Source organism: Janthinobacterium sp. MP5059B, assembly GCF_001758645.1.
Lineage (GTDB): Bacteria > Pseudomonadota > Gammaproteobacteria > Burkholderiales > Burkholderiaceae_D > Janthinobacterium > Janthinobacterium lividum.
The window spans coordinates 112,894-169,940 of the sequence record NZ_LRHX01000005.1 but is presented as its reverse complement, the minus strand read 5'-3'; the positions used below and the strand labels follow the sequence as shown (position 1 = coordinate 169,940).

General features: G+C 62.9%; 53 protein-coding genes and 1 tRNA gene (2 of these 54 only partly in view). 14 read left to right on the top strand and 40 right to left on the bottom strand.

Going from position 1 to position 57,047, the window contains the following annotated elements; genetic code table 11:
* A protein-coding gene (locus tag JAB1_RS04435; RefSeq protein ID WP_070278971.1) for a DUF3683 domain-containing protein crosses the window boundary here: on the bottom strand, window positions 1–192 show its beginning. 3,849 nt of this gene lie to the left of the window's left edge; the window shows 192 of its 4,041 coding nt (coding positions 1–192); its start codon is at window positions 190–192; its stop codon lies beyond the left edge, outside the window.
* A gap of 268 nt (window positions 193–460) precedes the next feature.
* Window positions 461–952 carry a YqaA family protein gene (locus tag JAB1_RS04430; RefSeq protein WP_034778395.1) on the bottom strand — a complete coding sequence of 164 codons (492 nt, stop codon included), beginning with the start codon at window positions 950–952 and terminating at the stop codon, window positions 461–463.
* Window positions 953–1,153: 201 nt separating this feature from the next.
* Between JAB1_RS04430 and ilvA the strand changes: the two genes are divergently transcribed.
* From ilvA to rapZ, 5 genes are all read left to right on the top strand, one after another.
* Window positions 1,154–2,689 (top strand): threonine ammonia-lyase, biosynthetic, encoded by a 1,536-nt coding sequence (gene ilvA / locus JAB1_RS04425; RefSeq protein WP_034753344.1) that lies wholly within the window; start codon window positions 1,154–1,156, stop codon window positions 2,687–2,689.
* Window positions 2,690–2,771: 82 nt separating this feature from the next.
* A complete protein-coding gene (gene queF, locus JAB1_RS04420; protein WP_070278970.1) occupies window positions 2,772–3,614 on the top strand; it encodes an NADPH-dependent 7-cyano-7-deazaguanine reductase QueF in 843 nt (280 codons plus the stop codon).
* A gap of 343 nt (window positions 3,615–3,957) precedes the next feature.
* On the top strand, window positions 3,958–4,440 hold the full coding sequence (locus JAB1_RS04415) for a PTS sugar transporter subunit IIA (protein WP_034753339.1): 483 nt from the start codon (window positions 3,958–3,960) through the stop codon (window positions 4,438–4,440).
* A 39-nt stretch (window positions 4,441–4,479) separates the two neighbouring features.
* Window positions 4,480–5,415: an HPr(Ser) kinase/phosphatase gene (hprK, locus tag JAB1_RS04410; protein ID WP_034753337.1), complete on the top strand. Its 936-nt coding sequence runs from the start codon at window positions 4,480–4,482 to the stop codon at window positions 5,413–5,415.
* A 215-nt stretch (window positions 5,416–5,630) separates the two neighbouring features.
* Complete coding sequence (gene rapZ / locus JAB1_RS04405; protein WP_035824128.1) at window positions 5,631–6,494, top strand: RNase adapter RapZ; 864 nt, start codon at window positions 5,631–5,633, stop codon at window positions 6,492–6,494.
* Here the strand turns inward: rapZ and JAB1_RS04400 are convergent, their stop codons facing one another.
* The 8 genes from JAB1_RS04400 to JAB1_RS04365 form a co-directional block, all read right to left on the bottom strand.
* On the bottom strand, window positions 6,495–7,580 hold the full coding sequence (locus JAB1_RS04400; RefSeq protein WP_070278969.1) for an enoyl-CoA hydratase/isomerase family protein: 1,086 nt from the start codon (window positions 7,578–7,580) through the stop codon (window positions 6,495–6,497). It lies immediately after the preceding gene.
* Between the two features lie 135 nt (window positions 7,581–7,715).
* The gene (gene raiA, locus JAB1_RS04395) at window positions 7,716–8,078 is read right to left on the bottom strand and encodes a ribosome-associated translation inhibitor RaiA (RefSeq protein ID WP_034778388.1); all 363 of its coding nucleotides are present in this window, start codon (window positions 8,076–8,078) and stop codon (window positions 7,716–7,718) included.
* A 69-nt stretch (window positions 8,079–8,147) separates the two neighbouring features.
* Window positions 8,148–9,626, bottom strand: coding sequence for an RNA polymerase factor sigma-54 (locus JAB1_RS04390; protein WP_070278968.1), 1,479 nt, complete (start codon window positions 9,624–9,626; stop codon window positions 8,148–8,150).
* 4 nt (window positions 9,627–9,630) lie between these two features.
* Entirely contained in the window at window positions 9,631–10,386 is a 756-nt protein-coding gene (lptB, locus tag JAB1_RS04385) for an LPS export ABC transporter ATP-binding protein (RefSeq protein ID WP_034778383.1), read from the bottom strand.
* Window positions 10,386–10,967: a lipopolysaccharide transport periplasmic protein LptA gene (lptA, locus tag JAB1_RS04380; protein WP_034778381.1), complete on the bottom strand. Its 582-nt coding sequence runs from the start codon at window positions 10,965–10,967 to the stop codon at window positions 10,386–10,388. Before lptA ends, lptB begins: the two co-directional genes overlap by 1 nt.
* Before the next feature lie 25 nt (window positions 10,968–10,992).
* Entirely contained in the window at window positions 10,993–11,604 is a 612-nt protein-coding gene (gene lptC, locus JAB1_RS04375; protein ID WP_070259590.1) for an LPS export ABC transporter periplasmic protein LptC, read from the bottom strand.
* 42 nt (window positions 11,605–11,646) lie between these two features.
* Window positions 11,647–12,180 (bottom strand): HAD hydrolase family protein, encoded by a 534-nt coding sequence (locus JAB1_RS04370; RefSeq protein WP_034778379.1) that lies wholly within the window; start codon window positions 12,178–12,180, stop codon window positions 11,647–11,649.
* Entirely contained in the window at window positions 12,180–13,190 is a 1,011-nt protein-coding gene (locus JAB1_RS04365) for a KpsF/GutQ family sugar-phosphate isomerase (RefSeq protein WP_092609071.1), read from the bottom strand. The genes JAB1_RS04370 and JAB1_RS04365 overlap by 1 nt, the downstream gene beginning before the upstream one ends.
* A 108-nt stretch (window positions 13,191–13,298) precedes the next feature.
* Here JAB1_RS04365 and JAB1_RS04360 point away from each other — a divergent pair, with 108 nt between their 5' ends.
* Window positions 13,299–15,278, top strand: a complete 1,980-nt coding sequence (locus JAB1_RS04360; protein WP_034778378.1) for a monovalent cation:proton antiporter family protein — start codon at window positions 13,299–13,301, stop codon at window positions 15,276–15,278.
* Here the strand turns inward: JAB1_RS04360 and JAB1_RS04355 are convergent, their stop codons facing one another.
* From JAB1_RS04355 to JAB1_RS04345, 3 genes are all read right to left on the bottom strand, one after another.
* Window positions 15,279–16,436 carry a DUF484 family protein gene (locus tag JAB1_RS04355; RefSeq protein WP_070278967.1) on the bottom strand — a complete coding sequence of 386 codons (1,158 nt, stop codon included), beginning with the start codon at window positions 16,434–16,436 and terminating at the stop codon, window positions 15,279–15,281.
* 34 nt (window positions 16,437–16,470) lie between these two features.
* Entirely contained in the window at window positions 16,471–17,322 is an 852-nt protein-coding gene (locus JAB1_RS04350; RefSeq protein ID WP_070278966.1) for an MOSC N-terminal beta barrel domain-containing protein, read from the bottom strand.
* 128 nt (window positions 17,323–17,450) lie between these two features.
* Complete coding sequence (locus tag JAB1_RS04345) at window positions 17,451–18,491, bottom strand: type II asparaginase (RefSeq protein ID WP_225317257.1); 1,041 nt, start codon at window positions 18,489–18,491, stop codon at window positions 17,451–17,453.
* Between the two features lie 187 nt (window positions 18,492–18,678).
* Here JAB1_RS04345 and JAB1_RS04340 point away from each other — a divergent pair, with 187 nt between their 5' ends.
* Window positions 18,679–19,173, top strand: a complete 495-nt coding sequence (locus JAB1_RS04340; RefSeq protein WP_070278965.1) for a hypothetical protein — start codon at window positions 18,679–18,681, stop codon at window positions 19,171–19,173.
* Window positions 19,170–20,006 (top strand): MipA/OmpV family protein, encoded by an 837-nt coding sequence (locus JAB1_RS04335; RefSeq protein ID WP_070278964.1) that lies wholly within the window; start codon window positions 19,170–19,172, stop codon window positions 20,004–20,006. Before JAB1_RS04340 ends, JAB1_RS04335 begins: the two co-directional genes overlap by 4 nt.
* A gap of 2 nt (window positions 20,007–20,008) precedes the next feature.
* On the opposite strand, the gene JAB1_RS04330 is transcribed toward JAB1_RS04335, so the two are convergent.
* The 15 genes from JAB1_RS04330 to JAB1_RS04260 all read right to left on the bottom strand — a co-directional run bounded on the left by JAB1_RS04330 (window position 20,009) and on the right by JAB1_RS04260 (window position 36,623).
* Complete coding sequence (locus tag JAB1_RS04330; RefSeq protein ID WP_070278963.1) at window positions 20,009–22,462, bottom strand: TonB-dependent receptor; 2,454 nt, start codon at window positions 22,460–22,462, stop codon at window positions 20,009–20,011.
* 104 nt (window positions 22,463–22,566) lie between these two features.
* A complete protein-coding gene (locus JAB1_RS04325; RefSeq protein WP_070278962.1) occupies window positions 22,567–23,550 on the bottom strand; it encodes a siderophore ABC transporter substrate-binding protein in 984 nt (327 codons plus the stop codon).
* 1 nt (window position 23,551) lies between these two features.
* Complete coding sequence (locus JAB1_RS04320) at window positions 23,552–24,322, bottom strand: ATP-binding cassette domain-containing protein (RefSeq protein ID WP_070278961.1); 771 nt, start codon at window positions 24,320–24,322, stop codon at window positions 23,552–23,554.
* The gene (locus tag JAB1_RS04315) at window positions 24,319–25,269 is read right to left on the bottom strand and encodes an iron chelate uptake ABC transporter family permease subunit (RefSeq protein ID WP_070278960.1); all 951 of its coding nucleotides are present in this window, start codon (window positions 25,267–25,269) and stop codon (window positions 24,319–24,321) included. Before JAB1_RS04315 ends, JAB1_RS04320 begins: the two co-directional genes overlap by 4 nt.
* On the bottom strand, window positions 25,266–26,222 hold the full coding sequence (locus JAB1_RS04310; RefSeq protein WP_070278959.1) for an iron chelate uptake ABC transporter family permease subunit: 957 nt from the start codon (window positions 26,220–26,222) through the stop codon (window positions 25,266–25,268). Before JAB1_RS04310 ends, JAB1_RS04315 begins: the two co-directional genes overlap by 4 nt.
* 13 nt (window positions 26,223–26,235) lie before the next feature.
* Window positions 26,236–28,011, bottom strand: a complete 1,776-nt coding sequence (locus JAB1_RS04305; RefSeq protein WP_070278958.1) for an ABC transporter ATP-binding protein — start codon at window positions 28,009–28,011, stop codon at window positions 26,236–26,238.
* Window positions 28,005–29,771 (bottom strand): ABC transporter ATP-binding protein, encoded by a 1,767-nt coding sequence (locus JAB1_RS04300; RefSeq protein WP_070278956.1) that lies wholly within the window; start codon window positions 29,769–29,771, stop codon window positions 28,005–28,007. Before JAB1_RS04300 ends, JAB1_RS04305 begins: the two co-directional genes overlap by 7 nt.
* A gap of 115 nt (window positions 29,772–29,886) precedes the next feature.
* Window positions 29,887–30,855, bottom strand: coding sequence for a FecR domain-containing protein (locus JAB1_RS04295; RefSeq protein WP_070278953.1), 969 nt, complete (start codon window positions 30,853–30,855; stop codon window positions 29,887–29,889).
* A 3-nt stretch (window positions 30,856–30,858) separates the two neighbouring features.
* The gene (locus tag JAB1_RS04290) at window positions 30,859–31,377 is read right to left on the bottom strand and encodes a sigma-70 family RNA polymerase sigma factor (protein ID WP_070279014.1); all 519 of its coding nucleotides are present in this window, start codon (window positions 31,375–31,377) and stop codon (window positions 30,859–30,861) included.
* 121 nt (window positions 31,378–31,498) lie between these two features.
* Complete coding sequence (locus tag JAB1_RS04285; RefSeq protein WP_070278952.1) at window positions 31,499–32,914, bottom strand: oligosaccharide flippase family protein; 1,416 nt, start codon at window positions 32,912–32,914, stop codon at window positions 31,499–31,501.
* Window positions 32,915–32,932: 18 nt separating this feature from the next.
* Window positions 32,933–33,481, bottom strand: a complete 549-nt coding sequence (locus JAB1_RS04280; RefSeq protein ID WP_083299562.1) for a dTDP-4-dehydrorhamnose 3,5-epimerase family protein — start codon at window positions 33,479–33,481, stop codon at window positions 32,933–32,935.
* A 55-nt stretch (window positions 33,482–33,536) separates the two neighbouring features.
* Entirely contained in the window at window positions 33,537–34,460 is a 924-nt protein-coding gene (locus JAB1_RS04275) for a glycosyltransferase family 2 protein (protein WP_070278950.1), read from the bottom strand.
* Window positions 34,461–34,569: 109 nt separating this feature from the next.
* Window positions 34,570–35,661 (bottom strand): redox-regulated ATPase YchF, encoded by a 1,092-nt coding sequence (ychF, locus tag JAB1_RS04270; protein WP_034778348.1) that lies wholly within the window; start codon window positions 35,659–35,661, stop codon window positions 34,570–34,572.
* Window positions 35,662–35,814: 153 nt separating this feature from the next.
* Entirely contained in the window at window positions 35,815–36,048 is a 234-nt protein-coding gene (locus JAB1_RS04265; protein WP_034778346.1) for a helix-turn-helix transcriptional regulator, read from the bottom strand.
* On the bottom strand, window positions 36,048–36,623 hold the full coding sequence (locus tag JAB1_RS04260) for a DUF2975 domain-containing protein (protein WP_070278949.1): 576 nt from the start codon (window positions 36,621–36,623) through the stop codon (window positions 36,048–36,050). Before JAB1_RS04260 ends, JAB1_RS04265 begins: the two co-directional genes overlap by 1 nt.
* A gap of 118 nt (window positions 36,624–36,741) precedes the next feature.
* Here JAB1_RS04260 and JAB1_RS04255 point away from each other — a divergent pair, with 118 nt between their 5' ends.
* Window positions 36,742–37,839 (top strand): serine hydrolase domain-containing protein, encoded by a 1,098-nt coding sequence (locus JAB1_RS04255; RefSeq protein ID WP_070278947.1) that lies wholly within the window; start codon window positions 36,742–36,744, stop codon window positions 37,837–37,839.
* On the opposite strand, the gene pth is transcribed toward JAB1_RS04255, so the two are convergent.
* The 7 genes from pth to JAB1_RS04220 form a co-directional block, all read right to left on the bottom strand.
* Window positions 37,840–38,424, bottom strand: a complete 585-nt coding sequence (gene pth, locus JAB1_RS04250) for an aminoacyl-tRNA hydrolase (RefSeq protein WP_070278946.1) — start codon at window positions 38,422–38,424, stop codon at window positions 37,840–37,842. It abuts the gene before it with no gap.
* Window positions 38,425–38,541: 117 nt separating this feature from the next.
* Window positions 38,542–39,150 (bottom strand): 50S ribosomal protein L25/general stress protein Ctc, encoded by a 609-nt coding sequence (locus JAB1_RS04245; protein ID WP_070259557.1) that lies wholly within the window; start codon window positions 39,148–39,150, stop codon window positions 38,542–38,544.
* 168 nt (window positions 39,151–39,318) lie between these two features.
* Window positions 39,319–40,269 (bottom strand): ribose-phosphate pyrophosphokinase, encoded by a 951-nt coding sequence (locus JAB1_RS04240; protein ID WP_034753270.1) that lies wholly within the window; start codon window positions 40,267–40,269, stop codon window positions 39,319–39,321.
* A 150-nt stretch (window positions 40,270–40,419) separates the two neighbouring features.
* Window positions 40,420–40,496 (bottom strand) — tRNA-Gln (locus JAB1_RS04235).
* A gap of 78 nt (window positions 40,497–40,574) precedes the next feature.
* Window positions 40,575–41,459, bottom strand: a complete 885-nt coding sequence (gene ispE / locus JAB1_RS04230; RefSeq protein ID WP_070278944.1) for a 4-(cytidine 5'-diphospho)-2-C-methyl-D-erythritol kinase — start codon at window positions 41,457–41,459, stop codon at window positions 40,575–40,577.
* On the bottom strand, window positions 41,456–42,106 hold the full coding sequence (locus JAB1_RS04225) for an outer membrane lipoprotein LolB (RefSeq protein WP_070278942.1): 651 nt from the start codon (window positions 42,104–42,106) through the stop codon (window positions 41,456–41,458). The genes ispE and JAB1_RS04225 overlap by 4 nt, the downstream gene beginning before the upstream one ends.
* A gap of 61 nt (window positions 42,107–42,167) precedes the next feature.
* On the bottom strand, window positions 42,168–43,952 hold the full coding sequence (locus JAB1_RS04220) for a tetratricopeptide repeat protein (protein WP_034778524.1): 1,785 nt from the start codon (window positions 43,950–43,952) through the stop codon (window positions 42,168–42,170).
* Between the two features lie 168 nt (window positions 43,953–44,120).
* On the opposite strand from JAB1_RS04220, the gene mutM reads away from it, so the two are divergent.
* Genes mutM through JAB1_RS04195 form a run of 5 tightly spaced genes read left to right on the top strand, consistent with a single transcriptional unit; the run spans window position 44,121 to window position 50,537 of the window.
* Window positions 44,121–44,957, top strand: a complete 837-nt coding sequence (gene mutM, locus JAB1_RS04215; RefSeq protein ID WP_070278940.1) for a bifunctional DNA-formamidopyrimidine glycosylase/DNA-(apurinic or apyrimidinic site) lyase — start codon at window positions 44,121–44,123, stop codon at window positions 44,955–44,957.
* Between the two features lie 33 nt (window positions 44,958–44,990).
* Window positions 44,991–46,892: a dynamin family protein gene (locus JAB1_RS04210; RefSeq protein WP_070278938.1), complete on the top strand. Its 1,902-nt coding sequence runs from the start codon at window positions 44,991–44,993 to the stop codon at window positions 46,890–46,892.
* A 44-nt stretch (window positions 46,893–46,936) separates the two neighbouring features.
* On the top strand, window positions 46,937–48,112 hold the full coding sequence (mutY, locus tag JAB1_RS04205; protein ID WP_070278936.1) for an A/G-specific adenine glycosylase: 1,176 nt from the start codon (window positions 46,937–46,939) through the stop codon (window positions 48,110–48,112).
* Window positions 48,112–49,917: a sensor histidine kinase gene (locus tag JAB1_RS04200; RefSeq protein ID WP_175445014.1), complete on the top strand. Its 1,806-nt coding sequence runs from the start codon at window positions 48,112–48,114 to the stop codon at window positions 49,915–49,917. Before mutY ends, JAB1_RS04200 begins: the two co-directional genes overlap by 1 nt.
* Window positions 49,914–50,537, top strand: a complete 624-nt coding sequence (locus tag JAB1_RS04195) for a response regulator (protein ID WP_070278934.1) — start codon at window positions 49,914–49,916, stop codon at window positions 50,535–50,537. Before JAB1_RS04200 ends, JAB1_RS04195 begins: the two co-directional genes overlap by 4 nt.
* On the opposite strand, the gene JAB1_RS04190 is transcribed toward JAB1_RS04195, so the two are convergent.
* From JAB1_RS04190 to aroKB, 5 genes are all read right to left on the bottom strand, one after another.
* Window positions 50,534–53,743, bottom strand: a complete 3,210-nt coding sequence (locus JAB1_RS04190; RefSeq protein ID WP_070278933.1) for a molybdopterin dinucleotide binding domain-containing protein — start codon at window positions 53,741–53,743, stop codon at window positions 50,534–50,536. The two genes, JAB1_RS04195 and JAB1_RS04190, sit on opposite strands and share 4 nt — an antisense overlap.
* Before the next feature lie 10 nt (window positions 53,744–53,753).
* Complete coding sequence (gene nrfD, locus JAB1_RS04185; RefSeq protein ID WP_070278931.1) at window positions 53,754–54,866, bottom strand: NrfD/PsrC family molybdoenzyme membrane anchor subunit; 1,113 nt, start codon at window positions 54,864–54,866, stop codon at window positions 53,754–53,756.
* A gap of 3 nt (window positions 54,867–54,869) precedes the next feature.
* A complete protein-coding gene (gene dsrO, locus JAB1_RS04180; protein WP_051991383.1) occupies window positions 54,870–55,580 on the bottom strand; it encodes a sulfate reduction electron transfer complex DsrMKJOP subunit DsrO in 711 nt (236 codons plus the stop codon).
* Between the two features lie 242 nt (window positions 55,581–55,822).
* Complete coding sequence (locus JAB1_RS04175; RefSeq protein WP_070278929.1) at window positions 55,823–56,959, bottom strand: deoxyguanosinetriphosphate triphosphohydrolase; 1,137 nt, start codon at window positions 56,957–56,959, stop codon at window positions 55,823–55,825.
* Window position 56,960: 1 nt separating this feature from the next.
* Window positions 56,961–57,047, bottom strand: the end of a protein-coding gene (gene aroKB, locus JAB1_RS04170; protein WP_083299560.1) for a bifunctional shikimate kinase/3-dehydroquinate synthase AroKB. Its footprint extends 1,584 nt past the window's final position; only the last 87 of its 1,671 coding nucleotides appear in the window; its start codon lies off the right edge, out of view; the stop codon is at window positions 56,961–56,963.

The following is a 57,047-nucleotide window of genomic DNA, read 5'->3' as shown; positions in this document are numbered from 1 at the left end:
GGCCGAACGGCCTGTCTGACGGGCGCCGCGCAGCTCGTCGAGCAGGCGCCAGGAGTCCTCCCCCAACAGGCGTATGACGATCTCGCGATCGGAAAACGACGTGTAGTTATACGGGATTTCGCGCAGGCGGCTTGCTGCGGGACCATTCGGCGTTTCTGCCAGTAAAGCTTGGATATGTGCGGGAGCGTTCATGGAGTGTGGTGACGATGTGGACTGGACCCTAAAGGCCCATTTTATCTTATTGCGCCGCACCATGCCGGAACAGCCTTAGGCCGCCTAAGGTTTAAACACCCCATCCGACACCATAGCAAATATGGAAAAGCCTTCTTTTGCATGAATAAAAAATCAGTATTGGTGATTTTTTGACGCAAAAATGCCAAGAATCGGACTCTGCTGCAAACTATCGAACTGCCCAAAAATGGGGCAAACTGGCGTTGCATTACGCCCGTTTGCCTGCTGTTTACGCCAGCATTTGTCCAATCCTGTGCCATACGCCATCGGGCACGTACAGCAGCAAGCCCGTCATGGTCAGGTAGCGCGCGCACTTGCCGACGGCCATGTAGGCCACGCTGGGCCAGAACGGCAGCTTGAGCCAGCCGGCCAGCGTGCACAGGGGGTCGCCCACGAGCGGCAGCCAGGCCAGCAGCATGGTCTTGGCCCCATAGCGGGCCAACCAGCGGAACCAGCGCGTGTCGCGCTCCTTGGCAAACGCCTGCTTGGCCCGGTAGCCCATCCAGTAGTCGACGATACCGCCCAGAGTATTGCCCAGGGTGGCGACGCCGATGGCGGCCCAGAACAGCGCGGGATTGGCCTTGATGACGGCAAAGACGGCCGGTTCCGAGCCGAGCGGCAACAAGGTGGCGGAAATAAAGCTGATCAGAAAGACCGATGTCAGCCCGACTTCCGGCGCTGCGATCAGTTGCAGCAGCCAGGCGATTGCGGATTCGATCATGGAACACTTCGCGATGCAGTAAGGCTCTCCATTATAATGAAGAGCAGCTTGCGCGCCGCACAATCCGCGCCGGCCGGCAAAGGCCTACCCGCCCGCAGTTCCATAGAGCATTATTGTCGCCAGGCTATCCGCCGCCGCGCCGCCGCTATCGCCCGACACGTTCCAGACCCTTTCTGGCCCAGAATCACTTGCTTGCAGACTATGAACATCGACTACCTCAAGAAAATCCTGACCGCCCGCGTCTATGACGTCGCTACCGAAACGCCACTGGAACTGGCCCCTGCCCTGTCGCAGCGCCTGAACAACCAGATTTACTTCAAGCGCGAAGACATGCAAAGCGTGTTCAGCTTCAAGATTCGTGGCGCCTACAACAAGATGTCCAAGCTGAGCGAAGCGGAACGCAAGCGCGGCGTGATTTGCGCCTCGGCCGGCAACCATGCCCAGGGCGTGGCCCTGTCGGCCGCGCGCATGGGTTGCCGTGCCGTCATCGTCATGCCGACCACCACGCCGCTGGTCAAGGTCGAGGCAGTCAAGGGCCGCGGCGGCGTGAATGTGGAAGTGGTGCTGCACGGCGAGTCCTACACGGATGCCTACAACCACGCGCTGACCCTGGAAAAGGAACAGAAGCTGACCTTCGTGCACCCGTTCGACGATCCGGACGTGATCGCCGGCCAGGGCACGATCGGTATGGAAATCCTGCGCCAGCACGCCGGCCCCATCCACGCCATCTTCGCACCCATCGGCGGCGGCGGCCTGATCGCCGGCATTGCCGCCTACGTGAAACAGATCCGTCCCGACATCAAGATCATCGGCGTGCAAAGCGTCGATTCGAACGCCATGGCCCGCTCGCTGAAAGCGGGCGAGCGCGTGACCCTGAACGACGTGGGCCTGTTTGCCGACGGCACGGCCGTGCGCCTGGCCGGCGAGGAAACTTTCCGCCTGGTGCAGGCGTATGTCGATGAAATCATCACCGTCGACACGGACGCCATCTGCGCCGCCATCAAGGATGTGTTTACGGATACGCGCAGCATTCTGGAACCGTCCGGCGCGCTGGCCATCGCCGGTGCCAAGGCCTATGTGGAACGGGCCAGCCTGACCAAGCATCCCGTCAACAATGAAACGCTGGTCACCATCGCCAGCGGCGCGAACATGAATTTCGACCGTTTGCGCTTCGTCGCGGAACGGGCCGAACTGGGCGAATTCCGCGAAGCCGTGTTTGCCGTCACCATGCGCGAACAGCGGGGCAGTTTTAAACGTTTCTGCTCGCTCATCGGCGCGCGCAACGTGACGGAATTTAATTACCGCATCAGCGATGAAAAAGCCGCGCACGTGTTCGTCGGCATCCAGATTGCCGACCGGCATGAATCGAGCGTGCTGGCAAAGACCTTCGAGGAACACGAATTCAAGACGCTGGACCTGACCCACGACGAGCTGGCCAAGTCGCACATCCGCCACCTGGTGGGCGGCAAGAGCCGGCTGGCGCAAGACGAGCTGCTGTACCGCTTCGAGTTCCCCGAGCGCCCGGGCGCGCTGATGCGCTTCCTCGACAGCATGGCGCCGAACTGGAATATTTCACTTTGCCATTACCGCAGCCAGGGCGGCGACGTGGGCCGCATCCTGATCGGCTTGCAAGTGCCGCCCGATGAAATGGGAGAGTTCGCCCGCTTCCTCGATACCCTGGGGTACCGTTACTGGGATGAAAGCAGCAATCCCGTCTATAAGCTGTTCCTGGGTTAAGCATCACCTCCCGACGGCGGCTACTCGCCGTCGGGGGAATTAGGCTACCATGCGTCCTTGACTGAATTCACGCCACACGACCATGACCACCACCAACGACCTCGCCGAACAATCCCCGCTGGGCAAAAGCTCCGCCTACCGCACCGATTACGCGCCGGAACTGCTGTTTCCCATTCCGCGCCAGGGCAAGCGCGACGAGCTGGAATTGCACGGCACCTTGCCGTTTTTCGGCCTCGATATCTGGAATGCCTATGAACTGTCGTGGCTGAACCAGCGCGGCAAGCCGCAGGTGGCCATCGCCAAGGTCAGCGCGCCGGCCGATTCGCCGAACATCATCGAGTCGAAATCATTCAAGCTGTACCTGAACTCCTTCAACCAGACCAAACTGGACAGCCCGGATGCGCTGGTGGCCTTGCTCAAGCAGGATTTATCGAACGGTTTCGGCGCGCCCGTGCAAGTGGAACTGACTTTGCAGGAAGATTTCGGCAAGCTGAAAATGGGCGAATTCGATGGCGTGCTGCTGGACCGCCTGGACCTGGAAATCACGCAATACACGCCCTCGCCGCTGCTGCTGAAGGCAGCGCTGGACGAAGCGCCAGTGGAAGAAAAACTCGTCTCGCACTTGCTCAAATCGAATTGCCTGGTGACGGGCCAGCCCGACTGGGGCAGCGTGCAGATCGAGTATGCGGGACCGCAGATCGACCAGGAAAGCCTGCTGCGTTACCTGATCGGTTTCCGCGAGCACAATGAATTCCACGAACAATGCGTGGAACGCATCTTTGTCGATATCTTGCGTCAGTGCAAGCCGCAAAAACTGTCCGTGTATGCGCGCTATACGCGCCGCGGCGGCCTCGATATCAATCCTTGGCGCAGCAACTTCAGCACGGGAGCGATGCCGGGCAATCTGCGCAACGCCCGTCAGTAACATTAGGCAACACCGCGCAACACCATGAAACCATGCCAACAGGAATGTTGGCTGTGTTTTAAAACAACGTTGCAGTAGTGCCGCAGAGCATGTCAAAGACGCTGAAAAATCGGAAAATCGGCATTCGGCGGCGGAAAAACCGGCGCGCCGCGTGTTTTTAATCAAGAAATAGCCGATACACGCCGATGTTATTTTTTTGCTAAAATGATGGTGACATGGGCTGTAGCGCCCACTGCGCCCGCAGCGGGCGTATACTGTTGAGAATTGGCGTTACAGGCCGCGGAAACAGGCCTATAATTCGGCTCGCAAGCCCTCTGCGCATTGCACCATTTCATTGAGTGTCATGACTAATCTTAGCAAAATACTATCCCTCGAAAACGTCCTGCTGGACCTGGAAGTCTCCAGTAAAAAACGTGCCTTCGAGCAAGCCGGCCTGATCTTCGAAAACAATTACGGCATCGCCCGCTCTACCGTCTCGGACAATCTGTTTGCCCGCGAACGCCTGGGCTCGACTGGTCTGGGCCATGGCGTGGCCGTGCCGCATGGCAGGGTCAAGGGCAGCAAAACCTTGAAATCGCCGCTGGGCGCCTTCGTCCGCCTGGCCGAGCCGATTCCGTTCGAGTCGCCCGATGGCAAGCCTGTCAATCTGCTGTTTTTCCTGCTGATTCCCGATCATGTCACCCAGCAACATCTGGAAATCCTGTCGGAAATCGCTGAAATGTTTTCCGATGACGCCTTCCGCACGGCACTGGCCACGGATCCGGAACCGAAATCCGTACATTCGCGCATCGTCAATTGGCAACCTAGTCTGCAAGCGGCGGGTTAAACTTCAGGTATTCCTCCACTCCTGAAGAAGAAGACTGCCATGTTGCAAACGCCACTGACGATACAACGCCTGTACGACGACAATCGTGAAAGTCTGCAACTGGGCTGGTTCGCCGGCTTCCCCGGCGGCGAGCGCCTGATCTCGGGCGATGTCTCGTCGGCCGCCGACCAGGTGGGCCACTTGAACCTGATCCATCCGGGCCGCATCCAGGTCTTCGGCCACCAGGAAATCAATTACTACCAGCGCCTGAAGGTCAACACGCGCACCCACGTGATTGGCGAGCTGATCGCCGGCGGTCCGCCCGCGCTGATCATCGCGCAAGGACTGGAAACGCCGCCCGACATCCTCGCCATCTGCGACGAGCAAAACATTCCCCTGTTCTCCACCCCGCTGCCGGCCGCGCAAGTGATCGACTTCCTGCGCGTCTACCTGTCCAAAAAGCTGGCGCAACGCATCATCATGCATGGCGTGTTCATGGACGTGCTGGGCGTGGGCGTGCTGATCACGGGCGATTCGGGCCTGGGCAAGAGCGAACTGGGGCTGGAACTGATTTCGCGCAGCCACGGCCTGGTGGCCGACGACGCCGTCGAATTCTCGCGCATCGCGCCCAACATGATCGAAGGCCGCTGCCCGCCTTTGCTGCAAAACCTGCTGGAAGTGCGGGGCCTGGGCTTGCTCGATATCAAGGCCATCTTTGGCGAAACGGCCGTGCGCCGCAAGATGCGCCTGAAACTGATCGTGCATCTGGTGCGCCGCAACGCGCTGGAAGAGGAAGTCGAGCGCCTGCCTTTCCTGTTCCCCACGGAAGACGTGCTGGGTTTGCCCGTGCGCAAGGTCGTCATCCCCGTCGCCGCCGGCCGCAACATCGCCGTACTGCTGGAAGCGGCCGTGCGCAACACGATTTTGCAATTGCGCGGCATCGATACCTTGCAGGAGTTCATGGAGCGGCAGAGGTTGGCAATGAGTGGCGATTAGCAAGTAGGTCGGATTAGCGCGGCAACGCCGTGCGTAATCCGACGACATTGTTGGCCCATGCCGCGGTGTCGGCTTACGCGCGACGCGCTAAGCCGACCTACGGTCGTGACGAGAGCGCCCTGCCAATCCCGGCAATATCACATTCCAAATTGCAATAATTTGTAAAGATAATTGCCTTGGAAGCAGAGCGCCGATCTTTATTGTATGATCGGCGTATGCATATCGTCCTTATCACCGGAATATCCGGCTCCGGTAAATCCGTTGCGCTCAATGTGCTGGAAGATACCGGCTACTATTGTGTCGACAACCTGCCGCCGGCCTTGCTGCCCAGCCTGGTGCAGACCCTGCTCGACGAAGGTACACCGCAACTGGCCGTCGCCGTCGATGCGCGCAGCGCCGAGTCGCTGACCAGCCTGCCGCACAATGTGGCCCTGCTGCGCGACCAGGGGCATGACGTCAAGGTCATGTTCTTGACGGCCACCACGCATTCGCTGGTGGCGCGCTTCTCGGAAACGCGGCGCAGCCATCCGCTGTCGCACGAATTGCGTCCGAACCAGAATCCGGCCAGTCGCCGCACGCTGATCGAGTGCATCTCGGAAGAACGCGAACGCCTGTCAGCCATCGAACAGCTGGGCCATGTGATCGACACGTCGGAACTGAGCGCCAACAAGCTGCGCGCCTGGATCAAGGATATCGTCGCCTCCGAACGCGCGCCGCTGACCCTGTTCTTCGAATCGTTCGCCTTCAAGCTGGGCGTGCCGCTGGACGCCGATTTCGTCTTCGACGTGCGGGCCTTGCCGAATCCCTATTACGACCTGGCGCTGCGCCCGCTCGACGGCCGCGATGCGCCCGTGATCGCCTTCCTCGACGCGCAGCCGAGCGCGCTGGAACTGCTGGCCGACATCCGCGCCTTCATCGAGAAATGGTTGCCGTCATTCAAGTCCGACAACCGCAGCTACCTGACGGTGGCCCTGGGCTGCACGGGCGGCCAGCACCGCTCCGTGTACATGGCGGAGCGGCTGGCGCAGTATTTCGGCCCCAACGAGCGCGTCGTCCTGCGCCACCGCGAACGCAGCTAATTAGTCGAGGTGGCGCAGCGGATGCGCCGCGGCTGGCCAGACGGGGGCAAAGAAGCGCGCCACCATGGCCGCATCGACGTCGTCCAGGCTGGCAGGGTTCCAGCGCGGTGCATTGTCCTTGTCGACCACCAGCGCGCGCACGCCCTCGAGCACTTCGCCATGTTCGAAATTATGGCGCACCACCGTGCGCTCCATGCGCAGGCAATCGGCCACGCCCAGGTGGGCGCCCCGCTGCAGCAATTCCAGGGTCACCGACATCATCAAGGGCGAACGCAGGCGCATGGCCGCCAGCGCCTTGGCCGCGAACGCGCTGTCATCCTGCGCCAGCGAGGCCATGATGGCGGCCACGGAAGGGGCGCCGAAATGGCGGTCCAGCGCCGTGCGCGCCGTGGCCAGGGGAGATACCCCCGCCTCGGCCTGGAAAGGCGCCGCCAGCGCCTTGATGGCCACCGGCAAGGCCTCGCCCCGCGTCGATTCGAACAGGTCCAGCAGCGCCCCCATCTGCGCCTCAGGCAGGTAGACATCGGCCAGCCCCGTGTACAGGGCATCGGCCGCGTTGATCGTCAAGCCCGTCAAGCCCAGGTACAGGCCCAGCTGGCCGGCCAGGCGGGATAGAAAATAACTGCCGCCCACGTCGGGAAACAAGCCGATATTGACTTCCGGCATGGCCATGCGCGTGCGGCCCGTCACGATGCGCAGGCGGTTGCCCGGCCCGGCTTGCGCCACGCCCATGCCGCCGCCCATCACCACGCCATCCATCACGGCGATATACGGTTTCGGGTAGAAATGAATTAAATGATTTAAAGCATATTCTTCCGTAAAGAAATCTTCCAGCATGGCGCTGCCGCCTTGCGGCGTGGCCAAGCCAGCATCGAAAAAGAAACGGATGTCGCCGCCGGCGCACAGGGCTTTTTCACTGCTGGAGCGGATCACCACGGCGTCCACCTGCGGATCGTCGCGCCAGGCCAGCAGGGCCGCGCTCAGGGCGCGCACCATCTCCAGCGACAGGGAATTCAAGGCTTTCGGACGGTCGAGCACGATATGGCCCGTGCGGTTGCGGATGGAAGTCTGGACGAAGTCGCTCATGGCAGGCAGGAAAAAAGTGAAAGTGCAAACATTTTAGCCCCTGCGCGGCGAACATTGCGCTCAAAAGGTCCAGGCGCAAAAAAGGGCGCAAGATGTGCGCCCTTAGTTGATCACAACTGCTGGAAGCGGGTGGCCTTAGACGGCGACGACGGCTTCTTCCTCGGAGTTGTCTGGCAGATGCTTGATCGCCTCTTTACCGTGCCCTTGCACTTTGGTTTTGTATTTCATCACTTGCCTATCGAGCTTGTCGATCAGGGTATCGATCGCGGCGTACAGGTCGTGCGCCAAGCTTTCCACATAGACAGTCTTGCCGCTCAAACGCAGGTTGACTTCAGCCTTTTGACGTTTTTCTTTCTCTTTGAGGTTATCCACGGTCAGAATCACGGCAATATCGATGACTTGATCGAAATGACGTTTCACGCGCTCCAGCTTCGTTTGTACGTATTCACGGATGGCTGGTGTCACTTCGAGATGATGTCCGCTGATGGTGAGATTCATACACACTCCTAAAGATGATCGGGTTCGTGCGGTCCATCCTATCCGGCCCGCAGAGGAACCGAAAAAAACTTACAAACACTTACGCAGGCTCACTGGCGGAATTTTCAACGCTTCCCGGTATTTGGCAACAGTACGTCGCGCAATCACCATGCCTTGCTCCCCCAGCATGTCCGCAATCTTACTGTCGGATAAAGGATTTTTAGGGTCTTCTGCTCCTGTCAGTTGCACGATCAATGCCCGTATCGCCGTCGATGACGCTTCGCCCCCCGCTTCGGTGGCGACGTGGCTACCAAAGAAATATTTCAACTCGAACATGCCGTGCGGGGTCAGCATGTACTTTTGAGTTGTTACCCGCGAGATAGTACTCTCGTGTAAACCCAGTGTATCAGCTATTTCACGGAGCACAAGGGGACGCATGGCAACGGCCCCATGCGAGAAAAAGTTCTTTTGTCTTTCTACTATCGCCTGCGCCACGCGCAGGATCGTGTCGAAGCGCTGGCGCATATTCTTGATCAGCCACTTGGCTTCCTGCAACTGTGCGCCCATGGCGCCCTCGCCCTTGCCCTGCTTGAGCAAGTTGGCGTACATGGCATTGACGCGCAGGCGCGGCATGACATCGTTGTTCAGGGTGACTTGCCAGCCATTGCGCGCGCGCTTGACGACGACGTCGGGCACCACGTAATCGGACACGTCCGAGGCGAACACGGCGCCCGGATGCGGATTGCACTGGCGAATCACCGTCTGCGCTTCGCGCAAGTCTTCATCGTCGCAATCGAGGGCTTTTTTCAGCTTGTTGAAATCGCGCTGGGCAAACCAGGCCAGGTGCTTTTCCACGATGACGAGGGCCATGCGGCGCGTCACCATGGCGATGTGCGGCAAACGCTTGATTTGCAGCGCCAGGCATTCGGAGGCATTGCGCGCGCCCACGCCGGGCGGATCGAAACTTTGCAAGAGAGACAAGGCCGTGCGCATCTCGTCGGCGTCGATTTCCAGCTCTTCCGGCAGGCGCGCCAGGATGTCGTCGAGCGACTCTTCCAGGTAGCCATTGTCGTCGAGCGCGTCGATGATCAGCTCGACCAGCGCGCGGTCGCGCAATTCAAGCACCGTCACGCGCATCTGCTCCATCAGGTGTTCGCGCAGGGTGCAGTGATGGGCCTCCAGTTGCGGACGCGAATCTTCGTCGTCGGGCGCCTTGCCCCGGCTCGCCTCGCTCCAGTCGCTGTCGCCGCCATCCGCGGCGGCCGGACCCTCGCCGGCATCGCCATCAAAGGTTTCCGCTTCGGCCGGCGCTGCGGGCACCTCCTGGCCTGGCGGCTGGGGCGGCGCTTCGGCCGGCGCGGCCGTGGAACTCAAGGCACCGTCGGACAGCAGGCGCAGCGAACGGTCGAGCGGATCATCGAGGCGTTCGAGCAAGGGATTGTCCGTCAGCAATTGCTCTAGTTCCTGATGCAATTCCAGGGTAGACAATTGCAACAGGCGTATCGATTGCTGCAACTGCGGCGTCAGTGCCAGGTGCTGCGAAGTGCGCAGCTGCAATGATTGTTTCATTGGCTTACATGCGGAAGTGTTCGCCCAGATAGACCCGGCGTACCGACTCGTTCGCGATGATGTCGTCGGGGCGCCCCGACGCCAGTACCGAGCCCTGGTTGATGATGTAGGCACGGTCGCAGATACCCAGCGTCTCACGCACATTATGATCGGTGATCAGCACGCCGATATTGCGCTCCTTCAAGAAACGCACGATGCGCTGGATCTCGATCACGGCGATCGGATCGACACCGGCAAACGGTTCGTCGAGCAGCACGAAACGGGGATCGGTGGCCAGCGCGCGGGCGATTTCCACGCGGCGGCGCTCGCCACCGGACAGCGACAGGGCCTGGTTCTCGCGCAGCTTTTCAATCTGCAAGTCAGCCAGCAATTTATCCAGGCGCACCTCGATCTCGGCCTTCGTCAGCGGACGGCCTTCGACGGTCTGGATTTCCAGCACGGCGCGGATATTGTCTTCGACCGTCAGTTTGCGGAAGACGGACGCTTCCTGCGGCAGGTAGGACAGGCCCATCTGCGCGCGGCGGTGGATCGGCAGGCTGGAGATGTCCACGCCGCTGATATCGATGCTGCCGCCATCGGACGGCACCAAGCCGACGATCATGTAGAACGAGGTGGTCTTGCCGGCGCCGTTCGGGCCCAGCAAACCCACCACTTCGCCGCATTCGACTTGCAGCGAGACATCATGCACGACTTGCCGCTTGCCATAGGTTTTTTGCAGCCCGCGAACGATCAGGGTGCTGCCGCAACGAGTATTATCCATTATTTCTTTCCTGGCGCAGGCGTGGCCGGCGCTTTCTCCGCCGCCGGTGCCTTGGTTTTCGGCTGGATCACCATGCGCACGCTGCCGCCATCCGGGGTGCTGGTGCCGCTGTTGGAATTTTCCATCGCAAACACTTCCTTGCGGCTGTCATACGAGATGAAGGCGCCATTGGCCACGTCGGTCACTTTCGTGCCTTCCAGGCGCGTCAGCTTGGCCCTGGAAAACAGTTTCACCACTTCCGTCTTGTTGTCGTATTCCACGCGCTCCGCTTCGCCTTCCACCCACAGGTCGCCCGCGCCATCGCGCTTCTGGCGGAAGGTGGCGAGCTTGCCGGGATCGGCCCAGAAGGTAATGAACTGGTAGCCTTGCGGATCTTCCGTGATCACGGCGCGACCCGCCTTCATGGTCAGGGTCCCCTTGACCAGCACGACGTCGCCCGTCAGGGTGCGCACCTGCTTGATGTCATCGACGTGGCCGCTACGTGCCGTGATGACGGCTTCCTTCTCGGAATCGGCCTTCTCGGCATGCGCCACGCCCATGATGGCCAGGGAAAATACGGTCAACAGCAAGATGTTCTTCATAGTATGGTTTCCTTGTTTCATTCTGTCATTTTGCCGCCGCGGCCGGGCGCGGTTTCGGCGGGAGGACCATGCGCAGCGCATTCTGCACTTCCACCACGCCGGTGGCGTTATTGGCTTTCATGCCGATGCCATTGAGGCGCGAGGTGCCCGTCAGGATATCGACAGGCACGTCCGTTTCCATTCTTTCCTCATCCGGGAACACCGTCAGCGCTTCCGTCTTGACCGTCAGGTTCTGCGCCTTCGGACTGGCCACGCGGTCGATCACGACATTGCGGTGCAGTTGCAGCCGGGTATTGTCCTGGTCGATATGCGCCAGTTCCGCATTCATGTTCATCGGTGGCATGCCTGGCGTGAGCTTGCGCACGAAGGGCCGGTCGATATCGGACGAATCGTCCAGCGGATAATGCGTGAGCTTGGTGCCCGACACGATATAGCTGGGTTTTCCCGTCAAGTCCATACGCACCAGGCTGAAATTGGTAATGAAATAGTCGGGCTCATCCAGATGCTTGCTGGCCGTGATGTCCTGGCTATTCTTGTTCATCACCTCGAGCAGCCAAAAGCTGCCCAGCGCGACAACAACCGCGCCCAGCACGGTAAAAATCATGCGCCAGCGATGGGCGCCTCCTGGCTTACGCATAGGGCTTCACTCTTTCAAATGTCACTGGCGAGGCGGCGCGCCTCACTCCAGGAACGGCGCCATGACGCGCGCATAATTGTCCTGGGCACGCAGCAGGAATTCGCAGATCTCGCGCACCGCGCCGCGGCCACCGCCGGCCTGCGTCACATGGTGGGCCAGGCCCTGCACTTCCGGGCGTCCGCCCGGCACGCTGACGGCAAAGCCGACGCGTTTCAGGATGGGCGCATCGATGACGTCGTCGCCGATATAGCCGCATTGCTCTTCCGTCAAGCCCGTCAGCGCCAGCAGTTCGCGAAACGGCGTCAGCTTGTCGTGGCCGCCTTGGTGTACGTGGGTAATGCCCAGGTCTTGCGCGCGGCGCGCCGTGATGGCCGAGCGGCGCGCGCTGATGATGGCCGTCTGCACGCCCGATTCCTGCAGCAGCTTGATGCCCAGGCCATCATACACATTAAACGTTTTCATCATCTCGCCGTCCGGGCCGAAATGCAGGCTGCCGTCGGTGAGCACGCCATCGACGTCAAAGATCATCAGTTTGACCTTGGCCGCGCGTGCCAGGTTGTCCGCCACGCTATCCATCAGATCACCTTCGCTTGCGTCAGATCATGGATATGCAGCGCGCCCACCAGTTTGCCGTCGGCATCGACGACCAGCATCTGGTTGATGCGGAACTGCTCCATCACGGCCACGGCGTCCACGGCCAGGCGTTCGGGCGCGATGCTGCGCGGCTGCGCATGCATGACGTCGCGGATCGCCACTTGCGTGAAATCCTGCACGCGCTCGAACATGCGGCGCAAGTCGCCATCCGTAAACACGCCCACGGGGCGGTTGTCCGCGTCGACGACGGCCGTCATGCCCATGCCTTTCTTCGTCATTTCTTCCAGCGCCTGCAGCAAGGAAGCCTGCACGGGCACTTTCGGCACGCGTTCGCCGCTGCGCATGACATCATGCACGTGCGTGAGCAGGCGACGGCCCAGGGCGCCGCCCGGGTGCGAGCGGGCGAAATCTTCTTCCTTGAAGCCGCGCAAGTCGAGCAAGGCCACGGCAAGCGCGTCGCCCAGGGCCAGGGTGACGGTGGTGCTGGCCGTCGGCGCCAGGTTCAGCGGACAGGCTTCTTTCTCAACAGAAATATCCAGGTGCACGTCGGCCAATTGCGCCAGGCTCGAATTCGGCTTGCCCGTCATGGAAATCAGCACGCCACCCATGCGCTTGACGACGGGCATGATGGCCATCAGTTCCGACGATTCGCCGGAGTACGATATGGCAATAAAAGCATCTTCCGAGGTGACCATGCCCAGGTCGCCATGGGCCGCTTCGGCCGGATGCACGAACAGGGCCGGCGTGCCGGTGGAAGCGAGGGTGGCGGCAATCTTGCGCGCGATATGGCCAGATTTGCCGATGCCGGAGACGACGACTCTTCCTTTGCATTGCAACAACATCGCCACGGCGCGGCCCACGCTGTCGTCCGTGGCCAGGCGCGCGTGCAGCGCAACGATGGCGTCGGACTCGATCTGCAAGGTGGTGCGGGCCAGCGCGACGGCGCGCTCGGTCGTCGCTTGCATGTCAATTCGATCAAAAGCTTTCAGCATTGTTTTTTCATGGGTTACACTCATGCCCAAAGTATAAACGAATTAGGAAAGCAAAAAACTTGCCAGTCACAACAAACAACGATTTCCATTGACCGCACCGGGCAACCCATGTTTTCCTCGCTTGAACTGACCCTGATGTTACTCGGCAGCGCCGTGCTGGGCGTGGTCGCTTTCAGAATGTTGCATTTGCCGCCCATGCTGGGCTACCTGGCCGTCGGCATCGTCATCGGCCCTCACGCGCTGGGCCTGGCGGCGGAAAACGAGGCCAGCCACACTCTGGCCGAGTTCGGCGTCGTCTTCCTGATGTTTTCCATCGGGCTCGAATTTTCTCTCCCCAAGTTCCTCGCCATGCGGCGCATCGTCTTCGGCCTTGGCATGGCGCAGGTGGTCACCACCATCATCGCCACCGTCTTCTTCGGCTGGTTCGTCGGACATTACCTGTCCGCCTACATCCACCTGAGCTGGCAAGCCGCCTTCGCCCTGGGCGGCGCGCTGGCCATGTCGTCGACGGCCATCGTCTCGAAAATGCTCACGGAACGGCTGGAACTCGAAAGCGAACACGGCCGCAAGATCATCGGCATTTTGCTGTTCCAGGACCTGGCCGTCGTGCCCCTGCTGATCCTGATTCCCGCCCTCACGCGCGATTCGGACAACCTGGCCGAAACCCTGGCCTGGGCCGGCGGCAAGGCCCTGGTGGTGCTGATCTTGCTGCTTTTCATCGGCCAGAAGCTGGTGCGCGGCTGGCTGACCATCGTCGCCAAGCGCCGCTCGCAAGAGTTGTTCATGCTCAACCTGCTCCTGATTACCCTGGGCGCGGCCTGGATCACGGAACGGGCGGGGCTGTCGCTGGCCCTGGGAGCGTTTGTTGCCGGGATGCTCATTTCCGAGACGGAATTCAAGCACCAGGTGGAAGAGGATATCAAGCCCTTCCGCGACGTGCTGCTGGGCCTGTTCTTCATCACCGTCGGCATGCTGCTCAATATCCGTGTGGTGTTTGAGAACTGGTGGCTCGTCCTGCTGCTGCTGTGCGGCCCCGTGCTGCTGAAATTCGCCCTGATCGCGGGGCTGGCCCGGCTGTTCGGCTCCAGCAACGGCGTGGCCCTGCGCACGGGGCTGGGACTGGCGCAGGCGGGCGAGTTCGGCTTCGTGCTGCTGAACCTGGCTGGCGGCATCAAGCTGATGGACCCGTTCGTCGTGCAGGTGGTGCTGGCGTCGATGGTGCTGTCGATGCTGGTGGCGCCCTTCCTCATCGCCAAGTCCGACGCCATCGTCATGAAACTGGCGGCCAACGACTGGATGATGCAATCGTTGGCGCTGACCAAGATCGCCACGCGCACCATGGCGTCGCAGAAACACGTGCTGATCGCCGGCTTCGGGCGCAGCGGACAAAGCCTGGCCACCCTGCTGGCGGAAGAAAAGATCGAATACCACGCGCTGGACCTGGACCCGGAACGGGTGCAGGAAGCGCAGCTGGCCGGCGCCCACGTGTCGTATGGCGACGCGGGCCGGCGCGAAAGCCTGGTGGCCGCCGGCATCTACCGGGCCAGCGCCGTGGTGATCACGTATGCGAATACGCCTTCGGCACTGAAGTTATTGCATTTGCTTAACGAAATGGCGCCGACCCTGCCCGTCATCGTGCGCAGCCACGACGATACCGACCTCGACCAGCTGAAGAAGGCGGGCGCGGCCGAAGTGGTGCCGGAATTGATGGAAGGCAGCCTGATGCTCGCTTCGCACGCCTTGATCATGATGGGCGTGCCCCTGCGCCGCGTGGTGCACCGGGTGCAGGCGGCGCGCGAAGAACGCTATGCGTCCTTGCGCGGCTATTTCCACGGTTCCAGCGACGCGGGCGACGATGCCGAGCTGGAACGCCTGCATACGGTCACCGTCAACGAGGGCGCGCACTGCGTGGGACTGCCCTTGAGCACGATCGACGTGGCCGGCTGCGGCGCGTTTGTGACCGCCATCCGCCGCGGCAGGGGCCGCCTTGATGTCACCCCCGAGACGCAGCTGGCCAGCGGCGACGTGGTGGTGCTGCGCGGCACGGCCGACGCCGTGGCCAAAGCCGAAACCTTGCTATTGAAATAATTAACCGGGCTGCGCCTGCCAGCTGACGACCTTGTTGCGGCCATCGGCCTTGGCCTGGTACAGGGCCTGGTCGGCGTGCGCCACCAGCTGCTGCGCCACCGTTTCGATGGGGAGTAGCGCCGCGTCCGCTTCCAGGCTGGCCACGCCGATCGACACGCTGACCCACGCTTGCGCGCTGCCCGGCAAGTCAAACATGGTGCCGGCGATGCTGGCGCGAATGCGTTCGGCAACAAAGGTCGCGCTATCGAGGTCGGCGTCGATCAGCAGGACGACGAATTCCTCGCCACCGAAACGGCCCAGCGCATCGGAGCGGCGCAATTCCGTGCGGATGCGCGTGGCCACCTCGCGCAGCACTTCATCGCCGCCCTGGTGGCCATGCGTGTCATTGACCAATTTGAAATGGTCGATGTCGATATACATGCATGAGATGCAATAATTCTGGCGCCGCGCACGGGCGATTTCTTCCAGCAGCCGGCGGTCGATATAGCGCCGGTTGTAGACGCCCGTCAAGGAATCGGTCAAGCCGATGTATTTGAGCATTTCATTGCTGATCACGTTTTCCAGGCATATGGCGATGATGGACGCCATGTGCTTGATGAAATCCGTGCCCAGCGCGGGCGTAAAGCGCGTCACGTCGCTGCTGGCCAGGTTCAGGCTGCCAATCAGGCGCTTGTTGCGCAGCAAGGGCACCAGCGCCACGCTGCGCAGAGCGTCGATCTGCGGAAAACGCGGGCCATGCACGGCCGCGTCGAAAGCACCCAGCAGCGGCAACGGCGGCAAGGCCGCCTCCCCCTCGGCCACGGACGCCGGCGGAGCAAAACCCAGCTCCGCCACGACATGCACAAACAGCAACTGCGGGAAGGCGCTGAAATCGACGCCCAGCTTTTCCATCACCAGCACGATATCGTCATCCTCGTCGAGCAGGCTCAGGGTGACGCCGTCGAGGTCGGAAATCACGGGCAAGGTGCGGAAGATGGTGCCGATCAATTCGGGAAAGGTGGACGCGCTGACGATTTCCAGGTCGAACGCCTGGTGCCGGCACATGATGTCGTGGTTGCGCTCGACCTGTTCCAGCAGGAAAGCCATGCGCGCGCGCAAAGCCTGGTTTTCGGCTTCGAGGCTGGCAATGCGCGGGTCCGGCGGTATTGCTTGATTCATAGAAACCTTAAACCCTTGTGTGCGGGCGCCATGCTTAAAATGCCAGTTCGAAACCGATGTCCTGCCCCACCACGATACGCTCATCGCCGCCTTCGGTGACGATGGCGTTCATGCCGAAGCAGATGGCGCCGTCGAGCTCGGGTTTGGCGCGATAGCCATGCATGACGTCGAGCGGGTCCGGGCCGGGCACGCCCGTGGCCTGGTCCACCGACGGGATCGGGCAGCGCGAACACGGCTTGACGGGTTTCAAGGTGGTCGCGCCAAATTGCAGGAAGTCCGCGTAATCTTCCTCGAAGGCGCCGATGTCGCCAATGACGAGGTTGGGACGGAAACGGTTCATCGGCAGCGCTTCACGGCCGGCGGCGCGCAGCTTGTCATTGACATCGGCTAGCGAGGCGGCACCGGCGATCAGCACGGGATAGCCATCGGCAAACATGGTCGAGGCAGCCACGCCATCCGTCCATTTGGTGCTGGTGGCGCGCACCACGTCCGGGTGAAAGCGCGCCAGGCGGCACGGCACGCCGATGGCCTGACTGAACCAGGTGGCCGTGACTTCATCGCAATCGTAGGCGCGCACGGTATCGTCCCACACTTGCACGTCCAGCAGCGGTGCTAATTGCGGGTGCGGCAAGCCCAGCTCGATTTCCAGGCGCAGCATGCCCGGCGCGCGCAATTCCAGGGTCGTGGCCTTGATGGATGGCACGATCAGCGCCATGCGCGGATATTCGCGCTGGGTCAGGAAGCGGCCTTGCGCGTCCACCACCATCCATTCGCGGTCGAACACGTGCTCGCTCATCAGCCCGGAACGCGTCAAGACGGCCTCGCGCAAATGGATACCGGCGCACGATTTGATCGGATACAGGATGATGTCGGACAGGATAGCCATGGACAGGGGAGAAGGAACAGTATTGCTGCTTCTGCCAGGAAATTATTCAGAAGCGAAGTATGGCAGCAAAGCGGGCAAGCGTAAATCTACCAGGCCCAGCCGCAGTGGCTGGGCCTGCATGACAGCGATCAATAGGTATAGAAGATACGCTGGATTTCTTGCGTGCTATTCGTTTTGGTCAGGGCCAGCATCAGTAGGATGCGGGCTTTTTGCGGGTTCAGGGTGTCGGATACGACACTGTCGAGTTCATCGTCGTTGGCTTCGCCATTGCGCGCAACGATGCCCTGGCCGACTCGGCTCGAACGCACGATCAGCACGCCCTTCTGGCGCGCTTCCACCAGGGCCGGCTTCATCTGCGCGGCCACGCTGCCATCGCCCACGCCCGCGTGGATGATGCCCTTGGCGCCAGCAGCAATAAAGGCATCGATGCCGACACGGTTCATGTTCGCGTAGCCGTAGACGATGTCCACTTGCGGCAGAGCATCGAGCTTGCTGATGTCAAATTCCGATTCCAAGGTGTGCTTGCGCGTCGACTGGCGGTAAAAGAAGGCCTTGCTGCCCTGGATATAGCCGAGCATGCCCAGTTCCGGCGACTTGAAGGTGTCGGTGGTGGACGTATTCGTCTTTGTCACTTCGCGCGCCGCGTTGATCTGGTCGTTCAAGGCCACCAAGACGCCCTTGCCCACGGCTTCCTTGCTGCCCGCCAGCATCACGGCGTTGTACAGGTTGATGGGGCCGTCAGCCGAAATGGCCGTCGACGGACGCATGGCGCCCACGACCACCACCGGTTTGTGGCTTTTCACGGTCAGGTTCAGGAAGTACGCCGTTTCCTCGATCGTGTCCGTGCCGTGCGTGACGACCACGCCATCGACATCGTTCGAGGCCAGCAGCACGTTGATGCGCTTGGCCAGGGTCAGCCAGTGGCTGTTGCCCATGCTTTCACTGGCGATCTGGAACACTTGCTCGCCTTTCACATTCGCCACTTTCTTCAATTCCGGCACGGCCGCGATCAGGCGCTCGACGCCCACGGTGGCCGAGGTGTAGCCAACGGTGGTGGTGCTGTCGGCGCCGCTGCCGGCGATGGTGCCGCCCGTGGCCAGGATCACCACGTTCGGCAATTTGACGGCCGCCTGCTGCGCGCGCGCCGGGGAGGCGGCGATAAAGCCCATCAGCAAGGTAGCCAGCATCAGCTGTGCACAAGAATGGAATTTGCGTGAAAACATGGTGCTCCCGTGAAGTGTACTGTCAAAAATAACAAAGTCGTGTGCAAATTATATGTCATCCATGCCGGGGCAAATCCCGAATTCATGCGTATCGCGCAAACGTGCGCGCCTTCCCATGCGCTAGAGTGGCGCCATGTCCACACTGCTCCCCTTCCGCTCTTGCCTCGTCCTGCCGCTGGTCTTGATGACGCTGGCAGCCTGCGCCACGCAGGTGGAACTGCGCATGGCGGCACAGCAGGAGCAGTTCGGACGCGAGGCGGCCAGCCAGGGCGACTGGGCGCAAGCCATGCGCAGCTACGCGGACGCCGTCGGGAATGTCGAACTGGGCCATGGCGATCCCGCTTGGCAGGCGCGGCTGCACCACCAGGCGGGACGCGCCGCCAGCGGAGCCTGCCGCTACGATGCGGCTGAATTTCATTTCCGCCAGGCCATCGCGCTGGCGAAACGCAGCAAACAATCGAGCGCCCTCAGCTACAAGGCGCTGATCGACCAGTATGAACGCCAGGGCAAGGCGACGGAAGCCTTGGCCGTGCGCAATGAACTGGGCTGGCATCAATCACAAGCGCTGGGGGCGTTTGCCGACCTGGAATCGCTGCCGGTGGGCAAACCTTGCGGAGTCCCCCGATGAATATCGCACGCACCTTGCTGGCCGCCACCTCCCTCTGCACTGCCATGGCGCCGGCGCGCGCCGCCGAAGCACCGCTGCCCTTATGGGAAGCGGGCGTGTTTGGCGGCACGGCCGTCACGCCCGCCTATCCCGGCGCCAGCGAACGCTCGACGCGCAGCCTGGCCCTGCCTTATCTGATTTATCGGGGGAAAGTGTTGCGCGCCGACCGCTCCGGCGTGGGCGCGCGCCTGCTCAACACGGATCGCCTCGACTTCGATATCGGTTTTGCCCTGTCCTTGCCGGCCCGCTCCAGCGACGTGCCGGCCCGGCGCGGCATGCCGGACCTGGGCACCCTGGTGGAATTTGGCCCGCGCCTGAAAATCAAGCTGGCCGAACCGACGCAGCACAGCCGCCTGGGGCTGGAATTGCCCTTGCGCGCCGTCATCGAAGCGCGCGGCGGCCTGCGCCGCCAGGGCGCCACGTTCGAGCCCCGCTTCGTCTACGCGCTGCAAGGCGAGCAGCAGGCATGGCATGTCGATGCCAGCCTGGGCGCCGTGCTGGGCAATGCCGCCATCAACGATTACTTGTATAGCGTGCGCCCCGCGTTCGCCACCGCTCAGCGCCCGGCGTATGCGGCAAAAGGCGGGCTGATGCTCACGCGGCTGGGCCTGGGTGGTTCGTACCGGCTACACCCGGACTGGCGCGCCTTTGCCTTTGTACGCTACGATACTTACACAGGCGCCGCCAACCGCGCCAGCCCGCTGTTGCGCCAGAACAGCGGCACCTCGGCCGGCATCGGCCTGATGTGGACGTGGCAACGTTCAAGCAGCCTGGCACGAGGCCCGGACGAATAGGCTTAAAACTCCGTCGTGGCCGACAGCATGACGGTGCGCGGCGCGCCCAGGCCCAGGCTGGTCCATTGCGGCAGCGCCCAGTACGCCCTGTTGCCGACGTTCGTCACGCTGGCGCGCACGGTCAGGGGCCGGCCAGCCGCCTGCGTCGCATAGCGGGCGCCCACATCAAACACGGTACGGCCCGGCACGGACATCGAATTGTCGGCATTGATGTACTGCTTCGATGCCGCCGTCGCATTTGCCGTCAGGGTCACGCCGGGAATGGCGGGCGTATCCCATTCGACACCGAGCTTGGCTTGCAGCTTGGGCACGCCCGTGGCCTGCTTGCCCTGGTTGGCGCCGCCCACCGTCTTGCTCAAGACGGGATCGACATACGCCACGCCGCCCATCAGGCGCACGTCGCGCAAGGGCGAACCGAAGAAGCCCCAGTCGATGCCGCGGTTGCGCTGTTCGCCGCCAAAGGAAAAGATATTGCTGACCGGGTCGACATAGCTACTGGGCCGCTTGATTTCATACACGCTGACCGTATGCGCGAACTCGCCCAGGTCGACCTTGAAGCCCAGTTCCGCCTGCTTCGACTTGTACGGCGCAAAGACCTCGCCCGAATTGGCCGCCGTCAACGGCGCCGTGGCGCCCTGGCTCAAGCCTTCGATGTAGTTGCCGTACAGGGAAATCGTCTTGCTGGCCTTGACCAGCACGGCGACGGCCGGCGTGGTGGCGCTTTCGTCATAGCGCGAGGTGCGCGCGCCCGTCTTGATGTTGAAGTTATCGCTGAGCACTTCCTGGCGGCGCAAGCCCACCGTCAGCTGCACGGTGTCTTGCGCAAAAGAAAGCGTATCGACCAGGCCGACACTGGCCAGGCGCAGTTCTGCCTTGGAAATTTGCGGCGCCTCGAAGCGCGTCGCCGGACCCCAGACGGGGTTGTAGATATTCGTGATCCAGTCTTTCGCCAGGGTATTCCTGCGCCCATACTGCTTGTCCGTATGGTGATAATAAGTGGCGTTAACGGCCCATTGATGGCCGATATCGCCCGTGCGCAGCTTGCCCCGCAAGCCTGCTTCCGCCGATTGCTTTTCCACGTCGAAGCCCAGGTCGGCAAGATTGGTACGGTAGTCGCCAGCCGTGTTGAACACCTGGATCAGGTACGCGCCCGTCGACTGGTAGTCGGCCCGGCTGGCGCCCACGGCCGCATACGCCATCACTTGCGCGTTCAAGTCCAGCTCGCCGCGCAGCATGGCGCCCTTGTCCCTGGTATCGTAGAACGCCCAGCTGGGATTTAATAAGGTTTGCGCTTTCGGCGGACGCGGCACGGGCAAGCCGGCGGCCAGATTGACGCCCCGGTTCAAGCCATCGGCGCGGTCCTCGCTGTGATACAGGTCGGCGGACAGGCGCGCACCGTTGCCACGCCAGTCCAGGCCCACGGAGACGAGCTCGGTCTTCTTTTTCTGATGGTCGATGGCGCCGTCGCCATCGCGGTAGACGCCGTTGACGCGGATGCCGAACTGTTGATGCTCGCCGAACCGCTGGCCCAGGTCCACATGGCCGCCCCATTGCGCGTCCGACATATACGACGCCGTCACCCGCGCCAGCGGCGCATCGCCCGCGCGCTTGGGCACGAGGTTGATGCTGCCGCCCACCGAGCCGCCCGGCGGCATGCCATTGAGCAAGGCCGACGGTCCCTTCAGCACCTCGATGCGCTCGAACATTTCAGGCGAGGTGCGGTAGTAGGGCGAGATGCCGTACAGGCCGCCAAACGCGACGTCGCCGATATTCGAGCTGAAGCCCCGTATCGAATAATTCTCGCCGATGATGCCCGTCATGCCGCTGCTGAAGACGGTGGGGTCGGTGGCGGAAATCACATCGGTGATGTCGCGCGCCTGCCGGTCTTCGATGAATTTATCCGTATAGCTGATGGTGTTGAACGGGGTTTCCATGAAGTCCTTGTCTCCCAGGAATCCCACGCGGCCGCCGGATGCCACTTGGCCGCCTGCGTAGGCATCCGTCACCGCATTGCCCTTGCCCCATACCGTCACGGCCGGCATGGTGGCCGCAGCCTCGGCGGCGGCGCTATGCGCCGCTTCGCGGCGCACCGTGTAGCTGCCATTGCCCTCGCGCACGGCTTGCAAGCCGTGGCCGCGCAGCAATTCGTAAAAGCCTTCAGGCACGCTGTAGCTGCCGGACAGGCCGGTGCTGCTCTTGCCTTGCAGCAGGCTAGCCTCGACCGTCAATTCAACGCCCGCCTCGGCGGCAAAGGTATTAAGCGCCAGGCCCAGTGTACCGGCCGGCACGCTGAACGCTTGCCGGGCCTGGCCCGCCCCCGCTTGCGCGTAGGCTGGCGGGGTCGCCACACCCAACACCCCTACGGTCAAGCCCGTGATAAGCGCCAGTTGCACGGCGGTGGCGATGCGGCTCAGGTTCAAGGCGGGAAGGTGGCGCGTTGCCATGCGTTGGGTCATACAGTAAATCCTTTCAGATGGGATGATTGCTTGCTCTCACCCTATCTCCCGAACGAAAAGGTAAAACCCTCAATGCAAATACGAATCATTACTAAAACTATTGATTACTGATAGCCCTTCAGCACATCGTCGATCACCCGCTTCAGCGACGTCACGCTGGCCGCCGTGATGTACCAGGCGTCGGCATCAACAAAAACCACGCGGCCATTCTTCCAGGCATTGGTCTGGCGCAGCAGTGGATTGGCCATCTGCTCGGCCGTCATGACGGGACGGTGTTCCATCACGGCCGTGCGGTCCACCACATAGATGATGTCGGGATTGGCTTGCTGGATGAATTCGCTGGAAATGGGCTGGCCATGCAAGCCCGCCTCGACGGCTGTGCTGGCAGGCTTCACGCCCAGTACATCAAAGACAAAACCGTAGCGCGACTGCACGCCGAACGCGCTGAAGGCGCCATTGTTGTGCAGCACGATGAGCGCCTTCTCGGGACGCTCCTGTGTCACCTTGCGCGCGTCCGCCACCTTGGCGTCCAGCTCCTGCGCTTTCCGGCTGGCGATGTCTTCCTTGCCGAAGATGCGCCCCAGGGTCAGCAAGTGTTGCTTGACCACGTCGATGTGCTTGCTCTCGCTGTTCTGGTAATCCACGTCGAAATGCAAGGTGGGCGCGATCTGGCTCAGTTCCTTGTAGTGGTTGGCCTGGATCGACGTCATCAGCACCAGGTCGGGCTGGAGCGCGTGGATGTGCTCGAGATTGGGCTGCACGATGGCGCCCAGGTCGCGGATGGCCTGGTCTTCCTTGTAGCGAGAAAGAAAGTGCGGCACGTAATCCTTCACCATGCCGGCCACGGGCACGCCCAGCTGGTCGAGAAAATCAACTTCGTTCATGTCGAGCACGGCCACCCTCTGCGGACGATGTGTGACCACCGTCGTGCCCAGCTTGTGCACGATGGTGATGGGCGCAAACGCCTGCGGTGGCGCGGAGGCGGCAGGCGCTGGCGGCGCCGTGGCCGCCTTGTCGCGGCAGCCTTGCAGGGCGGCCATGGCGGCGAGCAGCACGGCCAGCGCGCAGCGGGATTTGTTCCAGATCATCTCAAGCTCCTGTGGGGGTAAAGTAATTGCAGACACAGCCGCGCTCGTTGCGCACGATGTGAAAATCGATGTCGTACAGCGCCCGCAAGCGCTGTTCCGTCACGACCTCGTGGGCGGGGCCGGAAAAGCGCACGGCGCCGCCCTGCATGGCGACGATGTGGTCGGAATAATTGGCGGCGAAATTGATGTCGTGGATCACCAGAATCACGGTGCGGCCCTGCTCGTCGCACAGGCGCCGCAGCGCGCGCATGATCTGCACGGCGTGCTTCATGTCGAGGTTATTGAGCGGCTCGTCGAGCAGCAAAATGTCCGTCTGCTGGGCGATCGTCATGGCCAGGAAGGCCATCTGCCGCTGGCCGCCGCTCAGCTCATCGACATACGCCAGGCGCAGATGCTCCAGCGAAAGGAAGGCGATGGCGTCATCGATGGCTTGCCGGTCTTGCGGCGTCAAGCTACCTCGGCTGTAAGGAAAGCGCCCGAAGGCGACCAGCTCTTCCACCGTCAGGCGCAGATGAAAATCAGGCGACTGGCGCAGGGTGGCCACCAGTCGCGCATAGTCCTGGATCTTGATGTGCGCGATGCTGCGCCCGTCTATCGTAATCTCGCCGCCATGCGCTTCCTGCAGGCGCGCGATGAGCATCAGCAAGGTCGTCTTGCCAGCGCCATTCGGGCCGATCAAGGACGTCACTTTACACTTGGGAAACTGCGCGCTGACGTTGTCCAGCACGCGCCTGGCGCCGTAGCTTTTTTCGATATGGTTGACGTGGATCATGCGGTGCCCCGGGTTCGGACCATGAGCGCGAGGAAATAAGCGCCACACACCAGGTTGACGAGGATGCCAACGGTGGTCCGGTAATTGAAAACGTGTTCGACCAGCAACTGGGCGGCCAGGAAGATGGCGATGGCGATGGCGCACCCCAAGGGCAAGGTGACCCTGTGGCGTGCCGTGCGGGCCAGGGCATAAGTCGTGTTCGCTACAAAGATGCCCATAAAGGCCGTGGGCCCCAGCAAGCTCGTCGACACGGCCACCAGCACGGCGATCAGCGCCAGCTGCAGCCGCACCATGCGCCGGTAATCGATACCGAGCGAGATGGCCTGTTCGCGCCCCAGCGCCAGCACGTCGAGCGCCGGCAGGGCTTTCACCACGGCCACGCAGGCAGCGCCCGCCAGCACGGCCGAGTACAGCAACTGCACTGGCTGCGCCTTGTTGAACGAGGCCTGGCTGAATCCTTGCAAAATGGCAAATTCACCGGGACTGATGCGCAGCTGGATGAACTGGGTAAATGTGCCGATCACCATCGTCAGCACGAATCCCAGCAGCAACAGGAAATACACGTTGTTCTTGCCATCACGAAACAACCAATAGTGGATGACCCAGGAATACGCCAGCATCAGCGCGATGGACAGCACGAAGTTGCCGTTCTGCCCCAGCAGCACCACGCTGTGCATGCCCATCGCGAGGATCAGCAGCGATTGCAACATCAGGTACACGGCTTCATAGCCCATGACGGCCGGCGTCAGGATGCGGTTGCCGGCGATGGTCTGGAACACGATCGACGACACGGCCACGCAAACGCCGCCGATGAGGATGGCGGCCAGGCGCGATAATCGCTTCGGGATGATGTAATCGAAGTCCAGATTTGCGCCGATGAAGAGAAAAGCCAGCCCCAATCCAAACACGGCCAGCCACAGCATCCGTTGCGTCAATACGTCCCTCATCGCCGCCCCCGGATGATCAGGACAAGGAACAGCACCCCACCCACGCCGCCCGCCGTCAGGCCGATCGGCACCTCAAATGGATAGATCAGCAGGCGCCCGGCGATGTCGCAAGCCAGCAGCAGCGACGCGCCGCCCAGCGCCACGATGGGCAGGGTGCGGTCCAGCTTGTCGCCGTAGCGCAAGGCCACCAGGTTGGGAATGGCCAGCCCGACAAACGGGATCGCTCCCACCGTGATCACCGTGGCCGCCACCGTGACGGCCACCAGCATCAAACCCAGCGCCACCGTGCCCGCATAGTTCAAGCCCAGGCTGGTGGCCATGCCCTCGCCCATGCCCAGCACGGTAAAACGCTGCGCGTACACATACGTGAGGGCAACGATGGGCAGGATCAGATAAATGATTTCATAGTTGCCCTGCACGATGCGCGAAAAATCGCCAAGCAGCCAGCCCTGCATGCTTTGCAGGATGTTGTTGCGGTAGGCATAGAATTCGGCCAAGGCGCTGAGCACGCCGCCATACACGAGGCCGATGACGGGCACGAGGATCGTGTTCTTGAAGCGGATGCGGCGGATCAGCGCCACATAAATCAGGCTGGCGGCAAAACAGAAGGCCAGCGCGAACGCCATCTTGCCGGCCGTGCCCGCCGCGGGCGCCACGGTCAGCGCCACGAGGATGCCCAGCTTGGCCGCGTCGAGGCCGCCCGAGGTGGCCGGTTCAACAAACTTGTTGCGCACGATGTGCTGCAGGATGACGCCGCAGACAGACAGGCCCACACCCGTCAGCACCAGCGCAGCCAGGCGTGGCAGGCGGCTGGCCGTCAGGGTCAGCCAAGCATCGGCGGACAGCGCGTCGGACGAGGACAACAGCTGTGCCCACTCCATCTGCCTTGCACCGACCAGCAAGGACGCGCAGCACAGCAGAAAGAACAGGCACAGCAGACTCGCGCGTGTCAAATCGTCATCCCGTTCATTGCTGCGGCGCGGCGGAGGCGATGCGCCAGCCCTTGGCCGCCTGGCGCTGCGCCAGGAAATGCGCGTACAGACCGTGCTGCGCGCGCAAGGCGCTTGGCGTGCCCTGCTCGCAAATCGTGCCACCGTCCAGCACGACGATCTGGTCGGCCATGGCCACCGTCGACAGCTGGTGCGCGATGACGATCACCGTGCGCCTGCCGCGCAGCCGCGCCAGCGCTTCGGCGATGGCGGCCTGGTTTTCCGCGTCGAGCGCGGCCGTCGCCTCGTCGACCAGCAGAATCGGCGCATCCTTGACCAGCGCGCGCGCAATCGCGATACGCTGGCGTTCGCCGCCGGACAGGCGCGCGCCGCCCTCGCCCACCAGGGTATCGAGTCCCTGCGGCAAGCGGGCGATGATTTCGCCCACTCCCGCCTGCCGCGCCGCTTCCAGCACCTCGGCATCGGTGGCATCCGGCTTGCCGATGCGGATGTTGTCGCCGATGCTGCCCTGGAACAGATAACTGTCCTGGAATATCTGGCTGATCTGGCCGGCCAGTTGCTCGCTGGACATGTCGCGCACATCGACACCGCCCACCAGCACCGTGCCTGCACTGGCGTCAAAGAAGCGCGCGATCAGGCGCACCAGGGTCGTCTTGCCAGAGCCGGAGGCGCCGATCAGCGCCGTCATGCTGCCCGGCGCGATGTGCAGGTTGATGTCCGTCAATACATCTGGCTGGTCCTGTGCATAGCGGAAAGCCACGCCGCGCAGCTCAACGGAACCATCGCGCGGTGCTTGCGGCTTGTCTGCTTCCGGCAGAGGCTGCACGGCGAAAATATCGCGCGCCGCGTCGAGCGGGCCGCGCGCGCCGCGCAGCACTTCGCCATAGCTGGCCACTTCCTGCAGCGGGTCAACAAAGCGCACCACCAGCAGCAAGGCCACGATGACGGCGATGGTGTCGCCCGCGCCGGCAGCACCGCCCGCCAGGCTGTCAAGCCACAGCGCGGCGGCGGCCAGCAAGGCGGCGAAGATGGCTTGCACGGTCCAGGCGTTAAGCACGGACGACAGCGCCGACAGGTAAATGAGCCGCGTGCCCGCGTGGCGCTGCGCATCGATCGCTTGCTGCAGGAAACGCGTGCCGCCGTCAGCCGCACCACCGCCGTTACCATTGAATGCGCGCAAGACGGATTGCGCTTGCGCAAACTCCACCAGGCGCTGGCTGGTCTGGGCAAAATGATGGTGGTAGGCATCGTCGGCGCGCTGGCCCAGGTGCGCCGTGAGCCGCAAGGCGCCCGCCAGCAAGGGCAGCGCCAGCAACGCGATGACACCCAGTTGCCAGTGCAGCGCAAACAGCGCGGCAAGCATCACCACGGGCGTGACGGCGCCGCAGATGACAGGCGTGAGCACGTGGGCGGGCAGCTGTGCCACATTCATCATGCCTTGCGTGATGACGTGGCCCAGCTTCGCTGTATGCTCCGGCGTAAACCAGCCGACGGGCAGGCGCGCCACGTGGTCGCCCAGGCGCTGGCGCGCCCCTTGCAAGACCGTCACGCCCACGCGCACGCCCGCTTTTTCCACCTGGCGCCGCCAGGCCCAGCAAGCGACCAGCCCGGCCAGCAGCACGATTAGCCACAGGGCCGCGCCGCCCGCGTCGCCCGCCAGCAGCCGGCCCAGGGCCAGCACCAGCGCCGTGATCGTCAGCCCGCTGAGCACGCCGTACGCAAGCGCCATGGCACAGTAGCGGCGAAACACGGACGCATCGTCGCCCAGCAGTTGAATGAATGTTTTCAGCATGGGAGCAGCGTTTCTTTCGAGGTGTCTTGATAGCCGCCCAGCGCCCACAGTTGCGCATAGCGGCCCTGGTGGGCAAGCAAGCGGGCATGGCTACCCTGCTCGACGATGACACCGTTCTCGACAACGACGATATTGTCGGCATGCATGACCGTGTCGAGCCGGTGCGCGATCACCAGCAAGGTGCGGCCTTGGGCAAAGCGCGACAGCGCGTCCTGGATCGCCACTTCGTTTTCCGCATCGGCCGCGGCCGTCGCCTCATCGAGCACCAGCACGGGCGGGTCGAGCAGCACGGCGCGCGCGATGCTCACGCGTTGCAACTCGCCGCCGGACAGTTGCGCATCCTCGCCGATGACGGAATCGTAGCCGCGTGGCAAGGCCAGGAGGCGCTCGTGGATGTTCGCCAGGCGCGCCGCCTCTTCAATTTCCTGCAAGCTGGCCGACGGCCGGCCCAGCCCGATGTTCTCGCGCACGCTGGCGTGGATCAGCCGCACTTCCTGCAGCACGAAACCGATGCGCCGGTACAGCTCTGGCGTGGCGATGTGCCGCAGGTCGACGCCACCGAGGGTGATGCGTCCTTCGGTCGGGTCGAAAAAGCGCAGCAGCAACCGTGCCAGGGTCGACTTGCCGGAACCGGAGGCGCCGACGATAGCCGTCACCGTGCCAGGACGCAAAGTGAGCGTGATGTCCGACAGCACTTTGTTGTGTCCATCGTAGGCATAAGCGACGCCTTCCAGGCGAATCTCCGTGCCGTCAGGCAATTGCTGCTCATCCGGTGCCGGCTGCGCCAGTACGGGCGTGTCGAGCAAGGCTTGCACGCGCTGGGCGGCACCCGTGGCATTGTTGAGGTCATGCGTCAGGTAATGCAGCAATAGCATGGGCGCGGAAATGCCGGGCGCCACCAGGGCGAACGGCAGGATATCCACGGGCGCCATCGCCTCCAAGGCCACGAAGGCCGTGCCGGCAATCACCACCACGCCCAGCACGGCGACGGGTGCGATCAGCGCATTGGCATTCGCCATCGAGCCGACCAGCGGACGCGTAAACGCGGCGAACGCCGCGGCAAACGCATCGACGGCGCCACGGTAGCTGCCATGCGCGCGTCCCGTGGCGCCAAAGGCCTTGACCACGGGAATGCCGTTGACGAACTCCACCACGGCATTGTTGATGCGTCCCATACCGGCGACGAATTGTTCCATGTTGCCGCCGCTGGCTTTCATGGCACGGCCAAAGAACAGGAAGAAGCCGGGAAATGGCAGGATGGCAATGAGGGCCAGGCGCCAGTCCATGGCGAACAGGTAGATAATGGAGATGGCGATGGCGCCCACGGCGCGCCCCGTCGTCGTGTAGAAGTGCGCCGTGAGGCTGTGCAGGGTATTGATATCGTCCTGCATCGCCTGCTTGACCTCGCCCGAAGCGCGGCTGGTGAACCAGCCCAGCGGTACTTGCCCCAGGCGCTGCATGGCTTGCAGGCGCAGTTGATGGGTGAGGCGGTTGTCGGCCAGGTGCGCGGCCAGCTCGCCCAGCGAGATCAGGGCCATGCCGGCAAACAGGCAAGCGACGCTGGCGATGATGATCTGCCATACATCGCCTCGCGCCAGCGCGGGGTTCAGGGCGATGTGCGCGATCTGCGCGATGCCTGCCAGCGGTACCAGGGTAAGCATGGAACCAGCGCCGGCCAGCACGGCGGCGACGATCAGGCGTCCGCGGATGGGTTGGAGTATCCGGCTGATCGGGCCGGCCTGGCGGCTTGGGCTACTCATGGGAAAGGCGGGGAAAAACGTGCATAAGGTCAATGATTAAGGGTGGCTCTCACCCTATATCCCGAACGAGAATGCGAAACCCTCAATCGGGCCCGCGAAATTGTCAGGCAGAGGCTTAGGGTATGGCTTGCACCGTCACCCAGTAGCGCGTGCGCGCAACGATTTGCACGGGCAAGGCCAGCGCCAGGTTGTGCAGCGCGCGGTCCGTGTCGCGCAGGGAAAACACGCCGTTGACGCTCAAGCTGGCCACGGCGGGGTCGCAGCGCAGCAGGCCGGGGCGATAGCGGGCCAGTTCCGCAAGCAGCTCGTCCAGGCGCATGTTGTCGGCCACCAGCACGCCCTTGCTCCAGGCCATGGCGCTGGCGGACGCGGGTGCGCCAGACTGCACGATATCGGCCGAGAAGATGGCACTGTAGCCCGCGTCGATGCGCACGGCCTGGCCAGGCGCATGCGCGAGGCGCACTTCGATGGCGCCCTCGAAGACGGCCACGCGCGACGTATGTTCGTCTTGCCGCAAAGTAAAACGCGTGCCCAGCGCCCGCACTGTGCCGTGCCGTCCCTGCACGCGGAAAGGCCGCTGCGCCGGATCGGGATCGTGCGCCGTCGTGACGAGGATTTCGCCGCTGCGCAGGATCAGCAAGCGCTCGCTGGCGTCGAAGCGCACGTCGACGGCGGAAGCGGAAGCGAGCATCACGCGCGTGCCGTCAGGCAAGGTAATCTCGCGGATCTCGCCTGTGCCGGTGCTGTGGCCGGCCGTGGCCACTTGCCAGGCATCCGTGCCGCGCAGCAGATACGCCATGCCGCCCACGGGCAGCAGCACGGCCAGCAGTTTCAGGGCACGGCGGCGGTTCAGGTAGGCGGCCGGCGCCGGTTCGCGCAGCGCATGCCGGGCCGCATCGCGCGGCACGCTGTGCAGCTTGCCTTCGAACGCTTGCAAACGCTGCCAGGCGAGGTCGTGGTGGGGATGGGCGGCGCGCCAGCGGGCACAGGCAGCCCGGTCTTCCTCGCTGGCGTCATCGGACCACAGGCGCGCCATCCACTGGGCCGCCTGCTGCACGATGGCCGGTGCAATCACCACCTCCATGGCTCAGGCGTCCGGCGCATGCATGGCCTCGTAGCAGGCCAGCAAGCCGGCGGCGATGTATTTTTCGACGGAGGACACCGAGACGCCCAGTTCGGCGGCGATCTCGCGGTAGCTCAGGCCATCGAGTTTGCACAGCAGCAATGCCTTGCGCGCCTTGGCGGGCAGCCGGTGCAGCACGGCATCGATTTCCGTCAGTGCCTCGATCACCAGGGCGCGCTCTTCCTCGGACGGCGCCAGCGCTTCGGGCACCAGGGCCAGCACTTCCAGGTAGGCCGTTTCGATCTGGCGGCGGCGGTACAGGTCGATGACCATGCCGTTGGCGATCTGCGTCAGGTGACGGCGCGACTCCCCGGCCGGCGGCACCCTGCCCGTCTTCATCAGGTGCAGGTACACATCGTGCGCCAGGTCGGCCGCATCGAAGGCATTGCCGAGTTTACGGCGCAGCAAGCCACGCAGCCAGTGGTGGTGGTCGGTGTAAAGACTGCTGACTTGCTGCTGAAGCGCTAACTCGGCGGTGCTCACGATACCCTTCCTGTCGCCAACGGCCGGCAAGAACAGGCGCATCGGATTATAAATGAGAATTATTCTCATTGTACGCGGAGTAACAAGGAAAGCGCAACACGGCGGCGGGCAGCAAACGCTGTCAGCCCTGCTGCCTGGCCGGCTTGAGCAGCCTGAAGGCGGCCCATAGCGAAGGCCGGTAGACATGCAGTGCGGCCGCCAGCAGCACGCCCCACGCCAGCGGAGCAAGCAGCCCCAGGCGCTGGGCAAAAAGGGCATGCCCCATCGCCAGCAGCGACAGCACGATGGCGTTCAGGTACAGCGCACGGCGCGGCAGCGGACGCCAGACGCGCATGCCCAGTTCCGTCTTGACGACAAAATACACGAGGAAACCCAGCAGCTGCGCCACGGCGGCGCCCGTGGCGCCACAGCGCGGCACCAGCACGGCGCCCGCCAGCAAGGTGCCCAGCAAGCCTGCCGCGAAAGCGGCGATGGATAAGGAAGGACGGCGGGCCAGGCTGATGCCGACACCGCTCACTTCCGCCAGGGCGTACAGTAGCGGCTGGCCCACGGTGGCCACTGCCAGGTAGGCGACGCCATGATAATTGGGAGGCAATATCCATCCGATCAGCCAGGCCAGGGCGCCCGCCAGGCAAAAGCCCACGACCACGATGGCCTGCGCATGGCGGCAAATGGCGGCAATATTCGACAGGTCGCCACCGGCGGCGGCCCATTTGTGCACTTGCGGCACCCAGACAATCGTGAAAATCGACTGCACCAGCCAGGCGCCGGCGGCCACGCGCATGGCCAGCGCATAAATACCGAGTTCCTCAAAGCCGGCAAAGAAACGCAGCAAGCCCATGCCGGCCGACAGCATGGCCAGGTAGAAAATGCCGCTCACCAGCAGGGGCCCCGCCTCGGAAAGCAAACGCCGCAGCAGCACGCGGTCCATGGCGGCAGCCCAGGCTTGCGCCAGCGATGCGCGCGCATGCCACAGCAGCCATAGCGTGACCAGCCAGGTGGCGGCCACGACCAGGGTTGCCAGGTGCACGAAATTGCGCTGCGGATCCCACCACAGGACAGGCAGCAGCAACAGCAGCGTCATTTTTGGCAGCACCTGCGCCAGGCTGAATATCCAGGCGCGCTCCTGCATGCGAAAGAGTTGCGCGATCAGGCGATTGGCCAGGGCGCTCAGCATGCCTGCAGCGAACAAGACGGCCAGTGCGGGTTGCGCAACGTCAAATAACAGTTGTGATACCGGCGCGGCAAACAGCAGTATCACGGCCAGCGCCACGGGAGCCAGCAGCACGGCCGGCAACAGGCACGCCTTCAGCAAGCCGCTACGCACGGTGCTGTAATGGTATTCATGCAGAAAGGCCTTATCCAGCCCCAGCGACAGCAGCAAACCGGCCACCGTGCACGCGGTCATGAAGAAATCCAGCTTGCCGATGTCGGCAGGCGGAAACAGCCAGGCCACGGCAGGCACGGTGGCAAGGCTGCACAGCAGCGACAAGATGGGGCCGGCTGAAAAACCCACGAGACGGGTCAGGCGCATCATTCAGCCAGGCAGGGCATTTCAGCCATGCCTGTCGTTGGAGAAACGATACGGCACCGTGTCCGAATCGGCCGGCACGCGCCAGTGGTCCGGCGCATCATAGCGATACGCATGGTCCACCGCATTGACGAGGATGGCTGGCGTGCTGCAGTAATTCTGCACGCCATGCCAGACGCGCGGCGGCACGACGAGCAGGCCGGGACGCTTGGTGCCCAGCTTGAATTCGTTGAGCATGCCAAAGGTGGGCGAATCTACGCGCGCGTCGTACAGCACCACGCGCATCTGGCCCGCCGCCACGAACAGGCGGTCCGTCGTGATGGCATGCGCATGCCAGGCGCTCAGCCCGCCCGGCTCCAGGGTCGAGGCGAATATCTGGCCTATCTGCGCCGCATCGGGCACCCATTCAGTACGGAAAATTTCAGTCAGGCTACCGTACGCCGTCAAGACAGGCTTGATTTCCTGAAAAATCACCCCATCGATCAAGGAAGGCGTCGTCGGCTTCCATTCCTTGGTGATGCTTTCGCCATCCTGCTTCGCGCCAGCCAACAACCAGTTATCTTTCTCAGCCACCAGAATACCCCCAGAAATTTTATAAAAATGCTCTTATGTATTGCAACCGTATTATCTATCGCCGCGGCAGGTCCTTCAATCCCCGGCGGCGGCGCAATTCGCGTAGAAACGATCCCTTGCGCCAATGCTTGAACCAATAACTCGGTTGTGGCGGCCATAATCCCAGCCTTAAAAAGATACGTCGTGCCAGCGCCTTCAAGGTGTCCACGGCACAATGGGAGGGCGAGATGTGCCTTTCATGGATACGCGCGCCATAAAGTGCTGCAACCACGTGCAGAATGTTCGCCTGGTTCTGCATTTGCTTCCACCAATAATCATGCTCGCTGTGCTGGCGGTCCAGATAAGAATTGCTGCGCCCGCCAGACTGGATCAGGATGGCGCCCAAGCGCGGATTCGCAATCAGTTGCCGCCCAGCGCGATAGGCGCGATGCAGCCAGGCTTGCGATGGCCAGCAGCGTAATTCCCATGATGGCTGCCATGGCCCTGTCTGCAGGGCCAGCTCACGCCGCATGACCCACAGGCTGGCTGGGACATCCATCCATGGCCGATATGGTTGCAACTCGCCAGCCAGGGCACCCACGATATGATTCCAGGTTGACTGGATCACCAGCCCTTGATCAAAGACCAGGTCAGCGCCGGCGCGCTCGAGGACATCGATACTGCTTTGCAAATGATCGGGCAACCACAGGTCATCGTGGTTCAGGAATGCCAGATAGGTGCCGCGCGCCAGGCTGACGCCGAGATTGTTGGGTCCCGTCTGCTCGCCGTAATTGGTGTCCAGGTTCACAAAGCGGATGCGCGCGTCGCCGAACGCGGCGATCACCTCGGCAGTGTCGTCGGTGCAGCAATCGCCGACGATAATCAGTTCCCAATCCTGCACGGTGCTGGCGAGTGCCGATTGAATCGCATACCCGAGGATATTGCTCCGGTTATACGTGGCCATGACAATGGAAACGAGCGGGTGTTTCTCTGACTGCATGACAAGCCTTTCACATCACAGACAAAAAAATGCCGCCCAAATACATTGAGCGGCATTTCGCAATGGACGAATGCAGTATGTTGCTGGCGCTCGCCAGCAAGCATCTGTCCTAGACGTTGAACAGGAAGTTCAGCACGTCGCCATCCTTGACGACGTATTCCTTGCCTTCGGCGCGCATCTTGCCCGCTTCCTTGGCGCCCGCTTCGCCCTTGTAGGCGATGAAGTCGTCATAGGCGATGGTTTGCGCGCGGATGAAGCCGCGTTCGAAGTCGGTGTGGATCACGCCGGCCGCTTGCGGTGCCGTGTCGCCCACATGGATGGTCCAGGCGCGCACTTCCTTCACGCCAGCCGTGAAGTAGGTTTGCAGGCCCAGCAGCTTGTACGCGCCGCGGATCAGACGGTCCAGGCCTGGCTCTTCCATGCCCATGTCGGCCAGGAAAGCGCCCTTGTCGGCATCGTCCAAGTCGGCGATTTCCGCTTCCAGCGCGGCGCAGATGGCGACGATAGGCGCGTTTTGCGATTGCGCGTAGGCCGTCAACTGGTCCAGCAACGGGTTATTCGTGAAGCCCGTGTCGGACACGTTGGCCACGAACATGGCCGGCTTGGCCGTGATCAGGCACAGCGGCTTGATCAGTTCCATTTCGTCGGCGTCCAGGCCCATGGCGCGCACGGGCTTGGCATCGTTCAGGTAAGGCATCATGCGTTCCATGATGGCCAGCAGCTTGGCCGCGTCCTTGTCGCCCGAACGGGCTTTCTTGTTTTCGCGGTGGATAGCTTTTTCCACGGTGCCCATGTCGGCCAGCGCCAGTTCAGTCTGGATGACTTCGATATCGTCGAGCGGGTTGATCTTGCCGGCCACGTGGATGACGTTGTCATCTTCGAAGCAGCGCACGACGTTGACGATGGCGTCCGTTTCGCGGATGTGCGACAGGAACTGGTTACCCAGGCCCTCGCCCTTCGATGCACCGGCCACCAGGCCGGCGATGTCGACGAATTCCACGATGGCGTTGACCATGCGTTCCGGCTTGACGATGGCGGCCAGCGCATCCATGCGCGGATCCGGCACTTCGACGACGCCGACGTTCGGCTCGATGGTGCAGAACGGATAGTTTTCAGCCGGGATGCCGGCTTTCGTCAGTGCATTGAACAGGGTGGACTTGCCGACGTTCGGCAAGCCGACGATACCGCATTGGAGACTCATGGAAAACCTTTAAATAATCAATATTGCCGGCAAGCGGCTGGTGCAAAACGGCCGTTGCGGGCGTTTTCTGGATAATCTTGCTGTATTAATGCTTGTAAGGGTCAATTGTACCTCTATGCACCCTACTCTTCAAAAAAACCGCCCTCTGTGCCGCTAACTGTCGCCATCCCCGTCGTCCGGCTGCGACGCATCGAATTCCAGGATGTCGCCGGGCTGGCATTCGAGCATCTCGCAGATTTTCGACAGGGTATCGAAACGCACGCCGCGCACCTTGCCCGACTTTAAGAGGGACAAATTCTGTTCCGTGATGCCGATGAAGGCCGCCAGTTCCTTCGATTTCACTTTTTTCCTGGCCAGTACCAGGTCGAGGCGCACGACGATGCCCATCAGATAAACCCGCTGTTTTCATCGGCCAGGCGCTGGCCTTCATGCAGGATTTGCGCCAGCGCAAGGAAAACCGTGCACAACAGCAAGGTCCACAAGTCGCCGCCCGTGATGTCGATGACCAGGCGCAACTGGCTCGTCCCCTCGTCCAGCAAGCCAAACAGCATGCCGCGCACGGTCGGCTCCAGTAACGTCAACACCGTTCCCAGCAGCAAGCCGCCGGCAAAACGGCGAAAGCGCTGCGCCACCTGCGGCGTAAAAAACACCCCCTGCTCGAACTGGCGCAAGACCACGGCCAGCTGGCGTACGGCGTCGCCCAGCACCAGCAAGGCTGGCAAGGCCAGCGCCAGGCCCAGACCCCGCTGCCACAAGGGCATGGCCGCCAGGCGCTCGAATGGCTGGCTCTGCAATTGCAGCAACAATTCATACATGCCCGCATCGCCCAGGCTGCCGTGCGCGGCCGGCGCGGGCGCCAGCCAGCCCAGCACCGTCAGCAGCAGGTACAGCACAAAGAACGCGGAGACGCCGTAGCGCACGCGCCGGCTCAGCGCCGCCGGTCCCTCTGGATTTTTTTTCATATTTAAAAGTATACGAAAGCGTCAAGTCTCGTTAGAATAAATTATCGTAAAACAATAATTAAATCATGTTTTGCGACCATTTTAACATGTTAGCTCACCCCTATCGACTGGAGACACCATGAAAACCCTGTTTGCCTCACTCGTTTGCAGCACCGCCTTTTTGCTCAGCGGCGCCGCCCGCGCCCATGACTTGCATGCCATGCTGCAGCAGGCGCTGGCCGACAAGAGCGTGCCGGCCATGGCCATTCTCGTCATCCGCGACGGCAAGATCGAGGCGCAAACGCAAGCGGGCGTGCGGGCCAATGACGGCCAGGACGCCGTGCGCGCCGATGACGTGTGGAATATCGGCTCCAACGGCAAGGCCATGACGGTGACCCTGATCGCGCGGCTGGTGGAACGGGGCGTGCTGTCGTGGGATGCGCCGCTGTCAGCCATGCTGCCCGCGCTGGCCGGCGACATGCGCGCCGAGTACCGCGATGTCAACCTGATGGATCTGCTGTCGCACCGCGCCGGCCTGCCGCCCAATCCCGATGAGGCATGGATCAATTCCACCTATACGGACACGCGGCCATTGCCCCTGCTGCGCCTGGAATACGCGCAGCGGGCGCTGGCCGATGCGCCGGTGGCCGCGCCGCGCGGCGAATCGCACTACTCGAACAGCGGCGCCATGATCGCCGCCGCCATCGCCGAGCGGGTCACGGGAAAGACATATGAGGAACTGATGCAGGCGGAGGTGTTCGGCCCGCTGGGCATGCGGGCCGCCTTCGGCCCCACCGTGCGGGGACAAAACCTGGGCCACAAGGAAAACAAGCCGATCGCCGGCTTGATGGCCAGCAATCCGCTGATGATGGCGCCCGATGGGGAAATTCACCTGAGCATGCAAGACTGGGCCAAATTTGCGCTCGATCAACTGCACGGCGAGCAAGGCAAGGGGAAACTGCTGAAACAGGAAACGTATGTGTTGCTGCACACGGCGCAGGGCGACACAAATGCGGCATTGGGCTGGGGCGTGATGCACTTTCCGCCCCAGGCCCCGCAGCGCGTGCTCACGCACCTGGGTTCGAACGGCTACTGGCACGCGCTGATCGCGCTGGCGCCCGGCAGCGGCGACGGCTTGCTGATCGCCGCCAACGCGGGCGAAGGCAGCAGCGCCCAGGCCAGCCAGCAACAGATGGCGAAAACCATCATGGCCGGCTTCGGCAAGGTAGGGAAATAATTACGCGGTGTGCAACTTCATGGTTGCCGCCTCGAACTTGCCTTCGACGATCTGCGGCATCACCTGCAAGGATTTGTCGATCGCCTGCTCGATCAGCTCCTGGTCTTCGCGGCGCGGGCGGTGCAGCACGAAATCGGCCACCTGCTGCTGCAGGCTCAAGGTGCGCGGATGACCGATGCCCAGGCGCAAACGCCAGTAATCCTGCGTGCCCAGCGCGGCCGTGATGTCCTTCAAGCCATTGTGGCCGCCGGCCGAGCCGCCCTTCTTCAGGCGCGCGATGCCAGGCATCAGATCGAGTTCGTCGTGCACGACGAGCACTTCGTTGGCGGCAATCTTGAAGAAGCGCGCCAGCGCGCCCACGGACTGGCCCGAGCGGTTCATGAAGGTCAGCGGTTCGAGCAGCCAGACTTCATTGCCGCCGATGGAAGTCTTGGCCAGCATGGCGTTATAGCGCGAATCGCGCTGCAAGCGCGTGCCGGGCAAGCTGTTGGCAAGGTTGTCCACCAGCCAGAAGCCGGCATTGTGGCGGGTTTGTTCGTATTCGGGTCCCGGGTTGCCGAGGCCGACGATCAGGCGTATGGGCATGGCTGTGTCTGCAGTGTAAAAGAAAGCATTATCGGTGAAAACAGGCAGAAAAAAACCCGTCCGGAGCGAACCGGACGGGTTTTTCCTTGCGACTACCGCATTGCTGCGGCGGCAAAATTACTTCTTGTCAGCAACAACTTCAGCAGCAGCGGCTTCAGCAGCAACGTGGCCAGCCGGTACCGAAGCGGTAGCGATGGTCAGGTTGGCGCCGTGGGTGACAGCGGTCACGCCAGCTGGCAGGACCAGGTCGCCAACGTGCAGCGAGTGACCGACGTCGATGTTCGACAGGTCAACGTTGATGAATTCTGGCAGTTGGCCTGGCAGGCACGAAACTTCGATTTCGTTGGCTACGTGGCTGATGGTCGCGCCGTGCAGTTTGACTGCCGGGGAAACGTCAGCGTTGATGAAGTGCAGCGCCACTTTCACGTGGATAGCTTGCTTCGAGTCAACGCGCTGGAAGTCAGCGTGCAGAACCAGTTGTTTGTATGCGTGGACTTGGAAGTCGCGCAACAGAACTTGCTGGGAAACGCCGTCGATTTCCAGGTCCAGGATCGACGAGTGGAACACTTCTTTTTTCAACGCGTGGTACAGGGCGTTGTGATCCAGCGAGATCAGCACCGGGGCTTCAGCGCCACCGTAGACGATACCAGGGGTTTGGCCGGAAATGCGCAGGCGGCGGCTCGCTCCGGAACCTTGCAATTCGCGTTTAAATGCGATAACTTTCATGTGAAACTCCAAGAAGAACAAGGCTTGCGCCTTGTGTTATGAAGACTCCCGCGACCAGGAATCCTCGAAAATGGGGTGAAAAACACCCCGAAAATGAAAACACTGCGGCGCAACAGGCAAAAAGCCGGTCGCGCCGCAGGCATTACGTCTGTTGCTGCTCTTGTCGAATTAATCGATAAAGAGGGAAATAACCGAATCACCCTTGATGATGCGCTTGAACGTCTCGGCCAGCAGCGGCGCGCACGTCAATTGACGGATCTTGCCGCAGGCCAGGGCCGCTTCGGACAGGGGGATCGTATCGGTCACGACCAGCTCATCGAGTGGCGACGCCGAAATACGGTCGATCGCCGGGCCCGACAGCACCGCGTGCGTGCAATACGCCACGACTTTTTTCGCGCCGCGCTCTTTGAGCACTTCGGCAGCCTTGGTCAGGGTGCCTGCCGTGTCGACCATGTCATCCATGATCACGCAGTTGCGGCCTTCGACTTCACCGATGATGTTCATCACTTCGGACACGTTCGCTTTTGGACGACGCTTGTCGATGATGGCCAGGTCGCAGCCCAGGCGTTTTGCCAGGGCGCGCGCACGTACCACACCGCCGACGTCCGGCGACACCACCAGCAGATCCTGGTAGTTTTTCTTTTGCAGGTCGCCCAGCAAAATTGGCGAAGCGTAAATATTGTCGACTGGAATATCGAAGAAACCTTGAATCTGGTCAGCGTGCAAGTCCATGATCAGGACGCGCTCGACACCGGCTTCTTCCAGCATGTTCGCCACCACTTTGGCCGAAATCGCCACACGCGCGGAGCGTGGACGACGGTCTTGGCGGGCGTAGCCGAAGTAAGGAATTGCGGCGGTGATGCGGCCAGCGGAAGCACGTTTCAAGGCATCAACCATCAGCATGATTTCCATCAGGCTGTCGTTGGTTGGAGCACAGGTGGATTGCAAAACAAAAACATCCTTGCCGCGCACGTTTTCGTTAATCTCGACCATTACTTCGCCGTCGGAGAATTTCGAAACGTTTGCTTTACCGAGAGGGATGCCGAGGTTTTTTGCGACCCCCTCTGCCAACGCTGGATTCGCGTTGCCGGTAAAAACCATCAGGTTTTCGTAAGCCATGGGAGTCCCAAGAGGTGATATAGAAGTCTTGAAAAGCACTAACCGGGCATAGGCCCGGTCAGTCATTGTTTAGAATATGCCGCGTGGCAACATATCTGCTTTTTCCCGTACTGGACGCCAACTTCGCATCGACAGACTACGGTGAAATGGTGGCAGGGGAAGAAGGATTCGAACCTTCGCATGCTGGAATCAAAATCCAGTGCCTTAACCAGCTTGGCGATTCCCCTACGTTACTGACTGCTTGCCGTCATGTTGGCCAGTATTATACCGACTATTTGACGCTAAGCAAAATCTTTTTTTGCTCTCTACAACATGGTGAGCATCGGGTGGCGGCTCAGCGCTTTTGCCTTCCAGGCGATCCAGACCGGTGGCACATTGCTGAGCACCGCATCCGCTTCTTCCTGACTGCCAAACACACTGAATACACAAGCACCGGAGCCAGTCATCCTGGCCTCACCGTAAGCACCCAGCCATTCTACCGCATCTGCTACCGGCTTGAAAAGACTGCATGCCACTTGCTGTAAATCATTCTTGCCAAACCCGCCCGCATCGTTTCCTTCTGCGAGGTGCCTGGAAAAGTCCGCTATTGTGACGGGTTCGGTATTTCTCGTCAAGCCTTCCGCGCAAAAAATTGCGGCGGTCGGCACTTGCACGCCCGGCTCGATCACCACGTACCAGCATTCGGGCGTGGCGACGGGCTGCAAGGCCTCGCCCACGCCTTCGGCAAAGGCGTTTTCTCCAAAGATGAAAAACGGGATATCGGCACCCAGCGGCAAGCCCAGCACCATCAATTCCTCGCGGCTCAAGCCCGCTTGCCACAGGCGGTTCAATGCCATCAGGGCCGTGGCCGCATCGGATGAACCGCCGCCGAGTCCGCCGCCCATGGGCAGCACCTTGTCGATGGCGATATCGACGCCGCGCGGCAAGGCGCCCGTGCGGCGCAGCACTTCCGCCTGCAGCAGCTTGGCGGCGCGGATGATCAAATCCTGTTCTTCCGGCACGCCGGCCAGTGCCGTCACACGGCGGATCAGCGCGTCGTCGCGCAGCGCGAAGTGCAAGGTGTCGCCATGATCGAGCAACTGGAACACCGTCTGCAGCAGATGGTAGCCATCGGCGCGGCGGCCGTTGACGTGCAAAAAGAGGTTCAGCTTGGCAGGAGCCGGGCAGTTATTCAGGGTAGTCAACGTCATTGTGCTTGAGCGGATGGGGCGGGATCGAGCACGATGCGCAGCGAGACGGCATCGGCCTGCGCGCTGGCATTGCGTTCGGCATCGATACGCCGCGGTTGGGGCAAGGCGCCCGGTGTATTGTCGGCCGCATTTTGCCCTACTTCTTGCCACGACACATAGCGCAAGCGCCAGCCGTCCTTCGTGGTGACGCTGTCGTTCGCCGGCGAAGCGACGAAACGCTTGCCATCGGCGCCCACGGCATAGCCTTGCAGCCAGTCGCGCAAGCCCGACACGGGCAAGGACCAGCCCAGCATCTGCGCGCTCAGGGTATCGACATCGGGCGCGCTGCGCGGCGCCTTGCCGCTCTGCGTCAATACGGCTTGCTGCGGCGTGACGGCAATCGTCGCCAGCGTACTGCCGACAGGCGAATACAGGGTCACGTCCGTGCGCTGCGCCGTCTGTTGCCAGTTGAAATTGACGGTGGCCGATTCAGGCTTGTCATCCTTCTGGTACACGACGTTCAGGCGGCCCGTCAGTTCCACCTGTTCGCGGTAAGGCGCGACGGCATTACCGGACGGCGCGGCGCCGGACGAAAAGGGGGAAGTCAGGGTCGAGCAGGCCGAGAGGGACAGGCACAGAGCCGTCAGAGGCAGGAAATGTTTGAACATGGGCAAAAGGAAAAACCAGCGCCATGGCGCTGGTTTTTTATAGTTGAGTTAATCGATTCAATCACAAACTGACATTCAAGCGCGCCAGCGTACTTTTCAGCGCATCGTTTTTCGGGTCCTTGCCTTGCGCTTCGCGCCACAGCTTTTGCGCTTCGGCCTTGTCGCCCTTCTGCCACAGCACTTCGCCCAGATGGACGGCGATTTCCGGATCGCTGCGCACGGCATAGGCGCGGCGCAGCGCATTTTCCGCGGCGGCCAGGTTGCCCATGCGGAACTGCACCCAGCCCATGCTGTCCATGATGAACGGGTCGCCCGGCGCCATCTGCAAGGCTTTTTCGATCAGCGCATGGGCTTCCTCAAGGCGGATGCCCCGTTCGGCCAGCGAGTAGCCGAGAGCGTTATACGCATGCTGATTGTCGGGCGCCAGCGCCATCACGCGGCGCAGGCTCGCTTCCATCAGCTCGAGCTTATCCAGGCGCTCGGCCAGCAAGGCGTAGTCGTACAGCAGTTCCGGATTGTCGGGGAAGCGCAGCAAGGCATTTTCCAGCACCGTGTAGGCGCTTTGCACATAGCCGGCATCGCGCAGGAATTGTGCGTCGACCAGCAGCACCTGCGCCTGGCTTGCCGGATCGTCCGTTTCGATTTCCGTCAGCGCCTTGCGCGCCGCATCGAGATTGCCGCCGCGGGCGATCAGCTGGGCGCGGCGCAAGCGCGCCTCGACATAGCCGGCGGAAGCGCTGTTGTCGACCTTGTCCAGCCAGGCGATGGCGCCGGCCGTGTCGCCGCGCGTCTCGGCGATCTGCGACAGTATCATCAGGGCCTTGAACGGATCGCGCGCGTCGCCAGGATTTTTATCCAGCACGGCCAGGAAGCGCTTGAAGTACTGCTCCGCACCCTTGGTGTCTTCCAGCTGCAGCGCCACGATGCCCAGCGCATACAGCCCCCCCACGTTATCGGGCTGGCTTTTCAGCAGCAGCAGGAACTGGTCGCGCGCCGGCTCCAGCTGTTTTTGCTCGACCAGCAGGCGCGCATACGCGCCGCGCACTTCGACGGCATCGGGATTCTTTTGCAGGAAAGTGGCCAGCACCTTGCCTGCCGCCTCGGGCTCGCCCGTCACCTGCGCCAGGGTCAGCGCGGCCAGCTCGGAGTTCGGCTTGATGGCCAGCGCCTTGTTCGCTTCGCCGATGGCGCGCTCGCGCTCGCCGAGCGACAGGGCGCCCTGCGCCAGCACCAGGTGGGCTTCGAACATGTCCAGGTAGGGCTGCACCAGGCGCGTCACCATCGCGTAGGCATACAGCTTGTCATTCGCCCGCGACAGGATCTGCTGCATCTGGAACAGGGCCACGCCGCGCGCGCCCTGCGGCGCATTGGCCAGGCGCTCGGCAAAAATCGGTTCCGCTTCTTCGATCTTGTCCGTCAATACGACGAAGCCGAGGAAGAACTGGGTCGCCTCATCGGATTCGGGCGCCAGGTCGCGCCACAGGCGGATGGCCGCCAGCGCCTCGCTGCCCTGCTTGGCGGCCAGCGCCATTTCGGAAGCGCGGCGCGCCAGGCGCGGGTCGCGCGTCTGCTGCGCCGCCACCATCATCGTCACGTACGGCCCTTGCCACTGGCCGCTCTTGAATTCCATTTCCGCCTTGGTCAGCTTGTACAGCAAATCGCTGCTCAACTCGACCTTGGGCAGCTTCTCGCCTTTGGCGTCGTCGCCGGACTCGGTACCGGGCGCTTGCGGCGCAGCGGCCGCAGCGGGACTGGCCGCCCCATCGACAGGGGCAACAGGCGTCTGTGCCATGGCATGCGTGGCCATCAGGGCGGACAAGGTTACAATGGCGAAAGCGTTTTTCAAAGGCTGATCCTGGCTGAACGGCAAAGTTTGATTCTACGCCCAACGCGGCTATCGCGTACTTCACGTATGTAACGAAATATATACGTCGTGGCGGCGTAGCGCGCCCGGGCCCGCCGTCCGCCGGCAACCCGCCTGTTTTTTTACCCGGTTTTCCACCATTCGAGCCCTATGCCAGAATTGCCAGAAGTCGAAGTCACACGGCGCGGTGTCGCGCCCCATCTCGAAGGCCGCGCCGTGCGCTCCGTCGTGCTGCGCCGCGACGGCCTGCGCTGGCCCTTCCCCCCTGCCCTGGGCGAACAACTGTCGGGGCAAACCATCGGCCTGACGGGGCGGCGCGGCAAATACCTGCTGATCCACTTCCGCCACGGCACCCTGATCATCCACCTGGGCATGTCGGGCCATCTGCGCGTGCTGCCGACGGGGACGGAGGCGCAAAAGCACGACCATTTCGACCTCGTCGTGGAAGACGCGGAAGGCGGCAGCCAGGTGCTGCGCATGACGGATCCGCGCCGCTTTGGCGCCGTGTTGTGGCACGACGAGGCCGACGGCCCGCTGGACGGCCACACGCTGCTGCGCGGCCTGGGCACGGAACCGCTGGAAGGCGGCTTCACGGGCCAGCTGCTGTTCGAGAAAACGCGCAACAAGGGTACCAATATCAAGCAGGTGCTGATGGCGGGCGACATCGTCGTCGGCGTGGGCAATATCTATTGTTCCGAAAGCCTGTTCCGCGCGGGGATCAACCCGAAGACGCCAGCCCGGCGCATCGGCCTGGCCCGCTATGAAAAACTGGCGCAATCGATCCGCGACGTGCTGGCAGAAGCCATCGTGCAAGGCGGCAGCACCCTGCGCGACTTCATCGGCGTGAACGGCCAGTCCGGCTACTTCCAGCAGACGTATTTCACGTACAACCGTGCGGGCAAGCCATGCCGCGTGTGCGGCGCGCCGATCCGCCAGATCGTCCAGGGACAGCGTTCCACGTTTTACTGCGTGAATTGTCAAAAGTAACGTAACCACACTCACACTCACGGAGGGAGCCAGATGGTCAGGGACCTGGAACAATACAGCGCATGGCGGCAGGACGTACAGGCCGCCTTGCAGGCATACCGGCAAGCCGCCAGCGCGGCGGGCCTGGTCGACGGCGCCTCCGCGCTGCGCCTGGCGCGCTGTGGCTCCCGCCTGGCCGATGACCGTTTATCGGTCGCCTTCGTGGCGGAATTCTCGCGCGGCAAATCCGAGCTGATCAACGCCATCTTCTTTGCCGGCTACGGCCAGCGCATCCTGCCCTCGGGCGCGGGCCGCACCACCATGTGCCCCACCGAGCTGCTGTACGACGCGGCCTGGCCGCCATCGATCCGGCTGCTGCCCATCGAGACGCGCGCGCAAAACCTGTCGACCAGCGACTACCGCGACCTGCCCGCCGCCTGGACCGTCCTGCCCCTGAATATCGAGGCGGGCGGCGACATGCAGGAAGCCATCCGCCAGGTCAGCCTGACGAAAAAAGTCGGCATCGAGGAGGCGGCACGCTACGGCCTGTACGACGCCGACGATGCGGACGCCCACGCCATGCTGGACGAGGACGGCCAGGTGGAAATCTCCATGTGGCGCCACGCCATCATCAACTTCCCCCATCCGCTGCTGAAGCAGGGCCTGGTGATCCTCGACACGCCGGGCCTGAACGCCATCGGCACGGAACCGGAACTGACCCTGAACCTGATCCCGAATGCGCACGCGGTGCTGTTCATCCTGGCGGCCGACACGGGCGTCACGCGCAGCGACATCGAGGTATGGCGCAACCATATCGGCGCCGGCGCGGGGCGTCTGGTGGTGCTCAACAAGATCGACAGCATGTGGGATGAGTTGCGCGGCGATGCCGAGGTGGCGCAAGCCATCGAACGCCAGCAGGCCAGCGTGGCGCACCTGCTGATGCTGGATGCTGGCCAGGTGTTTCCCGTCTCAGCGCAAAAGGCCCTGGTGGGCAAGATCAACCAGGACGCGGCGCTGCTGGAAAAGAGCCGCTTGCAGGCGCTGGAGACAGCCCTGTTCGAGGAGCTGATCCCCGCGCGCAAGGACATCATCCGGCGCCAGCTGGCGTTCGACCTGGATGCAATCGAAGCGGCGCAGCAGGTGCAGGCGGCGGCACGCGCGCGCGGCATCGCCGAGCAGTTGCACGAGCTGCACAGCCTGCGCGGCAAGAACCAGAGCGTGATCGCGCACATGATGCGCCGCATCGATATCGAGAAGAAGGAATTCGACAGCAGCCTGTTCAAGCTGCAAGCGACGCGCGCCGTGTTTACCCGCCTGTCGACAGAGCTGTACACGAGCCTGGGCATGGATATCGTGCGCGACGATATCGATGGCGTGCGCACGGCCATGCAGCGCAGCCGCTTTTTCACGGGCTTGCGCGAAGCCGTGCGCCAGTACTTTGAGCGCATCGGCCAGAACCTCGACCGCTCGGAAGGCAAGACGGCCGAGATCACGGAAATGATGAACGTGATGTACCGCAAATTCGCCACCGAACATGGCCTGGCGCTGGCCTTGCCGATGCCGTTTTCGCTGGCCCGCTACCGCCAGGAAATCGCCGACATCGAAGCCGTCTACCATAAGCAGTTCGGCACGGCGACCCTGCTCACCACCAGCCGGGTCGTGCTGATGGAGAAATTCTTCGACACCATCGCCTCGCGCGTGCGCCGCAGCTTCACCAACGCCAACGACGACGCCAGCGCCTGGCTGAAAGTCATCATGGCGCCGCTCGAAGCGCAGATCGTCGAGTACAAGGAACAGCTGAAACTGCGCTTTGCCTCGATCCAGCGCATTCACGACGCCACGGGCAGCCTGGAACAGAAAATCGCCGGCTTTGAAGCCAGCCTGGCGGCGCTCGAACGCGACAAGGCCCAGCTGGCGCAATTGCTCGCTGCCTTGCGCGCCGCCAGCGCAAGCTGAGCGCAACATCAGCAACATCAAACAACAGAACACTGGAACCTTGCATGAAACGTCTGCTGCATCCGCTCTCGCCCGCCACGGGCGCGGCACCTTTAGAAGACTATATCGACCCTAGTTTTTCCGCCACCGTCATCGCCTGGCAAAAGCAGCATGGCCGCCATGCGCTGCCATGGCAAAACACGCGCGACGCCTATTTGATCTGGCTGTCCGAAATCATGCTGCAGCAAACGCAGGTCACCGCCGTACTCGGCTACTACGCGCGCTTCCTCGAACGCTTTCCTACCCTGCGCGATTTGGCGGCAGCCCCCGTGGAAGACGTGATGGCGCAGTGGAGCGGCCTCGGTTACTACACGCGGGCGCGCAACCTGCACAAGTGCGCGCAGCGCGTGGTCGCCGAATACGACGGCGTCTTCCCCAGCGACCCTGCCCTGCTGGCCGACCTGCCCGGCATCGGCCGCTCGACGGCGGCCGCCATCTCCGCGTTTTCCAGCGGCACGCGCGCAGCCATCATGGACGGCAACGTCAAGCGCGTCTTTGCGCGCACGTTTGGCATCGACGCCTATCCCGGCGAAAAACGCGTCGAGGAAGCCATGTGGCGCCGCGCCGAAGCACTGCTGCCCGCAGCGGGAATAGATTCAGGCATCGAAGCCTACACGCAGGGCCTGATGGACTTTGGCGCCACCCTGTGCACGCGGAGCAGTCCCGATTGCGGCCGCTGTCCGCTGCAGCCGCGCTGCGTGGCCTATGCCACCGGCCGCACCAAGGATCTGCCCGTGCGCAAACCGAAGAAAACCAGCCCGGAAAAACACGCCGTCATGCTGGTCATCATCGACGACGGCAAGGTGCTGCTGGAGCAGCGCCCGGGCTCGGGCATCTGGGGCGGCTTGCTGTCCTTGCCCGAACTCGATGGCCACGTGCTGGCCGGCGAGGACTGTCCGCGCGACATCGACCAGGATGCGCTGGCACGCGCCGTGGCGTCATTCGGCCAGATCGAAACGCAGGAACGGCTGCTGCCCATCGTGCATGTGTTTACCCACTACAAGCTGCACATCGTTCCCTGCCGCATCACCCTGGCGCGGCGCTTGGCGCTGGCCGGAGAGTCCACGCACGTCTGGTACGACGGCGCGAAAATCGCGGACGCGCCACTGCCAGCGCCCATCAAGAAACTGCTGCTGGACCTGTTCGGCGATGCGCGTTCGGCGCAGCGCAGCATGTTCTAGTGCGGCGTTTTTTACTCGTCGCACTGACGGCGCTGTGTCTGCACGGCGCCCACGCGGCTGACGAGCTGCCGGAGGTACGCATCGGCGTACTGGCCTACAAGGGTGGCGACGCCGTGCAGCAGGACTGGTCGTACGTGACGCGCCACCTGCAGGCCAGCATTCCCGGCATCCGTTTCATCCTGGCCGACTACGACCAGGCGGGCCTCACGCGCGCCGTGCAGTCGCAAGCCATCGCCTTTGCCATCACCAGCAGCGGCCATTACGTGGCGCTCGAACACAGCGACGGCGCCAGCCGCATCGCCACCCTGGAATCGCCGTGGACGGATTCTCCGCGCCAGGCCATCGGTTCGGCCATCGTCGTGCGCAACGCCTCGCCACTGCATGACCTGGCAGACCTGGCGGGCAAGAACGTGATGGCCGTGGCGCCCGATGCGTTTGGCGGTTACCAGATCGCCGCGCGCGAATTGCGCGAAGCGGGCATCGATCCCACGCATGATTTTGCCAGCCTGCGCTACAGCGGTTTTCCCTCGCAGCAGATCATCGACGCCGTGCGGTCAGGGCACATGGATGCGGGCATCGTGCGCACCTGTTTGCTGGAACAGATGGTGGCGCGCGGCGAAGTGCGCGCCGAGGAACTGCGCGTGATCACCACGCGCCCGATACCCGGATTTCGCTGCGCCAGCTCGTCGCGGCTGTATCCGGACTGGCCCTTCGTGGCCCTGCGCCAGACGCCGCCCGCGCTGGCGAAAAAGGTGGCGCAAGCCCTGCTGGCCATGCCGCGCACAGATGAAGGCTACAGCTGGACGGTGCCCAGCGATTACCAGATCGTCGATGAGCTGTTCCGCGACTTGCGCATCGGCCCCTACGCTTACCTGGACAAGCTGACGTTCGAGACGGCGCTGCGCCGCTACTGGGGCTGGATGCTGCTGGTGCTGGCCTTGCTCGTCGCCTGGGCCGTGCACACGGTACGCGTGGAATACCTGGTCAGCCGGCGCACGGAGCAATTGCGCGCCGCCCAGCACCAGCAGCGCGCGCTGGAAGAACAGGCGCGCCAGCGCCAGGCCACGCTCGACCACACGGCGCGCCTGGCGATCCTGGGCGAGATGGCCAGCGCCATCGCGCACGAATTGAACCAGCCGCTGGCAGCCATCGGCAATTTCGCGCGCGGCATGGCGCGCCGCATCACGGCGGGCCGGCTCGATGCGGCGCCCCTGCTCGACGGCGCGCAGGAAATCGCCACACAAAGTGAACGCGCGGGCGCCATCATCCGCCACATCCGCGCGATGGCGCGAAAGCGTCCCGCGCACAGCACGGCCTTCGCCCTGGCCGACGCCGTCGAGCAAGCGGTATCGTTGTTCCGCGCGGCCCATCCGCAAGCGAGGATAGCCTGGCGCCACGAGACGATCAGCGCTGCGCCGCGCGTGCTGGCCGACCCGCAGCAAGTGCAGCAGGTGCTGCTCAATCTGCTCAAGAATGCGCTCGATGCGCAGGTAGAAAACGGCAATCCCCAGCACGCCATCGGCGTGCTGCTGCACCGCGAAAACGGCGCCTGCACGGTGGCCGTGCGCGACGCCGGCTGCGGCCTGCCGACGGCGCAGATGGCGCGCCTGTTCGAACCGTTTTTTACCACCAAGGCCGAAGGCCTGGGACTGGGCATGTCGCTCAGCAAAAGCATCATCGAATCGTTCGGCGGCAGCCTGTCGGCACATGCCAATGCCGATGCGCCGGGCTTGACGGTCTGGTTCCGCCTGCCCGAAGATACCGGCATGGACGCACACAAGGAAATACAAGAGAAAACACCATGAATGAAAGCGATGCGATCATCTTTGTCGTCGACGACGACGCCGCCATGCGCCGCTCGCTGGCCTATCTGTTCGATTCGGCCGGCTGGCAAGTGCAGACGTTTGAATCGGCGCGCGATTTCCTGCAGCGCTACGATGGCCATGTGCCCGGCTGTCTGCTGCTCGACGTGCGCATGCCCCTGATGAGCGGACTGGAACTGCAACAGGAGTTGAATAATAAGACCGGACACGCCATATCGCTGCCCGTGATTTTCCTCAGCGGCCACGGCGACCTGGCCATGGCCGTGCAGACGATGAAGGCGGGCGCCTGCGATTTTCTGGAAAAGCCGTGCAAGGACCAGATATTGCTGGACGCCGTCTCGCGCGCCGTGGCCCGCAGCGTGGAAGAAAGCCGCAGCGCCGCCAGCGCGAATACGGCGCAATCGGCGCTGGCCAGGCTCACCGCGCGCGAGCGTGAAGTGGCACTGCTGATGGCCGAAGGCAAAGCCTCGAAAGTCATCGCCCGCGAACTGGGCATCAGCGACAAGACGGTGCAGGTGCACCGCCATAACACGATGGAAAAACTGGGCCTGCATTCGGCAGCCGAGGTAGCCCGGCTGCTGATGGCAGGTGGCCAGATCTAGGCCCGCACGATGCGCGCCGGCAGTCCCTGCCGCACCGACGTGCCCGAGACAGGATCGACAAACACGTTCTTGTCGCCGCGGCTCGGGTCCGTCAGCCCCAGGTCGTTCAGGTTGATGCCCGCGCCGATGGCCGGCTCGTCGGGCTGGCGCAGCTTGCCGATGCGGTGCGCGCGCGCGCCATGCTCCTTGTGGCCGAAACCGTGTTCGATGGCGATCACGCCCCGCTGCACGCCATGGCGCAGCATCACCGTCGCCCTGGCCCTGCCGCCCGGCGTTTCCAGGTATATTTCATCGCCATTTTCCAGCTTCAGCCGCGCCGCATCGTCGGGATGCACGGCGACGGGGTTGTCCGGATGGATGCCGCGCAAGCGCCGCGCGCCGATGCTGTACGAGTTTTGCAGCGCCGATTTAAAACTGATCAACTCGAACGGCCACTCGCTGGCCGGATAGGTTTTGCGCACGGGCGTGCCGTCGGCAAACGCCGCCACTCTCCACGCGGGCGTGCCGGGGAAACGCTTGCCGCTCAAGCTGTTCTTGCTCACGCCCAGTCCCTCGTTGTACAGCATCATCGGTTTCAGATAGCGGTGCGTGGACCAGTCTTGCGGATACGGCGTCTCGTCGATCACGGGTGCAGGCGCTGCCGGCGCCTTGGGATTCGCCGGCGGCGGCAAACGCAGGCCGAACATCTCGCCATAGCTCTGATAGCGCCCTCCCCGCGCCAGCATGAAGGCCACCTTGCGCCACTCTTCCGGCTTCAGGGTGCGCTCCAGTTCAGGGCGGATGCGCGCCACGCCGGACAAATCGATATCGTCGTCGCTGGCCTCCGGCACGGATGTTTTGCCTTGCCAGGCGATGTTGGCGCCGCCGCGCAGATACCAGTCTTCCGCGCGCAGCAAGGGGAAGCGCTGGCCATCCATGTCCTGCAAGGCGTCCGGGCCGAAGCCGGGCAAGGCCATCGTCTTTGCCAGCGCGATGAAGAACGATTCCATGCAGATGGTCTGGCCATCCGGCGTCTTTTGCACGCGCGGTTCGACCACGGGCCAGCGCGCCGTGCTCATTTTGACAGGCATGCCGCCCCAGGCGCCGGCCCAGCCCCAGCTTTCATACAGCAAGGTGTCGGGCAGCAGGTAGTCGGCAAAGGCCGAGCTTTCATTGATGAAGGGGTCGATGGCGACGATCAGGGGAATCTTCTTCGGATCGGCCAGTTCTTTGCCGATCTGCGCGCGCAAGCCCGTGATGCCGTAGACAGGATTGCAGCTCCACAGGATCAGCGCCTTCAGGGTGTACGGGTAGCCGTTCATGGCGCTGGTGAGCCATTCTGTCGCCAGCGCGGGCGCGTTCGGATACCACGGCGCCTTCGCCGGATACGCCTTGCCCGCTTCTTTCTTCAGCTTGAATTCCGAGGTTTTTTCATATGGCACATTGCGTCCGATCGGCATGCCGGCCGCCTTGATCTCGCCGTCGAAACTCTCAAGGTTATAGCGCGGACCGGGTCCCGCATCCTTGAAGCTGCCGCCGTTGACGAGGGTGCCGCCCTTGCGGTTCAAATTGCCGATCAGGGTGTTGAGCATGACCAGCGCGTACGCGTTATAAAAGCCGGCGCCCGACATCATGCCGCCGTGCGCATTGACGGCGGCGCGCTTGCCATGGCTGGTCAGCTCCTGCGCCAGGCCTTCGATGATGTCGCGCGCGATGCCGCAGGCGGCCGCATAGTCATCCATGCTGTGGCGCTGCGCTTCCTCGTTGAGCATCGTCATGGCCGTCTTCAGGTGCAGCGGCGCGCCGGCCACGTCCAGCGGGCCATCGAAGAACAGGCGCGCCTCGCCCTTGGCGGCATTGTGCGGCACGATGGCTTGGGTGGCGGCGTCGATCACGCAGAAGGCGTCGCCATCCTTGTAGCGCTCGTCTTCCGCCAGTTCCACCGCACCGATGTCCGACGCGCGCAGGTAGCGGCCGTCGCGCGGATGGCCCTTCTCGTTGATGATCAAATGCGTGGCGTTGCACCAGGCGGCTTCGCCCGCCGCTTCCGCCACCTTCAGGTTCGGCTGCACGAGGAAGTTGCGGTCATAGCGTTCGTGCTCGATGATCCAGCGGATCATGGCCATGGCCAGCGCGCCATCCGTGCCAGGCTTGATCGGTACCCAACGGCTGCGGTCGCCCGCGGCCAGGCTGTCCGCATTCGTCAGCACGGGGTCGACGACGACGTAGCTGAATTCGCGCTTGCCCGAGCGGGCTTTCGCGATCAGGGTGCCCTGGCGCTTGAACGGATTGCCCGCATTGCCCGGCGCCGTGCCGACGAAAATGCAGAACTCCGTGTTTTCCAGGTCCACTTTCGCGTGCGGCATTTTCTTCATGTCGCCGAACATGGCGCCCGAGCCGCTGCGGTAGGCGCCGCCGCAATACGAGCCGTGGTTGACCAGGTTCAAACTGCCGTACGACTGCTTGAAAAAGCGCGTGCCGAACGCCAGGCGGCCATCGTCGGTGCTGCACATCAGGCCCACCTGGTTGACTTGCGGACCCAGCTCCGGCTGCGCCGGATCGATCGGTTTTTCCAGCTCGCGCAAGGCGCGCAGCCCCTGCACGTGGCCTTCGCCAAACAGGTCGCCGCCTTCCGTCACTTCCTTCACCAGCTGGTCGAAGGCGATCGGTTCCCACTGGCCGCCGCCGCGCGGTCCCACGCGTTTCATGGGTGCCAGCACGCGGAACGGCGACTCCATCTGTTCCAGCACGCCATTGCCGCGGCCGCAAGCGGTCGAGCGCCCTTTCAAGCCCTGCTCCTGGAAGCGCGACAGCGAGACAAAGCTGTCGCGTACCGAGGTTTGATATGGCAGCGCCGGGTCGGCCGACAGGGGGCTGTAGGGATTGCCCGCCACGCGCAGCACCTTGCCGCTTTTCTTGTCGAGGCGCACGCGCACGCCGCAAAACGTGGTGCAGCCCATGCACATGGTGTAGCTCACCTGCTGGTCGGGATTGACCGTCAATTTCCCCGTCGCCGTGTCGACGGAAAACTCGGGTTGCAGGGAATTGCCATGCAGTTTCTGCACAGGTTTATCTTTGCCCAGCGCATGGTCGACCATGCGGCCGGCCGTGGTGGAAAAGCTGGCGGCAAATGCGGCCAGCCCGCCGCCGATGGCGCCGTAGCACAGCAGCTTGCGGCGTTTTTCGTTCTCGTCTTCAGGGACGTCGTTGTGTATGTGTTCGTTCATTGTTGACTCCTCAGTGCGTGGCCATGGCAGGACGGGTGCGTGCAGCGACAACGCGTCCGGCCCATGGCAAAAATTCCAGCATCAGCAACAGCAGCGCGATCCACAAACCGGCCGTGCCGATAATCCCCATCAAGCCATCGTTCCCCATCGGCAGGTGGTAGTCGTACAGGCCCGCGCCCGTCTTCGGGATCGTCTGGCCGCCGATGAAAATCGTCCAGCGCATCATCCAGGCGCTATGCAGCGCGATCAGGCCATTGACCAGGCCACTGCTGGCCGGGCGCCAGATGGCCAGGGCCATCGGCACGATGGACGACAGCACGGCCCAGACTGCGGTGAACTGCCATTGCGGCATACCCGCCACTTGGGTGAATGCCATGCTGTGGCTGGCGCTCACGCCGGACAGACTGACGAACAGCCAGCCGCCGCCCAGCGCCAGCACCAGCGCCAGCGACAGGGCCAACGCGCGGTTCAGCGCCACTTCCAGCACCTGGTCGCGGCCCGGCAGGAAGCGGTTGAACAGCAGCGCCAGGCCCACCGCCCCGACAAAGGCCGTGGCGGCAAATTGCGCCGGCAGGAACGGCGTGAACCACAGGGGCCTGGCACGCACCACCATCACTTCCATGCCCGTGTACAGGCCCACGACAAAGGCGGCCAGCAAGGTGAAGGCGGCAGCGGTAATGATCGCCTTGCGCGATGCGGCGCCACCGCGCCCCAGCAGGCGATAGGCAAAGGCCAAACGGTCCTGGCCCTGTCCCCGCGCGGCGAAGTCCACGCGCAGCGCCAGCCACGCGTACAGCATCAAACAGCCCAGATACAGGGGAATGAAGAACGCGCCCCACGACATCCACGACTGCGGCTGGAAGTAAAGATAGAAGTGATAGAAGCGGCCCGGCCCGTGCAAGTCGGCCAGCAGCGCCACGGGCGCCGTCATGCCGCAGACGAGCGACGCCAGCAGCGCGATACGCCCCAGGCGTTCATACGCCTTGCGGCCGAAGACGAAGTACGGCAAGGTCAGCATGAAGCTGCCATAACTGAGGCCGATGAGGAAAAAATACTGCACCGCCCACGGCAGCCATGCCGCTTCGCGCGTGACGTTGACAATTTCGGTGATGTGGCTGTCCATGGTTTATTTCCCGTGTTTGCTCGGTTGCCAAAGAGTCGCTTCGCCCTCGACGTGGCCGGCGAAGCGCGTATCCAGTCCCAGGTAGAACACGTGGGGCTGGGTGCCCTGCTCGGGTTTCAGCACCTTCACCTTGTTCTCGGTGAGCAGCTGGTGCACCAGGCTCTCCGGATCATTGAGGTCGCCGAAGATGCGCGCGCCGCCCACGCAGGTTTCCACGCAGGCCGGCAGCAAGCCTTCGTCGACCCGGTGCGCGCAGAACGTGCATTTGTCGGCCTTGCCCGTCTCGTGGTTGATGAAGCGCGCGTCGTACGGGCATGCCTGCACGCAGTAGGCACAGCCCACGCAGCGGTCGCCGTCGACGACGACGACGCCGTCCTTGCGCTGGAAGGTGGCGCCCACGGGACAGACGGGAATGCAGGGGGGATTGGCGCAATGGTTGCACAGGCGCGGCAGCATGTAGGTACCGCAGCGGTTCTCTTCCTTGACTTCATAGGTCGAGACGACGGTACGGAAGCTGTTTTCCGGCACGGCGTTTTCCATGATGCAGGAGACCGTGCAAGCCTGGCAGCCGATGCATTTCTGCACATCGACCACCATCGCCCAGCGCTGGCCGCCTTCGCCCTTGGTGGCCGCCTTGCTGGGCAGCGGCGCGATGGCCGCCCCGATGGTTACGGCTGGCAAGGCGCGCAAGAAACTGCGGCGCGATTCAATCATGGCACTCTCCTTGACTATGGGCGGCAAGCCCTTGTTGACTTGCTGCCATGATAGAAAAGAAGGCGCTACGGGGGTATTGGGGTGATAGTGCGGGAGCCTAGATGATCATGCCGATTGACAGGACCGAAAATGCGGAGTAGGTCGGATTAGCGGGGCCGCCGAGGCGCGCAGGCGCGTAATCCGACAACCTTGTTGGCAGGGATGGTGGTGGTGTCGGGTTACGCCGTTCCGGCTAACCCGACCTACAACTCATCCAGAGAATACAACCGGCGGTGCTCGCGGATCGCGTAGCGGTCCGTCATGCCGGCGATGTAGTCGGCGATCTTGCGCGCCTGCTGCGTGACGTCGCCATCCCTGAGTTGATAGTCGGGCGGCAGCAGGGCCGGTTCGGCCATGAAGCTGTCGTACAGTTCGCGCACGATGCGGCTTGCTTTGACGCGCATGCGGTTGACCTGGTAGTGGCGGTACAGGTTCGCCCTTAAAAAGCGTTTCAGCTCCGTCGCATCACGGCGCATGGCATCCGAAAAACGGATCAGCGGGGGACTGGCGCGCACTTCGCTGACGTCGTGGGGAGCGGCGTCACCAATCAGGGCATTCGACGTGACGATCAGATCGTCGGCCAGCGCCGTGATCAGGCGGCGCAGGGTTTCATAGATGGCGCGCCGGCCCGACAGGCCGGGAAACGCCTGCTGCACCTCGCGCCACAGGCGGCCGAAGAATTCCACCTCTTCCAGCTGGTCGATGGTGATCAGGCCGGAACGCAGGCCATCGTCGATATCGTGGCTGTTGTAGGCGATTTCATCGGCCAGGTTGGTCAGCTGTGCTTCCAGGGTCGGTTGCGTGCGGTCGATGAAGCGCTGCGCCACGGGTCCCAGTTCGCGCGCATGCGCCAGCGAGCAGTGCTTCAATATGCCTTCGCGCGTCTCGAACATCAGGTTCAAGCCGTCGAAGGCGCCGTAGTGCTCTTCCAGTGTGTCGACCACGCGCAGGCTTTGCAGGTTGTGCTCGAAACCGCCGTGCTCGCCCATGCATTCGTTGAGCACGTCCTGGCCCACATGGCCGAATGGCGTGTGGCCCAGGTCATGCGCGAGCGCGATGGCTTCCACCAGGTCTTCATTGAGGCGCAGGTTGCGCGCGATGGAGCGGCCGACCTGCGCCACTTCCAGGCTGTGCGTCAGGCGCGTGCGGAACAGGTCTCCCTCGTGATTGAGGAAAACCTGCGTCTTGTATTCGAGGCGGCGGAAGGCCGAAGAGTGGATGATGCGGTCGCGGTCGCGCTGGAACTGGCTGCGCGAGGCGTGCGGCGCCTCGGCAAAGCGACGTCCCTGCCCCTGTGCCGAGTGAGCTGCGTAGGGAGCGAGGAAGTCTTCTGGCAGCATGTTATTGCACTCCGGCGGCCAGGGTGGCCAGCACCAGTTCGTGCGGCGCGGACGTGATGTTCGGGCTGCCCAAGGGTTTGAGCAAGAT

Coding starts and splice junctions, on each gene's coding strand:
- JAB1_RS04355 (WP_070278967.1), bottom strand. CDS start 16,436: ATGAATCAAGCAATACCGCCGGACCCGCGCATTGCCAGCCTCGAAGCC.
- JAB1_RS04240 (WP_034753270.1), bottom strand. CDS start 40,269: ATGGCTTACGAAAACCTGATGGTTTTTACCGGCAACGCGAATCCAGCG.
- queF (WP_070278970.1), top strand. CDS start 2,772: ATGACCACCACCAACGACCTCGCCGAACAATCCCCGCTGGGCAAAAGC.
- JAB1_RS04275 (WP_070278950.1), bottom strand. CDS start 34,460: ATGCAGTCAGAGAAACACCCGCTCGTTTCCATTGTCATGGCCACGTAT.
- mutM (WP_070278940.1), top strand. CDS start 44,121: ATGCCAGAATTGCCAGAAGTCGAAGTCACACGGCGCGGTGTCGCGCCC.
- ilvA (WP_034753344.1), top strand. CDS start 1,154: ATGAACATCGACTACCTCAAGAAAATCCTGACCGCCCGCGTCTATGAC.
- JAB1_RS04315 (WP_070278960.1), bottom strand. CDS start 25,269: ATGAGGGACGTATTGACGCAACGGATGCTGTGGCTGGCCGTGTTTGGA.
- JAB1_RS04340 (WP_070278965.1), top strand. CDS start 18,679: ATGTCCACACTGCTCCCCTTCCGCTCTTGCCTCGTCCTGCCGCTGGTC.
- JAB1_RS04175 (WP_070278929.1), bottom strand. CDS start 56,959: ATGCTGCCAGAAGACTTCCTCGCTCCCTACGCAGCTCACTCGGCACAG.
- JAB1_RS04390 (WP_070278968.1), bottom strand. CDS start 9,626: ATGAAACAATCATTGCAGCTGCGCACTTCGCAGCACCTGGCACTGACG.
- JAB1_RS04365 (WP_092609071.1), bottom strand. CDS start 13,190: ATGCTGAAAGCTTTTGATCGAATTGACATGCAAGCGACGACCGAGCGC.
- JAB1_RS04245 (WP_070259557.1), bottom strand. CDS start 39,150: ATGAAAGTTATCGCATTTAAACGCGAATTGCAAGGTTCCGGAGCGAGC.
- pth (WP_070278946.1), bottom strand. CDS start 38,424: ATGCCCATACGCCTGATCGTCGGCCTCGGCAACCCGGGACCCGAATAC.
- lptA (WP_034778381.1), bottom strand. CDS start 10,967: ATGAAGAACATCTTGCTGTTGACCGTATTTTCCCTGGCCATCATGGGC.
- lptB (WP_034778383.1), bottom strand. CDS start 10,386: ATGGATAATACTCGTTGCGGCAGCACCCTGATCGTTCGCGGGCTGCAA.
- JAB1_RS04295 (WP_070278953.1), bottom strand. CDS start 30,855: ATGGAGGTGGTGATTGCACCGGCCATCGTGCAGCAGGCGGCCCAGTGG.
- JAB1_RS04255 (WP_070278947.1), top strand. CDS start 36,742: ATGAAAACCCTGTTTGCCTCACTCGTTTGCAGCACCGCCTTTTTGCTC.
- lptC (WP_070259590.1), bottom strand. CDS start 11,604: ATGCGTAAGCCAGGAGGCGCCCATCGCTGGCGCATGATTTTTACCGTG.
- JAB1_RS04370 (WP_034778379.1), bottom strand. CDS start 12,180: ATGGATAGCGTGGCGGACAACCTGGCACGCGCGGCCAAGGTCAAACTG.
- JAB1_RS04320 (WP_070278961.1), bottom strand. CDS start 24,322: ATGATCCACGTCAACCATATCGAAAAAAGCTACGGCGCCAGGCGCGTG.
- ychF (WP_034778348.1), bottom strand. CDS start 35,661: ATGAGTCTCCAATGCGGTATCGTCGGCTTGCCGAACGTCGGCAAGTCC.
- JAB1_RS04360 (WP_034778378.1), top strand. CDS start 13,299: ATGTTTTCCTCGCTTGAACTGACCCTGATGTTACTCGGCAGCGCCGTG.
- ispE (WP_070278944.1), bottom strand. CDS start 41,459: ATGACGTTGACTACCCTGAATAACTGCCCGGCTCCTGCCAAGCTGAAC.
- rapZ (WP_035824128.1), top strand. CDS start 5,631: ATGCATATCGTCCTTATCACCGGAATATCCGGCTCCGGTAAATCCGTT.
- JAB1_RS04225 (WP_070278942.1), bottom strand. CDS start 42,106: ATGTTCAAACATTTCCTGCCTCTGACGGCTCTGTGCCTGTCCCTCTCG.
- JAB1_RS04350 (WP_070278966.1), bottom strand. CDS start 17,322: ATGGCTATCCTGTCCGACATCATCCTGTATCCGATCAAATCGTGCGCC.
- dsrO (WP_051991383.1), bottom strand. CDS start 55,580: ATGATTGAATCGCGCCGCAGTTTCTTGCGCGCCTTGCCAGCCGTAACC.
- JAB1_RS04305 (WP_070278958.1), bottom strand. CDS start 28,011: ATGCTGAAAACATTCATTCAACTGCTGGGCGACGATGCGTCCGTGTTT.
- JAB1_RS04415 (WP_034753339.1), top strand. CDS start 3,958: ATGACTAATCTTAGCAAAATACTATCCCTCGAAAACGTCCTGCTGGAC.
- JAB1_RS04430 (WP_034778395.1), bottom strand. CDS start 952: ATGATCGAATCCGCAATCGCCTGGCTGCTGCAACTGATCGCAGCGCCG.
- JAB1_RS04285 (WP_070278952.1), bottom strand. CDS start 32,914: ATGATGCGCCTGACCCGTCTCGTGGGTTTTTCAGCCGGCCCCATCTTG.
- JAB1_RS04265 (WP_034778346.1), bottom strand. CDS start 36,048: ATGGGCATCGTCGTGCGCCTCGACCTGGTACTGGCCAGGAAAAAAGTG.
- JAB1_RS04325 (WP_070278962.1), bottom strand. CDS start 23,550: ATGATCTGGAACAAATCCCGCTGCGCGCTGGCCGTGCTGCTCGCCGCC.
- JAB1_RS04400 (WP_070278969.1), bottom strand. CDS start 7,580: ATGAGCGACTTCGTCCAGACTTCCATCCGCAACCGCACGGGCCATATC.
- mutY (WP_070278936.1), top strand. CDS start 46,937: ATGAAACGTCTGCTGCATCCGCTCTCGCCCGCCACGGGCGCGGCACCT.
- JAB1_RS04345 (WP_225317257.1), bottom strand. CDS start 18,491: ATGGGCTTTATCGCCGCCTCCCCGGCGCGCGCGCAGCAGGCGGCCGTC.
- JAB1_RS04260 (WP_070278949.1), bottom strand. CDS start 36,623: ATGAAAAAAAATCCAGAGGGACCGGCGGCGCTGAGCCGGCGCGTGCGC.
- hprK (WP_034753337.1), top strand. CDS start 4,480: ATGTTGCAAACGCCACTGACGATACAACGCCTGTACGACGACAATCGT.
- JAB1_RS04210 (WP_070278938.1), top strand. CDS start 44,991: ATGGTCAGGGACCTGGAACAATACAGCGCATGGCGGCAGGACGTACAG.
- JAB1_RS04300 (WP_070278956.1), bottom strand. CDS start 29,771: ATGAGTAGCCCAAGCCGCCAGGCCGGCCCGATCAGCCGGATACTCCAA.
- nrfD (WP_070278931.1), bottom strand. CDS start 54,866: ATGGACAGCCACATCACCGAAATTGTCAACGTCACGCGCGAAGCGGCA.
- JAB1_RS04195 (WP_070278934.1), top strand. CDS start 49,914: ATGAATGAAAGCGATGCGATCATCTTTGTCGTCGACGACGACGCCGCC.
- JAB1_RS04335 (WP_070278964.1), top strand. CDS start 19,170: ATGAATATCGCACGCACCTTGCTGGCCGCCACCTCCCTCTGCACTGCC.
- raiA (WP_034778388.1), bottom strand. CDS start 8,078: ATGAATCTCACCATCAGCGGACATCATCTCGAAGTGACACCAGCCATC.
- JAB1_RS04190 (WP_070278933.1), bottom strand. CDS start 53,743: ATGAACGAACACATACACAACGACGTCCCTGAAGACGAGAACGAAAAA.
- JAB1_RS04330 (WP_070278963.1), bottom strand. CDS start 22,462: ATGACCCAACGCATGGCAACGCGCCACCTTCCCGCCTTGAACCTGAGC.